The 57,671-nt window shown below is 60.7% G+C and carries 51 protein-coding genes, 1 tRNA gene and 1 riboswitch (2 of these 53 running past the window's edge); of the genes, 18 read left to right on the plus strand and 34 right to left on the minus strand.

Annotation, left to right across the window (positions count from 1 at the left end):
• Positions 1–321, minus strand: partial view of a beta-keto acid cleavage family enzyme gene (locus tag CWS72_RS02965; protein ID WP_101249070.1) — the 5' end (the start) only. The gene continues 525 nt to the left of window position 1, outside the view; 321 of the gene's 846 nt are visible here — the first part of the coding sequence; the start codon lies at positions 319–321; the stop codon falls past the left edge of the window.
• A gap of 161 nt (positions 322–482) precedes the next feature.
• A complete protein-coding gene (locus CWS72_RS02970; protein WP_199175520.1) occupies positions 483–1,397 on the minus strand; it encodes an enoyl-CoA hydratase/isomerase family protein in 915 nt (304 codons plus the stop codon).
• Positions 1,398–2,331: 934 nt separating this feature from the next.
• Between CWS72_RS02970 and CWS72_RS02975 the strand changes: the two genes are divergently transcribed.
• The 5 genes from CWS72_RS02975 to CWS72_RS02995 all read left to right on the plus strand — a co-directional run bounded on the left by CWS72_RS02975 (position 2,332) and on the right by CWS72_RS02995 (position 7,467).
• A complete protein-coding gene (locus CWS72_RS02975) occupies positions 2,332–3,723 on the plus strand; it encodes a carbohydrate porin (protein WP_158240484.1) in 1,392 nt (463 codons plus the stop codon).
• 140 nt (positions 3,724–3,863) lie between these two features.
• The gene (locus tag CWS72_RS02980; protein ID WP_101249073.1) at positions 3,864–5,525 is read left to right on the plus strand and encodes an FAD-dependent oxidoreductase; all 1,662 of its coding nucleotides are present in this window, start codon (positions 3,864–3,866) and stop codon (positions 5,523–5,525) included.
• Positions 5,526–5,632: 107 nt separating this feature from the next.
• Positions 5,633–6,010: a cytochrome c3 family protein gene (locus CWS72_RS02985; RefSeq protein ID WP_101249074.1), complete on the plus strand. Its 378-nt coding sequence runs from the start codon at positions 5,633–5,635 to the stop codon at positions 6,008–6,010.
• A 70-nt stretch (positions 6,011–6,080) separates the two neighbouring features.
• Positions 6,081–6,839 carry an SDR family NAD(P)-dependent oxidoreductase gene (locus CWS72_RS02990; protein WP_101249075.1) on the plus strand — a complete coding sequence of 253 codons (759 nt, stop codon included), beginning with the start codon at positions 6,081–6,083 and terminating at the stop codon, positions 6,837–6,839.
• A gap of 292 nt (positions 6,840–7,131) precedes the next feature.
• Complete coding sequence (locus tag CWS72_RS02995) at positions 7,132–7,467, plus strand: acyl-CoA thioesterase (protein WP_101249076.1); 336 nt, start codon at positions 7,132–7,134, stop codon at positions 7,465–7,467.
• Positions 7,468–7,494: 27 nt separating this feature from the next.
• On the opposite strand, the gene CWS72_RS03000 is transcribed toward CWS72_RS02995, so the two are convergent.
• A complete protein-coding gene (locus CWS72_RS03000; RefSeq protein WP_158240485.1) occupies positions 7,495–9,045 on the minus strand; it encodes an FAD-dependent oxidoreductase in 1,551 nt (516 codons plus the stop codon).
• Between the two features lie 491 nt (positions 9,046–9,536).
• Positions 9,537–10,544 carry a LysR family transcriptional regulator gene (locus CWS72_RS03005; protein ID WP_101249078.1) on the minus strand — a complete coding sequence of 336 codons (1,008 nt, stop codon included), beginning with the start codon at positions 10,542–10,544 and terminating at the stop codon, positions 9,537–9,539.
• 838 nt (positions 10,545–11,382) lie between these two features.
• Here CWS72_RS03005 and CWS72_RS03010 point away from each other — a divergent pair.
• From CWS72_RS03010 to CWS72_RS03030, 5 genes are all read left to right on the plus strand, one after another.
• Positions 11,383–12,621, plus strand: coding sequence for an MFS transporter (locus tag CWS72_RS03010; protein WP_199175521.1), 1,239 nt, complete (start codon positions 11,383–11,385; stop codon positions 12,619–12,621).
• A gap of 124 nt (positions 12,622–12,745) precedes the next feature.
• The gene (locus tag CWS72_RS03015) at positions 12,746–14,059 is read left to right on the plus strand and encodes an MFS transporter (RefSeq protein WP_101249080.1); all 1,314 of its coding nucleotides are present in this window, start codon (positions 12,746–12,748) and stop codon (positions 14,057–14,059) included.
• 35 nt (positions 14,060–14,094) lie between these two features.
• A complete protein-coding gene (locus CWS72_RS03020) occupies positions 14,095–16,140 on the plus strand; it encodes a methyl-accepting chemotaxis protein (RefSeq protein ID WP_101249081.1) in 2,046 nt (681 codons plus the stop codon).
• 391 nt (positions 16,141–16,531) lie between these two features.
• Complete coding sequence (locus CWS72_RS03025; RefSeq protein ID WP_101249082.1) at positions 16,532–17,509, plus strand: SphA family protein; 978 nt, start codon at positions 16,532–16,534, stop codon at positions 17,507–17,509.
• 99 nt (positions 17,510–17,608) lie between these two features.
• Entirely contained in the window at positions 17,609–18,631 is a 1,023-nt protein-coding gene (locus CWS72_RS03030) for an MBL fold metallo-hydrolase (RefSeq protein ID WP_199175522.1), read from the plus strand.
• Positions 18,632–18,775: 144 nt separating this feature from the next.
• Here the strand turns inward: CWS72_RS03030 and CWS72_RS03035 are convergent, their stop codons facing one another.
• The 6 genes from CWS72_RS03035 to metZ form a co-directional block, all read right to left on the minus strand.
• On the minus strand, positions 18,776–20,227 hold the full coding sequence (locus CWS72_RS03035) for a TrkH family potassium uptake protein (RefSeq protein WP_101249084.1): 1,452 nt from the start codon (positions 20,225–20,227) through the stop codon (positions 18,776–18,778).
• Positions 20,228–20,232: 5 nt separating this feature from the next.
• Positions 20,233–21,681 (minus strand): TrkH family potassium uptake protein, encoded by a 1,449-nt coding sequence (locus CWS72_RS03040; protein ID WP_101249085.1) that lies wholly within the window; start codon positions 21,679–21,681, stop codon positions 20,233–20,235.
• A 390-nt stretch (positions 21,682–22,071) separates the two neighbouring features.
• Positions 22,072–22,716, minus strand: a complete 645-nt coding sequence (folE, locus tag CWS72_RS03045; RefSeq protein WP_241911541.1) for a GTP cyclohydrolase I FolE — start codon at positions 22,714–22,716, stop codon at positions 22,072–22,074.
• A 95-nt stretch (positions 22,717–22,811) separates the two neighbouring features.
• The gene (gene apaG / locus CWS72_RS03050; RefSeq protein ID WP_101249225.1) at positions 22,812–23,204 is read right to left on the minus strand and encodes a Co2+/Mg2+ efflux protein ApaG; all 393 of its coding nucleotides are present in this window, start codon (positions 23,202–23,204) and stop codon (positions 22,812–22,814) included.
• Between the two features lie 183 nt (positions 23,205–23,387).
• Positions 23,388–24,293 (minus strand): OmpA family protein, encoded by a 906-nt coding sequence (locus CWS72_RS03055; protein WP_101249087.1) that lies wholly within the window; start codon positions 24,291–24,293, stop codon positions 23,388–23,390.
• A gap of 180 nt (positions 24,294–24,473) precedes the next feature.
• Positions 24,474–25,658 (minus strand): O-succinylhomoserine sulfhydrylase, encoded by a 1,185-nt coding sequence (metZ, locus tag CWS72_RS03060; RefSeq protein WP_101249088.1) that lies wholly within the window; start codon positions 25,656–25,658, stop codon positions 24,474–24,476.
• A gap of 56 nt (positions 25,659–25,714) precedes the next feature.
• A riboswitch (SAM riboswitch) is annotated at positions 25,715–25,793 on the minus strand.
• Between the two features lie 115 nt (positions 25,794–25,908).
• On the opposite strand from metZ, the gene fabI reads away from it, so the two are divergent.
• Positions 25,909–26,715 (plus strand): enoyl-ACP reductase FabI, encoded by an 807-nt coding sequence (gene fabI / locus CWS72_RS03065; RefSeq protein ID WP_101249089.1) that lies wholly within the window; start codon positions 25,909–25,911, stop codon positions 26,713–26,715.
• Positions 26,716–26,732: 17 nt separating this feature from the next.
• Here fabI and CWS72_RS03070 read toward each other — a convergent pair whose 3' ends face one another.
• Positions 26,733–27,416 (minus strand): GntR family transcriptional regulator, encoded by a 684-nt coding sequence (locus tag CWS72_RS03070; protein ID WP_158240486.1) that lies wholly within the window; start codon positions 27,414–27,416, stop codon positions 26,733–26,735.
• Positions 27,417–27,656: 240 nt separating this feature from the next.
• On the opposite strand from CWS72_RS03070, the gene hydA reads away from it, so the two are divergent.
• On the plus strand, positions 27,657–29,111 hold the full coding sequence (gene hydA / locus CWS72_RS03075; RefSeq protein WP_101249226.1) for a dihydropyrimidinase: 1,455 nt from the start codon (positions 27,657–27,659) through the stop codon (positions 29,109–29,111).
• Between the two features lie 239 nt (positions 29,112–29,350).
• Here hydA and CWS72_RS03080 read toward each other — a convergent pair whose 3' ends face one another.
• The 5 genes from CWS72_RS03080 to CWS72_RS03100 all read right to left on the minus strand — a co-directional run bounded on the left by CWS72_RS03080 (position 29,351) and on the right by CWS72_RS03100 (position 33,491).
• A complete protein-coding gene (locus CWS72_RS03080; RefSeq protein WP_101249091.1) occupies positions 29,351–30,079 on the minus strand; it encodes a maleate cis-trans isomerase family protein in 729 nt (242 codons plus the stop codon).
• Positions 30,080–30,136: 57 nt separating this feature from the next.
• Positions 30,137–30,919: an ABC transporter ATP-binding protein gene (locus CWS72_RS03085; protein WP_101249092.1), complete on the minus strand. Its 783-nt coding sequence runs from the start codon at positions 30,917–30,919 to the stop codon at positions 30,137–30,139.
• Positions 30,920–30,923: 4 nt separating this feature from the next.
• Positions 30,924–31,724, minus strand: a complete 801-nt coding sequence (locus CWS72_RS03090; RefSeq protein WP_101249093.1) for an ABC transporter permease — start codon at positions 31,722–31,724, stop codon at positions 30,924–30,926.
• A gap of 11 nt (positions 31,725–31,735) precedes the next feature.
• A complete protein-coding gene (locus CWS72_RS03095) occupies positions 31,736–32,737 on the minus strand; it encodes an ABC transporter substrate-binding protein (protein WP_241911543.1) in 1,002 nt (333 codons plus the stop codon).
• 235 nt (positions 32,738–32,972) lie between these two features.
• The gene (locus tag CWS72_RS03100; RefSeq protein ID WP_241911544.1) at positions 32,973–33,491 is read right to left on the minus strand and encodes a CHAP domain-containing protein; all 519 of its coding nucleotides are present in this window, start codon (positions 33,489–33,491) and stop codon (positions 32,973–32,975) included.
• A gap of 303 nt (positions 33,492–33,794) precedes the next feature.
• On the opposite strand from CWS72_RS03100, the gene CWS72_RS03105 reads away from it, so the two are divergent.
• From CWS72_RS03105 to CWS72_RS03120, 4 genes are all read left to right on the plus strand, one after another.
• Positions 33,795–33,868 (plus strand) — tRNA-Gly (locus CWS72_RS03105).
• 279 nt (positions 33,869–34,147) lie between these two features.
• On the plus strand, positions 34,148–34,660 hold the full coding sequence (locus CWS72_RS03110; protein ID WP_241911545.1) for a sigma-70 family RNA polymerase sigma factor: 513 nt from the start codon (positions 34,148–34,150) through the stop codon (positions 34,658–34,660).
• 113 nt (positions 34,661–34,773) lie between these two features.
• On the plus strand, positions 34,774–35,778 hold the full coding sequence (locus CWS72_RS03115; protein WP_158240487.1) for a FecR family protein: 1,005 nt from the start codon (positions 34,774–34,776) through the stop codon (positions 35,776–35,778).
• Positions 35,779–35,937: 159 nt separating this feature from the next.
• Entirely contained in the window at positions 35,938–38,361 is a 2,424-nt protein-coding gene (locus CWS72_RS03120) for a TonB-dependent siderophore receptor (protein ID WP_101249095.1), read from the plus strand.
• Between the two features lie 117 nt (positions 38,362–38,478).
• Here CWS72_RS03120 and CWS72_RS03125 read toward each other — a convergent pair whose 3' ends face one another.
• Entirely contained in the window at positions 38,479–40,011 is a 1,533-nt protein-coding gene (locus tag CWS72_RS03125; protein ID WP_101249096.1) for a diguanylate cyclase, read from the minus strand.
• A gap of 467 nt (positions 40,012–40,478) precedes the next feature.
• A complete protein-coding gene (locus CWS72_RS03130; RefSeq protein ID WP_101249097.1) occupies positions 40,479–40,970 on the minus strand; it encodes an Lrp/AsnC family transcriptional regulator in 492 nt (163 codons plus the stop codon).
• Positions 40,971–41,104: 134 nt separating this feature from the next.
• On the opposite strand from CWS72_RS03130, the gene CWS72_RS03135 reads away from it, so the two are divergent.
• Together CWS72_RS03135 and CWS72_RS03140 are read left to right on the plus strand one after the other, a co-directional pair.
• Positions 41,105–42,097, plus strand: coding sequence for a DMT family transporter (locus CWS72_RS03135; protein ID WP_101249098.1), 993 nt, complete (start codon positions 41,105–41,107; stop codon positions 42,095–42,097).
• 85 nt (positions 42,098–42,182) lie between these two features.
• Positions 42,183–43,064 carry a LysR substrate-binding domain-containing protein gene (locus CWS72_RS03140; RefSeq protein WP_101249099.1) on the plus strand — a complete coding sequence of 294 codons (882 nt, stop codon included), beginning with the start codon at positions 42,183–42,185 and terminating at the stop codon, positions 43,062–43,064.
• Between the two features lie 10 nt (positions 43,065–43,074).
• Here the strand turns inward: CWS72_RS03140 and CWS72_RS03145 are convergent, their stop codons facing one another.
• The 16 genes from CWS72_RS03145 to CWS72_RS03220 form a co-directional block, all read right to left on the minus strand.
• A complete protein-coding gene (locus tag CWS72_RS03145; RefSeq protein ID WP_101249229.1) occupies positions 43,075–44,097 on the minus strand; it encodes a zinc-binding alcohol dehydrogenase family protein in 1,023 nt (340 codons plus the stop codon).
• A gap of 14 nt (positions 44,098–44,111) precedes the next feature.
• Positions 44,112–45,104 carry a zinc-dependent alcohol dehydrogenase family protein gene (locus tag CWS72_RS03150; protein WP_101249100.1) on the minus strand — a complete coding sequence of 331 codons (993 nt, stop codon included), beginning with the start codon at positions 45,102–45,104 and terminating at the stop codon, positions 44,112–44,114.
• 481 nt (positions 45,105–45,585) lie between these two features.
• Positions 45,586–45,999, minus strand: a complete 414-nt coding sequence (locus tag CWS72_RS03155; protein ID WP_101249101.1) for a hypothetical protein — start codon at positions 45,997–45,999, stop codon at positions 45,586–45,588.
• 172 nt (positions 46,000–46,171) lie between these two features.
• On the minus strand, positions 46,172–46,486 hold the full coding sequence (gene hmuQ, locus CWS72_RS03160; RefSeq protein WP_101249102.1) for a heme-degrading protein HmuQ: 315 nt from the start codon (positions 46,484–46,486) through the stop codon (positions 46,172–46,174).
• Positions 46,487–46,755: 269 nt separating this feature from the next.
• Positions 46,756–48,183: an NADH-quinone oxidoreductase subunit N gene (locus CWS72_RS03165; protein WP_101249103.1), complete on the minus strand. Its 1,428-nt coding sequence runs from the start codon at positions 48,181–48,183 to the stop codon at positions 46,756–46,758.
• Positions 48,184–48,195: 12 nt separating this feature from the next.
• On the minus strand, positions 48,196–49,734 hold the full coding sequence (locus CWS72_RS03170; protein ID WP_101249104.1) for a complex I subunit 4 family protein: 1,539 nt from the start codon (positions 49,732–49,734) through the stop codon (positions 48,196–48,198).
• A gap of 6 nt (positions 49,735–49,740) precedes the next feature.
• A complete protein-coding gene (locus CWS72_RS03175) occupies positions 49,741–51,528 on the minus strand; it encodes a Na(+)/H(+) antiporter subunit D (RefSeq protein WP_101249105.1) in 1,788 nt (595 codons plus the stop codon).
• A complete protein-coding gene (locus CWS72_RS03180; RefSeq protein ID WP_199175524.1) occupies positions 51,515–51,772 on the minus strand; it encodes a hypothetical protein in 258 nt (85 codons plus the stop codon). Before CWS72_RS03180 ends, CWS72_RS03175 begins: the two co-directional genes overlap by 14 nt.
• A 9-nt stretch (positions 51,773–51,781) precedes the next feature.
• Positions 51,782–53,269 carry a monovalent cation/H+ antiporter subunit D family protein gene (locus tag CWS72_RS03185; RefSeq protein ID WP_101249107.1) on the minus strand — a complete coding sequence of 496 codons (1,488 nt, stop codon included), beginning with the start codon at positions 53,267–53,269 and terminating at the stop codon, positions 51,782–51,784.
• A 4-nt stretch (positions 53,270–53,273) separates the two neighbouring features.
• Complete coding sequence (gene nuoK / locus CWS72_RS03190; RefSeq protein WP_101249108.1) at positions 53,274–53,582, minus strand: NADH-quinone oxidoreductase subunit NuoK; 309 nt, start codon at positions 53,580–53,582, stop codon at positions 53,274–53,276.
• Positions 53,579–54,088 (minus strand): NADH-quinone oxidoreductase subunit J family protein, encoded by a 510-nt coding sequence (locus tag CWS72_RS03195; RefSeq protein WP_101249109.1) that lies wholly within the window; start codon positions 54,086–54,088, stop codon positions 53,579–53,581. The genes nuoK and CWS72_RS03195 overlap by 4 nt, the downstream gene beginning before the upstream one ends.
• Positions 54,089–54,090: 2 nt before the next feature.
• Positions 54,091–54,651, minus strand: a complete 561-nt coding sequence (locus tag CWS72_RS03200) for a 4Fe-4S binding protein (RefSeq protein WP_101249110.1) — start codon at positions 54,649–54,651, stop codon at positions 54,091–54,093.
• 20 nt (positions 54,652–54,671) lie between these two features.
• Positions 54,672–55,652 (minus strand): NADH-quinone oxidoreductase subunit NuoH, encoded by a 981-nt coding sequence (nuoH, locus tag CWS72_RS03205; protein WP_101249111.1) that lies wholly within the window; start codon positions 55,650–55,652, stop codon positions 54,672–54,674.
• A gap of 5 nt (positions 55,653–55,657) precedes the next feature.
• On the minus strand, positions 55,658–56,821 hold the full coding sequence (locus CWS72_RS03210) for an NADH-quinone oxidoreductase subunit D (protein ID WP_101249112.1): 1,164 nt from the start codon (positions 56,819–56,821) through the stop codon (positions 55,658–55,660).
• Between the two features lie 34 nt (positions 56,822–56,855).
• Positions 56,856–57,383 carry an NADH-quinone oxidoreductase subunit C gene (locus CWS72_RS03215; RefSeq protein ID WP_146002604.1) on the minus strand — a complete coding sequence of 176 codons (528 nt, stop codon included), beginning with the start codon at positions 57,381–57,383 and terminating at the stop codon, positions 56,856–56,858.
• Positions 57,380–57,671 carry the 3' portion of an NADH-quinone oxidoreductase subunit B gene (locus CWS72_RS03220; RefSeq protein WP_101249114.1) on the minus strand. It continues 266 nt past the right edge of the window, so 292 of the gene's 558 nt are visible here — the last part of the coding sequence; the start codon falls outside the window, past its right edge; it ends in the stop codon at positions 57,380–57,382. Before CWS72_RS03220 ends, CWS72_RS03215 begins: the two co-directional genes overlap by 4 nt.

Below are 57,671 nucleotides of genomic sequence, written 5' to 3' on the forward strand. Positions count from 1 at the left end.
GCCGCTCAGCGTGGAAACATGCTTCATACGCTCATCGTCACTGGCACGATTGTCGCCGGAGGTGGTGCAGTTGATGACGACGTCGCAATCCTCGTAGGCCCGGATCAGCCTGATGGTTTCCGCAAATTTGGCGGCATCCATGGTCCCCAGGCCATGGTCGTCGCGCATATGCAAATGCACCACCGCCGCCCCGCTTTTCCAGCAGGCATAGGCGTCTGCGGCGATCTCGGCCGGAGTGAGCGGGATATGCTCGTTGACGTCCTTGGGCGTAACGGCACCGGTGAGGGCCGCCGTGATGATGACTTTGTTTTCCGTACCCATTTTCTCTTCCTCTTCCGCGGAGGGGGAATTCCCCCTCCGCGGCACGGGTCTCATCCGTAACTGTCGTCCGGTTCCCGCCTTGTTCGGCACGCGGCACACAAGAGGCGCCTCGTGTCGGACCAGAAAAACCCGCAGAGGGGCAAGGCGAGGCCGAAAGGCTTTTACTTGATCTCGTCTTCCGCCTGGCCGCCGTTGAGCCTCGGACGAATGACCTTGCCCTTCTTCTCGGCGGCCTTGACGAGTTCGGCCTCTTCATGGGCCCAGTGCCAATAATTGACTTCATGAGGAGAGTGCTCGGTGGCGGTCACGAACATCTCGGTGGCGAAGGCATTGCGCAGTTCGTTCGCGATGTCTTCCTTCCAAGCCTTGCGGAGTTGCTGGGTGGTGATGCGGCGGGTGACGCGGGTGCCGGTCCGCATGATGAGCTCGGCGATTTCCCGGGCCCGCGTGTAGCAGGCTTCCGTATCCGGGCAAATCTCGTTGACCATCCCGAGGGCAAGAGCCTTGCGGGCGGTGATGATCTCGCCGGTCAGCTCCGCATAGGCGTAGCGCTTCCGGCCCATGAGCTCTCGCCAGGCGATCTGGATCCCGTCGCCGGGGACCATATTGACGCGGAAGTGCATCTCGGTCGTCCAGGCGTCCTCGGTACAAAGGGTGATGTCGCTGAAGAGAACGAGGTCGGTATGGAAGGCGGCGCCGTTCCAGACACCGATGGTCGGGACCTCGACATCGAAGACCTGGCCTTCGATGTCGTTCGTGCCGTCATAATACTGGTACTCGTACATCTTCCAGGCTTCCGCCGGAGCCGAATTGAACTCCGTGGCGGGGAGCCATTTTCCATCGGTGTCAACGCGGCCGATGCCCTTCATGAAGTCCTTGCCCGTGCCGCCGAGGATGATGACCTCGTTGTCCGGGTCACGTCCGGCCCAGTCGAAGAAGTAGTGAAGGGCCTGGTGAGCGGGGGCGCCCCACTGCAGGCTGTCGCCGTTGGTGTGAAGCCGTGCTTCGAGAATGCCGTTCTCCCGCTTCATGGTGAAGCAGTGTTTGAGCCTTTCCGAATATTCCGCGAAAGTCATGTGCGGAATTGTTCCCAATTCCTTATGGGACATTTCTTTCCGCTTTCCGGCGTCAGACTCGTAATTTCCTCTAATCATGTTTCTCTCCTTTATTAAAAAAACCAACCCAGTCTGATGGCACCTTTCATCTTCGAAAGCGCAGTCGTGTCGGTTCTCCCGCTCCATCCCTGCCGCTGAGTGGGATAAGCGTCTGGGGGGCGTTTCGCCGCCTGGGTGCAGCTCGAATATTCATGGGGCATGCGACTGTTTAACTCGAAGATACGGATCTCAGGATCTGAAGTAGAGAGCTCGTCGTCTTTGGCTTTGACATGAAAAATGTTGGTAACGATTTCTTTGTCTTTTTAAGGACAAGGAAAAACGTACCATCGGGCAAAAAATGGGAGAAATTCTTTTTATTTACTCAGTTATGTGCTTCCGACATAACCGTTCCGGCGGGAGCGCAGCCATAAGAAATCATCCTTAAGACCGGCATCCATGGGCCTGTGCCAACCGGATACGTGTCTCGATACGCCCTTTTCTCCTGATCACGCCGTCGCAAGGGATCGAGCTATTGTGTTTATGTCATCCCAGCATAAGCACGATGTATAAAAAGAATTAGTGTCAAGACAATAATTCTCATAGCTTTGTTATGTCATCGGCACCGGTACTTGTAAAATGATGACGTGTATATTTTTAATATAAAATGGACTCAAATCTTATTGAGCATGAAATATGTACAATAAGATGTCTGACAAATAGCACATATAACAAATAAAAATCGTCGCATGACAGGTCGGCGATGACGGGATCGTGTTCGATTTGAACCATCCCTGGGGCCGCTGATCAGTCCAAATGGCCGACGGGTGTCCTGTCCGACACAACGTCGGTTCGGTAATTGACAATCAGAAGTGGGGGGGTAATCACCATGAGGCAATCAAGAATAAAAGTATCGGAATTGGCAATCGTCTCCGCGATTGCTTTGTTGGCGTTCGCGCCCGCGTCCGTGGCGCAAGAAGCGCCTGCGACGGGGAGCGATGTGGGATCGGATGTCATGGACTTTCTCAATGGCCCCGGCGTGCCCGGGCCATTGGCCCCATTGGGGAAGAAACTCCATGCCGCCGGCTTCACGCCAAAATTAAATATGATCGCGGTGGACATCAACAATCTAAGCGAAGGCGAAAAAACCGGTAAACACGAATCGCTGATGATGTTCAATGTTGGTCTGGATACCGATTTGGAAAAACTGATCGGCTTGAATGGTTCGACCATCCATTTCAATTATCTTTACGTGCCTGGGCCGCACGACAACGGCAATTATTTCGGATCCTACGGGGCTGATTCGCTTGTCGGAAACTCCGGGCCGTTCATCCCTTATGTGTCGCATATGAATCAGTTCACCTGGGAGCAAAAGCTGTTCGGCGATCGGTTGGATTTGGAAGCCGGCAAAAGCAATCCGGGAAATTATTTTGCGAAGTCGCTCTGTAACCAGCCCTTTGTTTGCCAGGGGATCAGTTTGCAAGATGGCGCCGGATTCGCCCCGCCTCCCTATGCGAATCTTGGAGCGCGCGCCGCCTATAAGATAACCCCGGAGGTCACCGCGCAAGGCGGCTACTGGCGATATAATACGGCGTTTCCTTTCTCCAAGGGTTGGGAAGGGTGGACCGGTAGCGTCAGTACTCCCGCGGCCTTCGGCAGCCAATATATCGTCCATCCCAACGTCGGGATGTATTTTGGAAATGTGACCTACGAAACGACCTATAAGACCGATCGCTATCCAAAATATTACGAATTGATGTTCTATCATAACGACGGAAAGCAAATCGATATGCTGACGTCGAAGACCCACGATGGGGCGGATGGAATGTATATCGGCGGTCGCCAGACCGTCTGGCGTGAAGCGGGCGAGAGCCTGGCGCCGCGCCCGACCGCGGTCAGCGTCTATGGCAGCCTTTATGCCAGCTTCGATCCCAATGCCGGAGTGCCTGGCGCCTACAGCGTCCAGGACGAAGTGGATACCGGGATCACCCTGGAAGGGCCTTTCCACAGCCGGCCGTTTGACAGCTATTCGGTGAAGTTCATCTGGCAGCATGTCTCGTCCCACCAGCAGCAATTCATGAAAACCTTCAATACGAATTACACGGTGGGTCCCGACGAGAAGGCGTTCGGAGTGGATGCCAACTTCATGCTGGCCGGCAGCGTCATCCTCAGCCCGTGGGCGCTGTATGTCTTGGACCCCAACGCGCTGCAAGCCACGGAAAACGGCGTCTCCTACAACGGCAATCCGAAAAGCGGCTTCGCGGTCGGCGTCAATCTCGTCGTGCTCTTGGACAAGATGCTCGGCCTATAGGGCTCCCGGGGCCCCTTTGTCAAAAGGGGCCCCGATCCGTTGACGCGGCCTGGACAATCGCGCCGCCATTCGATCGCGGGGTTGCGGAAGGGCCAAAAACAAAGCGATTTGGACGACTTCCTTTTTGGAAAGGACACAGCATGTCACAGAAGAATGATGAAACGATCCAGGCCAACAGCCGTCGGGATTTCCTGAAGGGATCTCTGGTCGCGGGTGTGGCCGGTGTCGCCTCCGCTGCTGGCGTCGCCGGTGTCGCGGCCGCCGCGACGCCCGCCCCCGATGCCCAGAAGGCCGCGGCGGTCTCGGCCAAGCCAAGTTGGGAAAATCCGCCCGAACCTATTCCCGAGAGCCAGATCAAATCGACCGTGACCGCCGATATGGTGATCATTGGCGCGGGGATCGCCGGACTGGTCGCCGCGCATGCCGCCTCCGAGCAAGGCGCCAAGGTCGTGGTGTTGGAGAAATTCAGGACGTTCTCCGTTCGCGGCAAGGACAACGCGGCCGTCAACACCAAGGTGCAGAAGGCGGCAGGCTATACGATCGATCCCGAAATGCTGATCGCCGATTTGATCGCCTATTCGCAGAACCGTGTTCACCAGAGCCTTGTGCGGATGTGGGCCTATCGGAGCGGAGAGGTCTTCGATCATTACATCGATCTTTGCGAGGCCAACGGTCTTGGCGTGAAGGTTCTTCCTCCCTACAACGTTTCACGGACGTCGCCTGGCTATCCGACCGCCCATAACTGGGTCAAGAAGGGCGGGGCCGAGAGCATGGGCAGTGAGTATATTCTCACGGAAGTCTTCTTCATGGAGCTGCTCGAGCGCTGGGTCAAAGAGAAGGGGGCCGAGATCCACTACAGCGCGCCGGCCCAACAACTCATCAAAGACAAAAGCGGCCGCATCACTGGCGTTATCGCCAAGGTGAAGGGGGGCTATGTCAAATATCTTGCCACCAAGGCGGTGATCCTCGCCACGGGCGGTTATAGCGAAAACAAGGAAATGCTCCGCGCCTGGGCGCCATGGGGCGAATATGCCGAATCGCAGGTCTATACGCCGCCCGGCGGAAATATGGGGGATGGCATCAATATGGCCTGTTGGGCCGGTGCGGCACTGGCGAACGCGCCATTCGCCATCATGACCCACACCATTCCCGCTCCGCCCTTCGGCAATGATTTGATGGTGGCCAACCAGAACCTCCTGCATGTCAACCGGCTTGGCCTTCGTTATGAAAACGAGAACCAGCCCGATCCGACCCAATGCTGTTCGCGTTTCGCGCAGCCGGGACGGAAGGCATGGGCGATCGTCGATTCCAAGTATGAAAAAGACATGTCCTCCCTGCAAACCAGCATGGGCGGGCCGGTCGTCGAACCGATCGCGATGCTGGAAGAATCGGTGGAAAAGGGGCGGGCCTTCAAGGGCGATAGCATTGCAGCACTTGCCGCCAAGGTGGGCATACCCGCCAAGGCTCTGGAAGAAACCGTGGCGCGCTACAGCGAACTCGCCCGCAAGGGCAAGGACGAGGATTTCGGCAAAGAGCCCAATCTCATGTACACCATTGAACAGGGACCGTTCTACGCCATTCCGATCCATGCGCAGCTTCTGGTCAGCGTCGGCAGCATGAATGTGGATCCGAATATGCAGTGTCTCGATAAAGACGACAATCCGATCCCCGGTCTTTACGCCATCGGCAACATGATGGGCAATTTTTTCGGATCCGATTATCCGCTGATCGCGCCCGGATTAAGCCATGGGCGTGCCATCACGCTCAGTTACATTCTCGGCCAGCAACTCGCCAAGGCGTGATCGTCCGTCCGATCGCGAGTGCCTGAGAGAGGCCGAAAAGTAAGAAGGGGTTCGCCGCAGGGCGGACCCCTTTGGGGCGATATCGATTGAAGGAACAGGGGACCTTTATGTCTCTAAGAAGCTTTATTCTTTGTACGTTGTTGGGTTTGGTTTTGGCGGCATCCGCCGCTTTCGCCGGACAATCCAAATCCTTTACCTCCGACCAGCCGCCCTTCACCGCCGATCTGCACAAGAGCGCGGGGGTGAGTTGCGTCGATTGCCATGGTGAGGGAAAGAAACAATCCGTCGATACCGATCAGTGTCTCGAATGCCATAAGTCGTTCGAGAAGATCGCGAAGAAGACCGCGGATATGACCCCCAATCCTCATGACAACCATTTGACGAAGTCATCGGCGGAGTGCAACCAGTGCCACCAAGGGCATAAAGCCAATGAAAACATTTGCGTAAAGTGCCATTCGGAGATGGTTCTCAAAAGAAACAAGTAAATAACTGGTAATTAGCCGCCATCGCGTAAGCGAGAATGGTGAACGATCGGGAAAGAGGAAGGGGTGCATTATGGCGAGATTGGACGGCAAGATTGCGGTCGTTACCGGCTCCGGATCCGGTATCGGCGAAACGACAGCCAAGCTTTTCGCGAGGGAAGGCGCAACCGTTGTCCTGGTTGCCCGCCGAGAAGAGACTTTGAGGCGGGTGAAGTCGGAAATCGAAGCGGAAGGGGGTAATGCGGTCTATGTGTCGGCCGACCTTAGTACGTTGGATGGATGTGAAAAGGCCATTGGTTATACCGTCGATAAATTCGGTCGCATCGATATTCTGGTGAATAACGCGGGAATTGCCGATCTGCATAAGTCGACGGTGGGTACCGATGACGAATTATGGAATAAGGTTGTCGGAATTAATCTGAATGCCGTGTTTTATTTGTGTCGTTCGGCGCTCAAGCATATGGAGAAACAAGGCTCCGGAAATATTGTCAATGTTTCCTCCATCGGTGCGTTTGGTCTCGCCGGTGCGGCCTATTCGTCAACCAAGGCGGCGGTTATCGCGCTCACCAAGAATATCGCCATCCAATATGCCGGCAGAGGCATTCGCTGTAACAGCACTTTGCCGGGGCCGGTGCCAACAGCCCTGAACACGCCCGAAGCGATGCAGCATTTCGACCCGGAAATGCGGGAAATCACGGGACGCCATTTGGATACGAGCTTGCCGGAATCCGAGACCATCGACCAGGCCAACGCCATTCTGTTTTTTGCTTGCGACGAGTCGAAGGCAATTACCGGGCAATATCTGGCCATCGATAACGGATGGACCTTGTAGAGAACGCTTCGGCCCGCTCCGAGTTTCGATGAGCAGGTCTCGTCGAAACTCGGTCTTATATCAACTCTCGGTGATCGTAACCGATCACCGAGCCCTCAAGCGCCGGGCGGGATACATCCGTATCCCTGGGCTTCGCGCCAACGATGGCGCGGGCCCTCAACGGGCCAGACCAAGTCTCGATGAGTCATCCTCATCGAGACTTGGTATCAATTGGAGATGGCAAGTGAGTGACAGCACAACGGGGGAGCAGGGGCCCGCTTCCAGCGAAGCACCATCTTTGCGGACTGTGGCGATGCCCGCTGACACCAATCCCAGTGGCGACATTTTCGGCGGGTGGCTGCTTTCGCAAATGGATATCGCCGGCGGCAGCGCCGCCGGTCTCCGCGCCAAGGGACGGGTTACCGCCGTCGGTATTGAAGCGATGACCTTTCACAAGCCGGTTTTGGTCGGTGACGAGGTCAGTTGCTACACCGCGATACAGCATGTCGGGCGGACTTCGATCCGTATCAAGATCGATACCTGGGTGCGGCGCGGCTTCCGCTCGGATCTGATCAAAGTGACCGAGGGCGTCTTCACCTATGTTGCCATTGGCGACGACCTGAGGCCGAGGCCGGTGCCAAAGGAATGAGGCGGCTCGAAGTTCGAGCCTGCCCCCCTAAAGAAGATTGGCAACGATGTGTTTTGCCGCCTTGCGCCCGCCCCATAGGGCAACCGGTTGGCAGGTGCCCATCAGATATGTCTCGCCCTCCCACCCGCTGGTAAGGATCCCTGTGGCATAGAGGCCCGAGATAACCTTGTGGCGGGGATCGACCACCTGGGCGTTGGTGTTGATCCGGACGCCGCCATTGGTGTTGGGCATGCCCGATGAAAGCCTGAAACCATAGAAGGGGCCTTTTGCGATCGGCCAGATGTTCGAGGCATTTTTGCCCCACTCCGCATCCGTTCCCGATTGAGCAAAGCCGTTGTACCTTTCAACGGTCGCTTTGAAGGTTGCGGCATCCACGCCCATCTTTTCGGCAAGGTCCTGAAGGGTTTGGGCGAAAAAGACGTCGGGGAGATCCTTGTATTTCGCAAAATCGGCGGCCAGGTTGGGAATCGGTTGGCCGACAAGCTTATCGGCAAATCCTGTGTAATGTGTCTGGCAACCACCCGCGGCATATTTGTCGAAGCCGCTCTGGTCCATGATCGAGAAGACGCTGCCCTGGATTTCCACGGCCTTGTTGCAAGGTGTCGTCTGGCGGACGATGCTTTCATCCGTAAAGCGGATGCCATCCTGGTTCACCCACAAATTCGTGGGTTGCATTCCGGCGCAAGCGCCCAGCGGAGAACTGAAGGCAAAGCCCTTCACATTGAGGAACAGGGACGAGACGCAAAGATGTGTCGCCCTGCCATGGGCGGTCGATTCGGCCATCAAATGTCCGTCGCCGTCCTGACCCGCTTGCGCGCCGTCGATGATTACCTTTTCAAGGTCGATGCTCGTGTATTTTGCCAGCAGAGCCTTGTTCGTGCTCATGCCGCCGGTTGCAAGGACAACACCCTTCGTCCTGAAATCGATAATCTTTCCGGCCTTGGTCTTGGCGCGTAGCCCTATGCAGGTATAGGGATCTTTCATCAGGAGGGAAATCGCCTGCGTGTTCAGGCGCATATCAACGCCCAAGGCCTTTGCTTGCGGGACCAGGGTGTCGATACATGATTTGCCATGGCCACCCTCATAAAAGGTAAGCCCGCTGCCCTCTCCGACATAGGTTTTGACTTTGTGCTTGTCGAACAGCCAGCCCGAATTTTCCTGCTGATCAATGGCCATTGTGTAATGGAGCATCGGATCGGCAACATAGTTGGAGGCCTTCATGAACTCGGCGGCCTTCCGGCGGGCCTCGGCTTCCGTGGCCGGGGGGGCGATGAAGACCTCGGCAAAGTTTGTCCCACCGCCGTAGAAGCTCTCCTTTTCAAGAAGGACAACCTTTTTGGCCCCCTCTTCCACCGCGGTGATGGCCGTGGAGAGCCCTCCCAGACCCGAACCGACAACGACGACCTGGGTTTCAATGGTTTCATCAGCTTTGGCGTTTGCAGCCACTTCGGCCGCTTCGGCCGAGGTTGGCATCAATGCCTTGCCGGCCAGAGCGCCCCCGCCGGCAACTGCCACGGCGGTAACGGCCGCGCCACTCAAAAAATCTCTTCGAGATGGTTGAGTTTTTTTCGGGTCCAATGATCGACTCCTTTTTATGAGCATATCTTCGGAAGAAATCCGAAATGGGCGCCGTCAAATGAAAAGCGACACCACAAAATTTTCCACGAAAAACCGTGAAATACGGAGAGTTCCGAGGAGTATTAATTTTTGTTAATCGAATACATGTGAAATTCTGTAGCAGAATTAGACGATTTGCTAATTCTGTTCTGACATTTTGTTATGTGGGTTGGGCATAAGTCGGGGAGGTTTCGCCTCGCCCGCAAAATCAGGGCCGCGGCAGGCCTGCACCTTGGAGCCGATTGCTCCGATGTCCCACCCATGGGCCGTAAAGCTCTTCATTCCAGACCAAATGCCGCCGGTCGATGGTGCCGCGCGCCATTTACGGTGCACCATCGAGGCGGATCATCGAACTCTGGTTTCCGTGGCGAGCCTCTTGCGTCAGGCGTGAGGACACAAGCACTTAAACGCCATGCATGGCCGGACCGTCTCCAGCGAGACGTGGAGCCGGTTCATCTCACCATGACGGCGTCCCTCTGCTTGATGGCGTCCAGCACCGGCAGGACCATGCCGGACTCGTGATTGCTCTCCGCCAAAGGACGTTCCGATCTGGGCTGCCATTTCAGGCCGCCGGAAAATTCAGCGAATTCCTTCAGGAAGACTTCGCGGTTTGGATTCATGTTGTCGACGTGCCAGACGAGTTCGACGTTGAAGTAGCAATCCTCTTCCGCGACCTCGACCAACACGGAATTGTCGCCCAGCAGATTGCGCCGGTGCTTTGGCAGCAACACGATCGCCCGTTCATTGAACTCCACATTGAAGCAGTTCGTTTCCAGATTGGAGCCTTCCTTGGCCAGCGTGAAGGCTATGCCGTAATGTTCCAGGAAGCTTGAGCAACATTCCCAGGCCAGGGGGGAGGATTGACGGCTGGGTCCGAGGACCGGCCAATCACCGAGTTCCCGGATGGAGACGACGCTGCGCTGGGCCAGCGGATGCCTTTTGTTGACGGCGATGCACAAGGGATCCTTGAAAAGGTGGATATGACGCAATCCCTCATGGCGTCGTCCCTTGTGGGGGCGGATGAAAAAGGCCAGGTCGCAGGCCTGCCGGTCGAAGGCGTCGGGAACCGCGTCCAGCTCGATATCACAATATTCAATGGAAATTTCGGGATGACAGGCGCTGAACTCTCCGAGAAAAGACGCCAAAAAGCTGCGTGTGGCTTCCCCCAGAAAGACGATGGACAGGCTGCGCTGGCCCCTGCCGAGAGAATTTCGGATAACGGCGAGCGAGGTTTCATATTGCGAAAGGATTTTACGTGCTTCTTCCGCAAATAGTTGGCCGACGGCGGTCAGTTCGACTTTGTGCGTATTGCGTTTAAGAAACTGAGCGTCGAAGTAATCCTCTAAGTATTTTATGTGCCTGCTTAGCACAGGTTGGGTCATATTCAACTGTTCTGCGGCACGACTGAAATTAAGGTGCTTGGAGAGAACTAGGAACTCACGCAATAATGTCGTTTTCATGGGGCTCCTCCCGTTTTTTCGTATGATCCCTTTTGCTTTTGTTTTTAAGGGACCCGTCCCACTGCGCTATTACAAGCTTTCCGACATTCCGCGCCATTTCTGCGAATTCGTCAAGAATGACCTCCTATCGCCGTTTCCGGGCATGACTGCCGATGCCGGCCGGGCCTCGCTTGGTCGGTCATCTGCCTCGCGCTTTTGATGGGTGGTTTGGGCTCCGCGACGGAATCGTCGTCCGGATATTTCCGGCTATGCCGGGGAGAGGGGGCGCTCGCCTGCGCTTATACCCTTCCGCCATAACCGCGATGTTTAAAAAGAATTAGTTTAAAACTATTTATTTTTATAGATTCAGTATCTCGTCGGAGTTACGGCGAAAATATTGGAAACAAAATAGATTATATATATTTCAAAAAAATAAAACGAATACGATCAACAACACGCTGTTTGCAGCTATGGAGTGTGTGCAATGTGTCTTTCTTCTGAAAAACTCAAAGCAACCGAAGCTGGCAAATGGTGGATCTCCTCTGACGTGGTGATGGCGGACTCAACGCCAGCTCTCGCTGAGACATCCTTCCCGAGATGCGGTGTTAAGTCGCCCCTTGGGGCGCCGGCCTTAGGGCGTCCCGTCTTCAAAAACAAGCCGAGTTGGCTCCGATCCCGCGTCTGGACGCGGATTTATCGTGGGGTGACGGCGCTACGGCATGGGCGGGAGAGCCATGGACGGCGCTCGCGATAGTGAGTCCTCAAAATATTGGGCGGAAACAAAATTATGAGCAGGCAAGAAAGTGTCGCTACCGGAGAGTACGGAGAGTGTTCTGCCGGAAGATTGGAAGGTCATAATTTGAAGAGCAACTTCGGCGTGCGGGGTTGGTCGATCATTGTTATCGAAGGATTGTTGATCTGGATCGCGGCTGGTGTTCAGGTCCATGGCTTGAACATCATTGTTCCCACTCTGTCTTCCGCCTTCGGCATCGACAGCAAAACCCTTTTGTTCTGGGCGACTCCGGCGTCCTGGGGGGGCGTTGTCTCGGCTTTCGCGCTCGCCAAAGTTTGCGAATGGAAAGGCATCAAATTCACCATCCTGCTGTCCTTGATCATTTGCGCCCTGTGCTTTGGTCTGATGGGGACGTGGGCCACCGTCATCAGCTTTGTTCTGTTGTTTGCCGGAGTGAATTTCTTCGGCACCGGCTATGGCTATGTCGGTGGACTGATGATGATCGCCAACTGGTTCCCGCGAAAAAAGAATTTGGCTCTGGGATGGGTGACCATGGGACAAACCATGTCGACCGCGCTTTTCGTGCCCGCGTTGGCTTGGCTTTTTGAAAGTTTTGGCGTGCAGAACGGCTTTTGGGGCGTTTCGCTGGCCATGATCGTCCTGGCGGTGGTGGTTGCCTTTTTCGTCAGGAACACGCCCGAGGAGTTTGGCTGTTCTCCGGACAATGAGCCGATGTCGGCCGAGGAGATCGAAAGAAGCCGCCGCGAGCAGGAAGCTTATGTTTGCCCTCTGACCACGACGCAATTGCTGGGCATGAGGGACGTGTGGCTCATCGGCGTCGCCTCGGGCGGTGTCTATGTCGTCCTCGTCGGTGTGCTCAGCCAGCTTGTGCCGCGGCTCATGGCCATGGGATATGACCTGCACACCGCCATCATGTATCTGTCGATCGCCGCCTTCATCGGCGTCCCCGGTTCCTATTGCTGGGGCTGGATCGGTCAGAAGATGGGCAGCAAGGCGGGCATCATATTTTATAGCTTGTGGTGGTTGGGGGCCGTCGTGTTGAACATGTTCGAGTTCAATCCGGTTACCCTCTGGGCCTCTCTGATCATGATCGGGTTCAGCTTCGGTGGCGCCACCAATCTGACGACGTCCATCGTGGCCGAAAAGTTTCATCGCGGCGCTTTCGTCAAGGCCTTCGGCGTTATCGCGCCGATCCAGGGGATCGTGCGGTGCTGTTCCTTTGCCGTTCTGGCGTTCGGTCTTACCTATCTGGGTGGATATGCCGGAGCTTACGCGCTGCTGGCCGCCATTGCCGTAATCGATGTTTTGCTGTTCTGGATGACGGATCTCACCCCCGTTGATTGAACGGGCGCTTGGTTCCGCGAATGAGGTGACTGGCCGGGGTCGGAAAAGGGAGGCGGAGGAGGGTGGTGATGCCGCCCTCCTCCAGAAAAAATAAAGCAACTACCCCAATGAAGGGGAGATAAATATGGGTGAGGAAACTGCAAATTCCGTTTATTCAGGTGTCTCTGTGACATCCGTTCCTTATAAATCCTTCGAAAGGAAAAGCAATTTTGGGGGTAGGGGATGGGCAATAATTATTATTGAGGCGGCGCTTCTCTGGATTAGCAGTGGTTCCGTGGTTCATGGTCTTAATATTATTTTGCCCGTCGTTTCTTCGGCTTATGGCCTTGATTATACGGTGTTATTGGGGTGGGCCACGCCAGCTTCCTGGGCTTCCATCCTGGCCGGATTTCTCGGGGCGAAGGTGTGTGAAAGGAAGGGGCCAAAATTCCTTATTCTCATTAGCCTTTCTATTGGCGGCCTGTGCTTTGGCCTCCTGGGAACCTGGGGAACGACGACCGGGTTCGTCACGTTGTTTTCCATCGTCTGTTTCTTCGATTCGAGCTTCGCCTATGTTGGGGGGCCCTCCCTGATCGCCAACTGGTTTCCGCGCAAGAAGGGGTTGGCCCTTGGCTGGTGCACCATGGGGCAGACCTTCTCCACGGCGACTTACGTGCCCTTCCTGGCTTTCATGTTTGCGACATTCGGTGTGCAGAAGGGAATGTGGGGCATACCGGCGGTCATGCTGGTGATGTTCCTCGTGGTCGCTTTTGTCGCCACGAATACGCCCGAGCAATCCGGTTGCACGCCGGACAATGTACCGATGACGGCCTTGGAAATCGAGGAGGGGCGCCGCGAGCAGGAAGCCTATGTCTGTCCCTTCACCACCCGGCAATTGCTGGGCATGAAGGATGTCTGGTTCATGGGGCTGTCCTTTGGCGGGATATACATCGTCATCGTCGGTCTGCTGAGCCAATTGGTGCCGCGGCTAATGGCCATCGGCTATGATCAGGGCACCGCCATTCTCTATCTTTCCGTCGCCGCCATTGCCGGCGTGCCCGGCGCCTATCTCTGGGGCTGGTTGAGTCAAAAAATCGGCATCAAGAAGTGCGCCATCGCCTACGCGTTATGGTATACGGCCGCCCTTATATTGAACATTTTTGAGCTCAACACAGTCACGCTGTGGATTTCCCTGCTCATGATCGGTGAAGCCCTCGGGGGGGCCACCAATATGTCGATGTCGATTGTTGCGGAGAAATTTCCGCGCCGGGCCTTCGTCAAGGCATGGGGCATCGTCAATCCCATTCAATCCGTCGTGCGGTGCTGCGCTTTCGCCATCCTGGCGTTTGGGCTGGCCAATCTGGGGGGGTATTCCGGCGCCTACTGCCTGTTGGCCGTTGTCGCCATCATTTCCGTGGTCCTGATCTGGAAGACGGATACCACGCCCATTGCGCAGTAAGACCAAAAGCCGTTTTTCCGGCGGGGAACTCTAAGATGCGTCATTTGGACCTCAGAAAACTTCTATTGCTGTCGCTTGTCCCCTGTCTGGTCGGACTGATCGCAATCGGATTTATATTGTCGAAGCGGGCCTTCGATCACTATGAGACTTTGTCGCAAACGAAGAGCTTGGAAAACCTGCTTTTTTCAGCGGTCCAACTAACGGCGGAAACGTCGCCCGCGGAAGGAACGGCATCCATTCGCTTTTCAGTCAGTGGCGACGAAAAGAGCCGTCAGGCGATGTTGGCGGCGCGTCTTACCCAGGATCAGGCCCTGAGCGCTTTTCGCGCCGCCGCGGCGGTCGTGGCCCTCGACGATGATGTGGCGCGGGCCGATATCGACTTCATTATCAAGCGTTTCGGGGAGATCGGAGCGCTTCGCGCCACCGTCGACGCCCGCCGGGCCACGACGGGGGATGTCATCGGTTATCTGCAGCCGACCTCACCACGGGCGTTCGATTTGGTCAAGCGGGTCGGTCTCTATGCCAACGACAGCGACGTGGCCCGACTGACCGATGGTCTTTATGCGCTGCTGCAGTTCGTCGAAGGCGCCAAGATGGAGGATGGCGCCGCGACGCAGGCCCTCGTGTTCCGCAAATTTCCCCTTGCCGAAGCCGAGATCTTCTTCGTCGGCAAGCATCTTCAGGAGGTGTTCGCGCCAGCCATCCTGGCGACGGCTCCGCCCGTGATCGGCGCACGCTTTTCCGCATCGAACAGTGGCCAGGCCAACACCGTCCTGTCGGCGATTCGCCGCGGCATCAGCGCTTTCGCCGGAGGTGAGCCGCTTCCCGAAGCCTCGGAAACGCAAGTGTGGCTGACCACGCTGGCACAACGCGACGAGGTGTTTCTGGAACTGCTGCGGCAATATCAGAGCGAGATGTCGAAAGAGACCGAGGCCCTTATCGCTTCGGCCTATCTTTCGCTGCTTGCCTATTGCGGGGCCACTTTGGCGGTCCTCGTTGCCGCCGTGGGCTTGAGTCTCTATGTCGTGCGGATCGTTTCCGGACTCTTGAGCGAATTGTCGCAAACGATGATTTATTTGTCGGATGGCAATCTCGAGGTCACGGTGGCCGGGACCGAGCGCCGCGATGAGATTGGCGAGATGGCCCGCGCGCTCGGCATTTTCAAGGAGAATGCCGTTCAGGTCGAGCGCCTGGCCGTTGAACGGGAATCCGCCCGCGCGGCGCGTGAAAAACGGGGCGGCGCCATCGAAGCGTTGACCCAAGATTTCGACAAAAAGGTGTCGGAGGCCCTGGACATTGTCGCCGGAGCCTGTGCCGAGATGGACGTGGTCGCACAGGCCTTGTCGAGCAACGCCGAGACGACGGACCTGCAGGTTACAATCGTCTCGTCAGCCTCGGAACAGGCCTCGGAAAGCGTGCAGACCGTGGCCTCGGCGGCCGAGGAACTGGCGGTATCGATCGGTGAGATCGGGCGGCAGATCGCCCATGCCAACAACGCCAGCCGTGATGCTTCCGAGGAAGCCAATCGAACGGATGAGACGGTGAGGAGCCTCGCCGAAAGCTCAGTGAAAATCGGCAATGTCATCAATTTGATCAACGATATCGCCAGCCAGACCAATCTTCTGGCGCTGAACGCGACGATCGAGGCTGCCCGGGCGGGCGATGCGGGAAAGGGTTTTGCTGTCGTCGCCGGCGAAGTGAAAAATCTGGCCAATCAGACGGCGAAGGCCACCGAAGAGATCGGCGTGCAAATCGCCTCGGTGCAAGAGGCGACCGGGGATGTGGTGAGTGCGATCGGCGACATTGTGCAACGCATTGCCGATATCAGCGAAATCTCGGCGGCCATCGCCTCGGTGGTGGAGCAGCAGTCGGCGGCGGCACGGGAAATTGCCCGGAATGTGCAGCAGGCGGCTGTTGGAACCCAGCAGATTTCCTCGACCATCGGAGGCGTTCGCGACGCGGCGTCGGAAACCCGCGAGGCGTCGGGCCATGTGCTGAAATCCTCGCGTTCCTTATCCAGTCAGACGCAGGCGCTGAAGCAGGTTGTCGTCAGTTTCCTGGGCGGGGTTCGCCTCGCCTGATTTTACCAAGTTTCGATGAGTCCATCCTCATCGAAACTTGGCTGGCGTTTCTGCCCTCTGTTTACAACAACGTTATGCACTGAACAGTGATCGAGGCGTGCTGCGCGTCGTTTGCTGATGTTGCTTATGTTGTTCCGCCATAACCGCAATGTTCAAAAAGAATTAGTTGGCAACTACTTATTCTTATAGATTTAATATATGTCGCGACGTGGCGAAATAGATAATTCATCTATTGAGTATTTATTTCGGGAAAGAATCTGTGTTTCACGATGTCGTATTCGGTGCCTCACATTTCCATGAAGCATCCCAAAGGACAGAATCCGGTAAATGACAAATCATCGCGGTCAATATCCAAGAATTGGCCGCCTCATGACAATAAGGGGGGACAATCATGAACCAGTTGAAAACACTTGGGCCTTATGCCTGTTTGGTGGTGGCACTAGCCATGGCACCTCTTGGTGCCGCTTATGGGGAAGAAAAGAAGAGCCCAATGATGCCGGGCGGTTCGGCCGGTAATGCCGCTGGCGCATTGCCGCCGGAGGGGCTCTATTTCAACAATGAAGTGACCATTGAACAGGGCAAGCTCGTGGATGGCGAGGGACGCACGTCCAAAACGCCGGCCGGGACGAACGTCAAGGCGTTTCAGGTCGACGTCACCCCGTCGCTTCTGTGGGTGCCCGGGGTCAAGGTTCTGGGGGCCAGCTATGGCGTCGCCATCACCCAGCCTTACGCCTGGTTGAACACCGATTTCGGCGGTGCTTCGACCGGAGGGGATTCCACCTCCAACAAAGGCTTCTTCAACACCATTCTGACGCCGGCCATTTTATCCTGGGATGTCGGCAATGGGATTTTCATCGGTTCCGGCCTCTCCGTCTATGTGAAGGACGGACATTTTACGCATCACTATAGCGCCGCGCAGGGGCGTGAGACCCTGAGCAACGGCAGCTTCGCCAACAATTATTGGACTTTCCAGCCCAATTTCGCGGTCAGCTATCTCGCCAATGGCTGGAATTTGACGATGAATCATGTCGTCGATTTCAATACGAAGAACGACGTCACGAATTACCAGTCGGGAAATGCCTATTATCTCGACTTGACCGCGACCAAGAAATTCGGTCCCTGGGAGTTCGGGGCGATCGGCAACATCCTCGAACAGTGGCAACCCGATAAGGTCAGGGGCGTCAAAGTCGCCGCCGTGGACGGCCTTTCTTCGGCCGGAAATCAAAGCGAGGTCCTCGCGATGGGGCCGCTCGTCGCCTATAATTTTGGAAAAGCCTCGTTAAGACTTCGCTATCTGCAACCGATACGCTCTGAAAACCAAGGAGATATTTCCTTTATCCGCCTCGATTTGTCCGTGCCTCTATATTGATTGACCCTCTCTTTTCCGGTCAGTTTTATTGGTGAGTTTCTCTTTAGAATTGGCGATGGCGTAGATGCTGGCGCCATCGCCAATTCTTGTTTTGCTTAGATGCATGAGTGCTTTCATATGGAACAGATAGCTCGTTTTTCATTATCGCGGCGGCGGATGATGTTGGGGGGAGCCGCCGCGACGGCAGTCGGGCTTCTCGGCGGGGGGGCGGCGTTCGCCAAGGCCCCCTTCCTGAATACCCAGGTCGCTCCATTTTACCGATTCAAGGTCGGGGCATTCGAAGCCACGGTCGTTTCCGACGGCCCTCTGCCAATGGGCGATCCCGCGGCCAACTTTCTTGGCGCCAGCAAGGAAGAGCTTAATCAAATGCTGCGCGACGCCTATCTCGATCCCCGGACGGCACCGTTGCAGCAGAATAATTTGATCATCAACACCGGCCGTAAACTGGTGTTATTCGACAGCGGTATGGGAAGTTCCCGGCTATTCGGCTCGGCCACTGGGCATCTTTTGACGAATATGCGTCTGGCGGGCATCAATCCAAAAGATATCGATGCAATCTGCGCGACGCACGGTCATATCGACCATATCGGCGGTATCATGGCCGACAATGGCAAGAGCCATTTCCCCAATGCACAGATCTATATGCCGGAGGTCGAATTCAAGTTCTGGACCGATGAGTCGAAACTTGCCCTGGCCGATCCGGACTATATGAAGCCTTTCGTTGCGGCGGCGCGCAAAAATCTCCTGGGGCACGGAGAAAAGGTCGTCTTCATCAAGGACGGGCAGGAATTTCTACCAGGCATTCAAGCGATTTTTACGCCAGGTCATACCGTCGGTCATACCATCTATATGATTTCTTCAGAGGGAAAATCGCTCTGTAATATCGGAGACTTGACCCACCATCAGGTGCTGCTGATGGAAAAGCCGCTCATCGAATTCAGATTCGATACCGATCCCAAGCAGTCGGTACAATCTCGCGTACGGAACCTCGACATGCTGGCGACCACGCGGACGGCGTTGCTTGCCTATCACTTTCCCTGGCCGGGCTATGGGCATGTCGTCAAGTTCGGTGAGGGTTTTCATTACCTTCCCGCATCCATGGATGTCTCGGAGGTCGGGTAAGATGGTTTAGAGCATCGCGCGTCAAATCTGACGCACGACGCTCTAGAAGCGGCCATTGAGGCCGCGGCCAAGCACGCGGATGCGTGCGCTAAGGCCAAGGGCTTGAAAAACAAGCCTAGCGTGATGCAGATTTAAGGCATCACCCTAGGCCCGCCAAAAGCCTTTGGCAAACAGGGCCAGGAAGATGAACATTTCCAGCCGGCCGAACAGCATGGCGGCGGACAGGAGAAGTTTGGCTGCGTCGGGCAGGCCGGAAAAGCCGTTCATCGGACCGACCGCCGGGGTCAGGCCGGGGCCCAGGTTGGCCAGGGCGGAAGCGGATGCCGACATCGATGTCCAGAAATCCATGCCGACCATGCCGAGCCCCATGGCGACGACGACGAAGGACAGCGCATAGATGAACAGAAAGCCCAGCACCGATTCCGCCACAGCGTCGGGAATGGGCCTTTTATCGTATTGCGGCAGCGTCACCCCATGGGGATGCAGCAGGCGGCTCATCTGGATCCGGGCATTGGCGTAGAGAATCTGGAAACGGAAGATCTTGATGCCGCCCGAGGTCGAACCGGCGCAACCGCCGACGAACGTCAGGAAGAACAACACCGCCATCGGTACGCCCGACCATTGAGCCCAGTCCAGGGTGGCGAAGCCCGAACCGGTCATCACCGAGGCCGCGGTGAAGGCCGCATGGCGGATGGCGACCAGCGGCTTGGCGTTCTGTTCGATGATCAGCCACAGGGCGAGGATCAGACTAGCCGTCAGGAAGAGGCGCAGATAAAGGCGAAGCTGGCGGTTCTTGCGGGCGGTCTGCCAGCGCTGTTCGGCGATCTGCAGATAGACGATGAAGGGGGCGCCGCCCAGCAACATGCCGAACAGGATGACCCAATCGATCGCCGGGTTGCGCCAACTGCCGATCGATCCGTCGGAGGTCGAGAAGCCGCCCGAGGAAATGGTCGACATGGCGTGCAGCAGCGCCGGAAAGCGGCTCATGCCGGCGGTCCACAGCAAAAGCGTGAGAAGCCCGGTCAGCCCGGCATAAAGCCCCATGATGCTCATGCTGACCGTGGCCGCGCGCGGCACCGGACGATCGGCGGGGTCGCCGCTGTCCAGGCGGAAGATCTGCATGCCGCCGATGTTCAGCGTCGGCAGCACGGCCAGCGCGATCACCAGGAAGCCCATGCCGCCCAGCCATTGCAGCAGGCCGCGCCAAAGGAGAATGCCGGGAGGAGCCCGATCGATATTGCGCAATACCGTCGCGCCTGTCGTCGTTACGCCGCTGACCGCTTCGAACAGGGCGTCGACGGCCGAGAAATGCAGGCCGGAAAAGGCGAAGGGCAGGGCCGCCGCCACGCAGACAGCCATCCAACTCAGGGCGGTGAGCAGAAAGATCTGGCGGACGGAATAGCCCTGGCTGCGGGTGCCGTGATTGCTGGCCATGAGGGCGAGGCCGGTGAACAGCGTTACGCAGGCCGACGCGGCGAAAATCCGCCAGTCGGGATCGCCATGGGCGAAATCGACGACGGCCGGCAGACCCATGGCGAGAGCCAGCAGGGCGAGGACGGCTCCGGTACCGAAGAACGCGGGACGCAGGACGAACATCTTTCCTACTCCCGCCAGAAGGTCTTGGAAAACAGGATGAGCACGGTGGCCAGTTCAAGCCGTCCGACCAGCATTCCGAAGGCCAGCAAGAATTTCGCCTCGTCCGGCACATCGGCGTAGCTGGCGGCCGGGCCGATCACGCTGCCCAGTCCCGGTCCGATGTTGGCAAGGGCCGAAGCCGCCCCGGAAACGGCGCTGGTGACGTCGAGCCCCACGACGGCGAGGGCGAGGGCGAGCAGCATGAAGCAAAAGAAATAAAGCATCATGAAACCGAGGACCGAACGGACCACGGCGTCGGTCAGCCGCAGTCCGTTGAAGTCGATGACGAAGATGCCGCTGGGATGCAGCAGGCGCCGGATATGCACCCCGGCCACGGCGAACAGCACCTCATAGCGGAAGATCTTGATGCCGCCGGCCGTCGATCCCGTGCAGCCGCCCAGGAAGGCCATGGCGAAGAAGGCCACCTGGGCGAATCCGCCCCAGGCGTCGTAATTGCTGGTGTGATATCCCGTGGTGCTGATGATGGAGACGACGTTGAAGGCCGACTGGCGGAAGGCGTCATAGAAGGTGACGTCGCGCATCGTCCAGTTCCAGAGGGTCAGCAGCAGCGCGAAACCGCAGATGATCAGCAGATACCAGCGGATCTGGCTGTCATCGAGAATGTTCCAGCGGCGGCGTTTCCAGGGGCTAAGGAACTGGGTGAAGGTGGCCCCGCCCACCAGCATGCCGATAACGCAGATCCATTGCGCGGCGTCGCCGAAATGCCCCAGCGACTGGTCCGACGTCGAAAAGCCGCCGGTGGACAGCGAAGACATGGCGTGGCAGACGCTTTCCAGCGGCGACATGCCGGACAGGGCGAGGGCGACGGCAAGCACCAGGGTGAACAGCGCATAGACCGTCAGGATGCCGTACGTCACTTGCGATATCCTGGCCTTGACCTTGTCGGTCTTGTCCGAGCTTTCCATGCGGAACAGTTGCATCCCGCCGATTCTCAGCATGGGCAGCAGGGCGATCGATGCCACGATGATGCCGACGCCGCCCAGCCATTGCAGCAGCGCCCGCCACAGGAGGATCGCCCTGGGCGCCGTGTCGAGGCCGCTGATCACCGTGGCCCCGGTGGTGGTGATGCCCGACATGGCTTCGAAGAGCGAGTCCATCGGCGACAGATGCAGGCTGCCGAAATAGAAGGGCAGGGCTCCGAAGATGGCGGCCAGCAGCCAGCTGCCGGTCGTCACCATGAAAGCCTGGCGGGTCCGCAGTTCGGGATTGTCGACCGTGCGGTTGGCCGAGATCAGCACCAGTCCGAAGAAGCCGGACGCCATCGCGGCAAAGGCGAAGGCCTGCCATTCGCTGACGTCGGTCGCCAGATCCACCGCCAGCGGAACGCCCATGGCGGCAGCCAGGATCAGTAAAACGAACCCGCTGAGGTACAGGACCGGACGAATGTCGAGCAAAGAGCCATCCCCTGAAATTGCAGAGGACTATTGGCGCGAAGGCGGCAAGCTGTCCAGCATCTTCATGTTAAGGGGGCGCGCAGAAACAGGCGAACCACCCCGTCATCTTCGCGCAAGCGGGAATCCTGCCGACGATATGGATACCCGGTGAAGCGGGGATCATCAACGAATAGCGGCTGTTATTGCAAGTTCGGCACCCGCCGATCCTGGGCGAAATAAAGTGGTGCCGGTGTCCCTGTCCATGGGCGCGAGTATTAAGAAAAATATCCCCTCGCCCGCTCGCTTACGCTCGCCGCCCTCTCCCACAAGGGACGAGGGCTTATCCGAGCGCCCAGGGCCGCCGGTGCCATTAATAATTGATTTCTCATTAGCCCTTAGACGCAGCAACCCTCAGACGTTGGACAGTCCGCTTGCCGGACTGCTGATCAGCGCCATGAACTCGCGCCTCGTCGCCGGGTTGTCGCGGAACGCGCCCAGCATGCGGCTGGTCACCATGGTGACGCCGGGTTTGCGGACACCCCGCGTGGTCATGCATTGGTGGGCGGCCTCGATGACCACGGCGACGCCGCGCGGATGCAGAACCTCTTGAATCGCGTTGGCGATCTGGGCGGTCAGCTTTTCCTGAATTTGCAGGCGGCGGGAATAGATCTCGACGACGCGGGCCAATTTCGAGATGCCGACGACCCGGTTTCCCGGCAGATAGGCGACATGCGCCTTGCCGATGATCGGCACCATGTGATGTTCGCAGTGGCTTTCGAGCCGGATGTCGCGCAGCACCACCATTTCGTCGTAACCATCGGTTTCCTCGAAGGTGCGGCGCAGAACCTCCTCGGGGTCGATGTCGTATCCCTCGTAGAATTCCTCGTAGGAGCGCACGACGCGCGACGGCGTGTCGATCAGGCCCTCACGGGTGGGATCGTCGCCTGTCCAGCGAATCAGGGTGCGCACCGCCTCTTCGGCTTCGGCGCGCGAAGGTTTGCCCGGCTGGCGGCGGGAAGCGACTTCTTCGTAAGTGACAGGCTTTTGTTCGGTCACGACCGGATCCTTCATATTGCTCCACTCCGAAGCTCAGATGGCGATGGTCCGGTGCGGCTGCAAGGTCAAACCCGGCCTTGGCCGACGCCTGGCCTTCAGTTGAGGCGCATCTTCTGGTGCGGACTGTCCAGGGAGAAGGCTGGAACCACGATGTCGAAGCGCTCGCCTTCGAGGGTTTCCATCTGATAGGACCCCTCCATGATGCCTGACGGCGTCGAAAGCGGTGTGCCGCTGGTATATTCGTAGGAATCGCCGGGATGAAGCACCGGCTGCTCGCCGACCACGCCGGATCCCTTGACTTCCTGGATGCGGCCGATGGCGTCGGTGATCTTCCAATGCCGGCGCAGAAGCTGCACCGTTTCGTCGCCACCGTTCTCGATGCGCACGCGATAAGCCCAGACGAAATGATTGTCCGTCGGCGAAGACTGGTCTTCCAGATAGATCGGTTGAACCGTAACCGTCAGGGAACGGGTTGTTTCAGAATACATGGCCGTATCCTGCAATATCTGGGCGAAATCCGCCTCATTACCCTTCACGGTCATTCTAGCCTTGCGTGTCCATTTGTCCAGATTGCTCGTATGCGGACGGCGAACCCCTCCACATGCACCTGGGCAGATTAACATAGGCGGGGCGATGCCGGGATCAAGGCGTCCTTGATCCCGGGACCATCTTTAGTCGGCGAAGCGGACCAGGACGCGGCGGTTCTGCGGCTCCCGGGTTCCGTCGGCGGTGGTCACCAGCGGATCGGCCTTGCCCCGGCCTTCGGTGACCAGCTTCTGGGCCGGCACGCCCGCCGCCAGCAGCGCCTTGCGGACGGTTTCGGCCCGTTTCAGGGACAGGCGGATATTGTAATCGTCGCTTCCCGCCAGATCGGTATAGCCGGTGATGACCAGCTTCGGATAACCGGCCGCTTTCGCCGCGGCGACCAGATCGGTCACGATGTGGGCGGCTTCGGGGGTCAGGATTGTCTGGTTGAAATCGAAGAACAGTTGATAACGGCCGGCTTTGGCCGGCTTCGCTGCTGCGGTCGGCGCGGCGGTATGACCGGCATGGGCGGTCGGCTCCGCCGCGGGGGCGACTTTGGCCTGGACCTCGATGGCGTCCATGGCGGCCTGGAAATCCTTGCGGCAGGCGGCGATTTCGTCCGTCTTCCAGCCCTTGTCCTGCTGTTCGACCCAGCAGTCGAACTTCACTTGCGCGGTGGCGGTCAAGGCGGGGACGCGGGTGGGGGCGGCGCTTCCCAAAGCGCCGACCAGACGGGCGCGGCCGGCGTTCAGATCATGGATGGCCTGGCCGTCGGCGATGTGCCAGTCGGCCAGTTCCTCAGGAGGGACCGCCGAGCCATGCGCCGCGCTCAAGCCCTTCCGGGCGAAATACTGGGAATTGAACCAGCTGTACTGCGCCCGTTCGGACGCCGAGAAGGCCCGGTATTCCCGGGCCAGGGCCTGCGTGAAGGGCGAGCCCGTCGGCGTCGTCCTTTCCAGTTCCTCCAATTGGTAGGTGGTGCCGGGAAACGACGCGCACCCAACCATCACCATGGGCAAGGCCATGCTGGCGAGAAACCTGGAAAACTTCATGCTTTTCCTCCCCTGAACGTCGCGGACGAACGGCGACCCCTTGTCAGGTTCGTGTTCCGCCGATCCGAAATAGCCCCTTTGGCAACGGCAATCAAGCCGATAGAATCATTCCGCTATCGGCGGAATTACTCCTGGTTTTCCGAGTGCGCCCCAACTTCCGCAGGGCTTGTGGTTTCCGCCCTAGGACAGAGCCTGCCCGAGATCGGCGATCAGATCGCTGGCATCCTCCAGTCCAACCGACAGGCGAAGTGATCCTTCCGTGATCCCCATTCCGAGTTTTTCTTCCGCCGAGCGGCTTTGATGAGTGGTGGTCCAGGGGTGGGTGATCAGGCTTTTCGCATCGCCCAGATTGTTGGATATGTCGATCAGCGTCAGCGCGTTCAGCAGGCGGTAGGCCTCGGCTTTGCCGCCCTTCGGGGCGAAGGCGACGATGGAGCCGCCCCCCGCCATCTGGCGTTTGGCCAACTCATATTGCGGGTGGCTGGCGAGAGCCGGATAGAGCACCCGTTCGATATGCGGGTGTCCTTCGAGGAAGGTGGCGATCCGGGTGGCATTTTCGACATGCCGGGTGACGCGAAGCTCCAGCGTTTCCAGTCCCTTCAACAGAACCCAGGCGTTGAAGGGCGACAGGGTGGGGCCGGTGTGGCGCAGGTAGGGACCAAGCTCGTCGTCGATGAAACCCTGGCTGCCCAGCACGGCGCCGCCCAGACAGCGTCCCTGGCCGTCGATATGTTTGGTCGCGGAATAGACGACGATATCGGCCCCCAGTTGCAGCGGCTTCTGTAGCAGGGGGGTGGCGAAGACATTGTCGACGATCAACCGGCCGCCGGCGGCGTGGGTCAATGCGGCGACCTGGGTAATATCGATGATTTCCAGCGTCGGATTGGACGGCGTCTCGATGAAGACGCAGCGGGTCGGCCGGGACAGGGCCGCCTTCCACTGGTCGAGGTCGGTGCCGTCGACCTGGGTTACCGCGACGCCGTAGCGTTTCAGCAGGTCGCCGACGATCCACAGGCAGGATCCGAACAACGCGCGGGAAGCCACGACATGATCGCCGGCCCGCACCTGACTCAGGATGGCTGCATGCACGGCCGCCATACCGCTTGCCGTGGCGCGGCAGGCTTCGGCGCCTTCGATCTGGGCCAGCCGGTCTTCGAACACCGCCACGGTGGGGTTGCGGAAGCGGGAATAGACGTAGCGGCTCCGGGTGCCGTCGAAGCTTTCCTCAGCCTCCTCGGCGCTGCCGTAGACGTAGCCGGAATTGAGAAACAGCGCTTCGCTGGTTTCGCTGAATTCCGTCCGCGCCAGGCCGCCGCGGACCAGTTGGGTGGCCAGGCGCCAGGCGCTCTTGGGGGTATCGGTCATGATAAAATCCTCCGTACGCAACAAAAAACCCCGACCGGGGAAAAGGTCAGGGCTTGGTGAAGGCGCACTTGACCCTTTTAGCCGTTTTTTTTACGTGGCCGCAAGCCGGTCTGCCAAATCACCACGAAGAGGTGAAACTGATATCCCCCTTCCGCCGGCCCCGTCAATCCCCAACGGCGGATAAATTCTGGGCAATTATTTGTCATCTTCGGTTCGCTTGCCTCGGCTCTCCGGTTATGCATATGCTGCGATGCAGCATAACGGTGTGAAGGGAGAGACCGCCGTGAGCGACATCTATTCATTGAAAGGCAAGAAGGGGCTGGTGGTCGGCATCGCCAACGACCAGAGCATCGCCTATGGCTGTGCCCGGCAGTTCCGCGCGTTGGGGGCCGATCTGGCGCTGACCTATCTGAATGAAAAGGCGGTGAAACATGTCCGGCCGCTGGCCGAGGAACTGGCGGCCGAGATTTTCCTGCCCTGCGACGTCCGTGTCGATGGCGAGTTGGAGAGCGTCTTCGAGGTGATCGGAGAAAAGTGGGGCAAGCTCGACTTCCTGCTGCATTCCATCGCCTTCGCGCCGAAGGAGGACCTGCACGGCCGGGTGGTCGATTCCTCCTCGGCCGGTTTCGCCATGGCGATCGATGTCTCCTGTCATTCCTTCATCCGCATGGGCAAGCTGGCCGAGCCCCTGATGACCGATGGCGGGACCTTGCTGACCGTTTCCTTCTACGGCGGCCGCAAGGTGGTCGAGCATTACAATCTGATGGGGCCGGTGAAGGCCGCGCTGGAAATCAGCGTCAAATACATGGCCGCCGAACTGGGGGGCGAGGGTATCCGCGTGCATGCCCTTTCGCCGGGACCGTTGCGGACCCGCGCCGCCTCGGGCATCGATCGTTTCGACGAGATGCTGGAACAGGCCGCCCTGCGGGCTCCGCAGCATCAATTGGTCAGTATCGAGGATTGCGGCGCGGTGGCGGGCTTCCTGGTCAGCGACGCCGCGAAGGCGATGACCGGCAGCACTTTCTTCGTCGATGGCGGATATCACATCGTAGCGTGATGCCTGCGTCCTCGTCGTCAGTTCTCCGCCTCGCCGTTCGTCATCGCCGTCAAGGCTTCGATGACGGCGAGGCCGGTGGCGTGGGTATGGGCGCGCAGCAGTTGGGGAACCCGGTCGGCCGCCCGCTTTTGCAAGGCCTCGTTCAGGAGTTCGTGTTCGGCCAGGGACTCGGCCCAGCGCGCGAGGTCGGAATTGGCCATGTAGCGGGCACGCAGAATTTTGGTCTGCAAACCCTCGTAGAGCGATATCAGAACGGGGTTGCCGCAGGACTGCACCAGGGCCCGGTGAAGACGCTGGTTGCTTTCGAAATAACCGGCCCGGTCGTTGGCCGCGTGCTGCATCGCCAGCGCGCGGTGCAGGGCGTCGAGGGTTTTCAAATCCTTGTCGGTGGCGCGGGCGCAGACCAGGGCTCCCACCAGCGCATCCAGGGATTCGATCACCTCGAACATCGCCGCGACCATCTCGGGATCGATGGCGGCGACCACGGAACCCCGATTGGGCCGAAGTTCGATGAGCCCCTCCGAGGCCAGGACCTTCAGCGCCTCGCGCAGCGGAGTGCGGGAAATGCCCAGGGAATCGCAAAGCTGTCCTTCCGGGATCCGCATGCCGGGCGAAAGCTCGCCTTCGAGGATCATCGCGCGCAGACGGCTGACGGTTTCGTCGTGCAGCGTGGCGCGGCGAATCGGCTGCGGCCGCGTCATTCTCATTTCCTGTAGCGACTTCAACGCCACCATCGTCTCCCGGCTATTGGCTGTTTGGTGACTTCTGCCTAACCGTTGGTCAGATCCTGCCCGCCTTTTAAGCGGATTGGCATCTCCATCGCACGAGAAACCCACCGAATTCAAGGCTATCGCACAATTGAATTCATAATGCAAATGGGCACGGCCGTTGCAAGGCGTCCCGGGTCCGAACATCAGCGCAACCAAATGGAGAGTTCCGCCGTGACCGAATTCGATCTGACCATCCGGGGCGCCACCGTCGTCGCCGGTGGGGATGTGGTGGCTTGCGACATCGGAATTCATGATGGCCGCATCCAGGCCCTGGCCGAGCATCTGCCGGCGGGACGGCGCGACATCGATGGCCGGGGGCGTCTTGTCCTGCCCGGCGGTGTCGACGGCCATTGCCATTTCGACCAGCCGACCATGGACGGTTCGCGCATGGCCGACGATTTTCTCACCGGGACCAGATCCGCCGCCTTCGGCGGGACGACGACGGTGATTCCCTTCGCCTGCCAGATGAAGGGGCGGGGGCTGCGCGCGGCGGTCGATGACTACCATCTCCGGGCGGCGGGCAAGGCGGTGATCGATTACGCCTTCCACCTGATCGTCAGCGATCCCACGCCGGAGGTGCTGGCCAACGAGTTGCCGGCCCTGATCGACGAGGGCTACACCTCCTTCAAGATCTACACGACCTATGACGACCTGAAACTCGACGACCGCCAGATTCTCGATGTGCTGTCGGTGGCCCGCGACCATGGCGCCATGGTGATGGTGCATGCGGAGAACGCGGATTGCATCGCCTGGTTGACCGAGCGGCTGGAAGGGCAGGGCAAGACCGCGCCCGGCTATCACGCCGCCTCGCGTCCGGCCGTGGTCGAGCGCGAGGCTACGCACCGCGTCATCGCCTTTTCCGAGCTGGTCGACGTGCCCATTCTGATCGTCCATGTTTCCGGCGCCGACGCCATGCGGCAGATCCGCTGGGGCCAGGACCGGGGCTTGCGCATCTATGCCGAGACCTGCCCGCAATATTTATTCCTGACCGCCGACAACCTGGCAGCGCCGGGATTCGAAGGGGCCAAATGCATCTGCAGTCCGCCGCCGCGCGACGCCGGCAATCAGCAGGCCATCTGGGATGGCCTGGCCGGCGGGGTCTTCCAGATTTTCTCCTCCGATCACGCGCCATTCCGCTACGCGGATCCGCAAGGCAAGCAGGTACACGGCGAAAAGGCCGCCTTCCGCTATGTGCCGAACGGCATTCCGGGTGTCGAGACCCGGCTGCCGCTTCTGTTCTCCGGGGGTGTCCGCGAAGGCCGCATCTCCTTGCCGCAGTTTGTCGAATTGACCGCGACCAATCCGGCCAAGATGTACGGCCTCTATCCCCGCAAGGGAACCATCGCGGTGGGGGCCGACGCCGATCTGGCCTTGTGGGATCCACAGGTCGAGGTGGTGATTTCCAATGACAAGCTGCATCACGCCGTCGATTACACCCCTTACGAGGGGATTACCGTCCATGGCTGGCCGATGACGGTGATTTCGCGCGGCGAAGTGGTCTGCGACGGCGGCGAACTGCTGGCCCAGCCGGGGCAGGGGCGCTTCCTGCGATGCGGCCTGCCGCGCCCGGCCATGCCGAAATCCGCCCGTCCCTTGTTCGACGGCGACCTCGGCAGGTTGTTTTAAACGCCCGTTGATAAATTATCGCATCAACGGGCGCTTGAGCCCGCCGCAGGCATTCGGCCGACAGCCGATGACGGGACGGGAAAATGCCAGTGGCGCACTCCGCCACCTTGGTGTCTTGGTGTCTTGGTGCCTTGGTGGTTCATCAAAAGCCGGAGCGCACCGGAAAGATCAAGAGGACGAACTCCATCCGGCCAATCGCCAATTGTCCACAAGCCCCAAGGATCCGGGAGAAAGGGCAATCACCCCGGCAGGTCGAACAGCCGCCCCCAGCCTTTGACCTTGGCTGGGGCGACGCCGGTCATGGCCAGGGCCTTCCAGACGACGACCGAGATGGTGTCGTAGATCGGAATGCCGGTTTCCTCCTCCAGCTCGGCGACCAGGGGGGCCGCCCGCAAATTGGTGCAGAAGGTGGTGATGGCTTGCGGGCCCTCGGCCGCGACCTCGCGGACCATGCTTTTCAGCGTTTCGGCGGGGACCTCCGAGAAGGAGAAGTTCCCCGGGTCGTTCAGATGGCGTTCCGCCCGGCAGCGGACGCCCACGCCGGCGTAGTTGGCGACGATCCTTTCCTGCACGTCGTGCAGATAGGGGGTGACCAGCCCCAGGTCGGTCACCCCGGTGCGTTCCAGGATTTCGTTCAGCGCCAGGACCGAGGTGGTGGCCGGAATGCCGGTGGCGGCGGTGATGGTGCGGCAGAGCGCGCGGTCCGCTTCGAAACCCAGCCAGCCCGAGGAGGTGCCGTTCCAGGCGATGACCTGCACCTTGGCGTCGGCCAGCAGCTGGGCGGCCTCGACGATCGGCTTTTCATCGAACTGTCCCAGGGCCTGGTCGCGGAGCGAGATCTCGGTCACCCGGAACCGGCCGAAATGGGCGGAGACGTTCTCAAGCCCGGACAGTATGGCGCTGGTCACCGGTTCGAGAACGGTGTTGGAGGAGGGGGTCAGCATGCCGATCAATGTTCTTTGGCTCATGGTCTCGTCTCTTCTGGTCGAAAGTCTGCAAAGGGGTCCGCGAAACGGACCGGGGGGCTACGCCGCCGCGCTTTTTCTGGCCTTGTCCGCCTCGGCCTTGAAGCGCGCCAGGATATGCCGCTTGCGGTCGTTGAAGGCGGCCTCGGTGATATCGCGCGGATAGGGCAGGTCGAGCGGAATCAATTCGCCCAGCCGTCCCGGCCGGCAACTCATCACCGCGATTTTGGTGCCCAGCACCAGGGCCTCCTCCACGCTGTGGGTGACGAAGACGACGGTGCCCTGATGCTTCTGCCAGATGGCGACCAGTTCCTCCTGCATATCCATCCGGGTCTGGGCGTCGAGGGCGGCGAAGGGTTCGTCCATCAGGATGACCGCCGGGTTGAGCAGCAGGGCGCGGGCGATGCCGACGCGGGACGCCATGCCGCCGGACAGCTCGTTCGGGTAATGGTTCTCGAACCCCGTGAGGCCGACCATGTCGATATAGAGCTGCGCCTCTTCCCGCCGCGCCGCCTTGTGCACGCCCCGCAGCTTCAGATGGAAGGCGATGTTTTCCCAAACGGTCAACCAGGGCATCAGGGTGGGCTGCTGGAAGACCATGCCGCGATCGGCGCCCGGCCCGGTGACCGGCTTGCCGTCGACCAGAATTTCGCCGGAACTGACACTTTCGAAGCCGGCGATCATGTTGAGAAGGGTCGACTTGCCGCAGCCCGAAGGGCCTAGAAGACAAAGGAAATCGTTCTTCTCGACCGTCAGATTGACGGTATCGAGGGCCAGCAGGTCGCGCTTGCGTTGCTGGTCCTGGTAGATCTTGACGGCATTGCGGATTTCGATGGCGGCCATGGCGTTACCTCCCCTGGACCGTTTGGCCGCGTTGCCAGCGCAGCGTCGATTGCATCAGAAGCTTGAGCAGCAGATCGGTGCCGTAACCCAGGAGGCCGATACTGACCATCGCCGCCAAGACCAGGTCGTAGCGGAGGAAATAGTAGGAATCCCACAGCACATAGCCGATGCCGCTTTTCACCGCGACCATCTCGGCGGTGACGGTCAGCATCCAGGCCGAACCGATCCCGATGCGCAATCCGGCCATGATGCTGGGGAGCGCCGCCGGAAAGATCACCTGGCGCAGCATCTGCTGCTCGGTGGCCCCCATCATGGCGGCGGCGCGGATCAGGTTGCGGTCCGAGGTTTTGACGCCGTGGATGGTGTTCAGCAGGATGGGAAAGAAGGCGCCCAGGAAAACCAGGAAGATGGCGGGCTTGTCGGCGATGCCGAACCAGATGATGGCCAGCGGAATCCAGGATACCGGCGGAATCGGCCGGATCATCTGAACGGTCGGTTCGATGGTCCGTTCGACCCAGCGCCACCAGCCGATGGCGATGCCCAGCAACACGCCGCTGGCCGTGGCGATCGCATAGCCGGTGAGGACCCGCAGGCAACTGGCCAGGGCGTCGCTCAGCCAGTGGCCGCTGTAGGTTTGGGAACTGCCGTCGATGGCGAAGGCCCAGTCCGCCCAGGAATGCAGCACGATGGAGGGGGCCGGCAGCAAGGCTGCCGGCAGCAGGCCGCTCCGCGAGAAAATCTCCCAGCCGATGATCAGGAGAAAGGGAACGACGAGACGTTCGCCGCGTCGGATCAGATGCAACACGGCGATCGCCCTCAATAGCCCAACTCGCTCTTCGGCTTGCCGGTCGCCTGCGACAGGAAGTCGTAGTCCATGTTCTTGTCGATATCGGCCGACACGTCATGCGAGATGTAGTTCAGGTCCCGCATCATCTTGGCGATGGCCTGGGTGGAGCCCCGGTACATGGCGTAATCGGGATAGGCGTTTTTCAGGGCGGCGGCGGCGATCTTCTGGTCGAGGCCGGTATATTTGCCGATGGCCTGGATCCACACCTGCTGGTCGGCCTTCAGCATGTCGACCAGCTTGACCACCGCGGTCACGCTGGCCTGCACGGCCGCCGGCCGGCTCTTGATGACGTCGGAGCGGGTGACGATCAGATTGGTCAGCTTGCCGGCCGCCTGGTCATAGGGATAGTCGAAATGTTTCCCGGCTCCGGCCTGCAGGATCTGCGAGGCGAAGGGTTCGACCGTGGCGATCATGTCGATCTCGCCGCGTTGCAGCGCCGACAGGTGATCCGCCGGGTTGGGGATGTTGATGAACTGGATGTCCTTGTTGGGATCGATGCCGTTCTTCAGAAACATCCCGCGCATGTGAATGTCCTGGGCATTCCCGCGCGAGGCGCCGACGCGGAACGGCTTGCCGTCCGTCTTGGCCTTGAAGATGGCCGCCTTCAGTCCCGTCCAGTCGTCGGCCGCGATGGGGCTGGCATTGGGCAGCAGCAGTTCCGAGCCGCCGTTCACCTGGCCCGAGATGGCCACCACGTCGAACCCCTTGTCCAGTGCGGTGACGTAATGCAGGTAGGTGACCTGGGCGACGTCGATGCTTTTCGAGACCAGGGCGGTCAGCACGTCATTGCCGGAATTGAAGTTGATGGCCTCGATCTTCACGCCGGTGGCGAGATCGGGCACCAGCCCCATGGAGACGCAGTGGGCGCATTTGGCGAATCCCAGTTTTACGGGCGCGTCGGTTTCGGCATGCGCGGAAAAGGTGGCGACCATGGTCGCTCCGGCGAGAAACAAGGCATGGAACAGCTTCACATTTGCCTCCGGGTCTGGTGAATGACGGTTTGTCGCCCAAGGGGGCGTCATTTGTCTCTTGGCATCGCAACGGCCATGCCAAATTGAATTTTGAATTAAAAATCACAAATATACGAATTATTCCATATACTTAATGGCATAAGAGGGGTAGCGGTCCTTTGACCGAGAGGGGGAGGGGGATGAAGAAATGGGCAGTTCGCCCATTATCTGACCCAAAGCGTCCGGATCAGGACGGTCAGTAGGAGCCGAGGACGGAGCGGATGGTTTCCTGCATGGCGACGATCAACCGCTCGCGGGTGCTGGGATGTTCCGGCGTGATGAAGCCCCAGGTGGGGAAATGGCCGGAGCCCAGTTGCCCGATGGGCGGCCACCAGACCCGGACCATCGTCCAGTCGTTGTCCGGCGAGATATCGATCACCGGCATGTCCTCGGTCACCCGGTGCGGGACCCAGTTCGCCTGGGTCACCCGGATCTCGCGGTCGGAGACTAGGCGGGAAACCACGGCGGCATGGCCGCTGGGCAGGCGGGAGGTCCGCCGGAAGGCCAGCACGGCCCCCACCACCGGGGTCGAGGTGCGGACATAGCGGCCAGCGGCGGCTTGCCACCAGTCGGCCGCGTCGCCCCTCAGATTGACGCCGGAGACGGACCGCGCGAAGGGTGCGCATTCGATAGGCACCATGCCGCCCACATATCCGCCGATGGACGGGGCTTCCGCGGCCGGTGGGGCGGTGGTGGCCACGGGTGGCGCGACCACCGGCCGTTCCGACGCGCAGCCGGCGAGACCTAAAAACAAAACTGTAATCAATAGCCGTGGCGAAATATTGAAAAAGGACATCTCACCCGAGTTTTGTCGCCGATCCCTATCGGGCCGACATTATGCTTGCCACCCCGCCCAGGGCAAGCGTTGTCATCGGATTTCGTCTGACGAATACCGAAAAAACCCGTTTTTTCGCCTGACTCAGGGTTCCCAGCTGGCCAATTTCGTCAATTTCGGCGGGGTGGCCCGCAAGGGACTTGCGTCCCGCCCCATCAAATCTTATAAACTCTTCGCTCCGGTGCGGGTGTAGCTCAATGGTAGAGCAGAAGCTTCCCAAGCTTACGACGAGAGTTCGATTCTCTTCACCCGCTCCATTCAATTCCGGATCTACCCCAAAATTCCTCTAATCGAGTGCCTTCGGCCTCCACCGGGTGCCGTCTACGGCTGAACGGGATTCGGTCTGCCAGCGCAGTCCGGGCCATCACCACGTGCGAATTGAGCGATCGTGCCTGCCCTCACCGGCCGGAACGGCCTGCCCTGGCCACCTTGCACGATAATGGTCAGGAAAGAGTTGCGAATAAGTCGCAATTGCTGAATTCTGATCTTCCCGGGGAGGACGGGGCCTTCGTCGGAAAGAGGAGCGGGAACGAACGGTGGGGGGCGATACCAAAATCCTGGGTCTGTTCATGGCCCATCGGCGCAAGCTGCTGAATTACGCAAATGGCATCATGGGCGATCGTGCCCGGGCCGAGGATGTGGTGCAGGAAGCCTGGCTGCGCTTCGATGCCGCGGTGGTCGCCCAATCTCCTGACGAACCGGTCGGCTATCTCTATCGCATCGTGCGCAATCTGGCGCTCGACGGCTGCCGCAGGCAGGCGCGGGAAGAGCGTCATCTCGTTTCGGGGACCGAGGCCGGGATCGAAGACATGGCCGAAGACCGGCCGTCCCCCGAGGCGGAAACGCTGGCCAGGGATGATATGCGCGTCATGCTGGCGGCGATGGCCGAATTGCCGGAGCGCACACGCCGCGCCCTGGAAATGCATCGCTTTACCGGCTGCAAGCTGAAGGACATCGCGGACAATCTTGGCATTTCGGTGGGAGCCGCCCATGCGCTGGTGATCGACGGATTGGAACATTGCCGGGCCCGGTTGCACCGCCCATCATGAGTTTTTTTGAAAATCACCGTCGCCGATTCGTCTGTGGAATGGGGAGTCCGCCTTTGGTCGCGCTGGAGGCGGCGGCGCGACCGCAACGCGATCGGCGCGAATCAGGGAAAAACATGGAACGGACCGCGAATCCGGTGGAGTCACCGAAGAAAGCCAGCGAATGGATGGTCGCCTTGGCCGAAGAGCCGGACAATTCCGATCTGCGGGCGGCCTTTGCCGTCTGGCTGGCGGCGGATCCGGCGCATGCCGTCGACTGGGCGGAGATGCGCAGGACGGTTGCCGCGATCGGACAGCTTCGCGCCATGGACGTCGTTCCGTTCCGCGATGGTTTGGCGCCCCCCGGACGTCCTCCGCTTTTTTGGTCTCCGTTTCCTGCTCGGCAAAGGTCCGTTTCCAGCCGCCGTCTGGGTTGGGGGGGGGCGATGACGGCCGCCGCCGCCTGTCTGGTTTTTCTTTTCGGTTCCGATCTCGCCTTGCGTCTGGAGGCCGACCATCTGACCGGTGTGGCGGAATCGCGAACCGTGCGACTGGCCGACGGCAGTTCGATCCTGCTTGGCCCGCAAAGCGCTGTCGATGTTGTCTTTGGCGAACGGGAACGCCGGGTCCGCCTGCTGAAAGGCGAGGCATTTTTCGACGTGGCGCATGAGGCGCGCCGTCCCTTCACGGTCCTGGCGCGCGATGTGGCGGCAACGGACCTGGGGACCGCTTTCGATGTTCGGATAACTCCCGATGGAACCGACATCGCCGTCCGGCAGGGGCTGGTTCAGGTTGATGCCGTCGCGGTCCGGCCGATGGTGTCCGAGCAACTGGCTGCCGGCGATCGGATCCGGATCTCCGCGGCCAGGCCGCCGGCACGCGACCGCATCCCGCCCGACGAGGTGGCCTCTTGGACCCAGGGCCAACTCATTGCCAAGAATCGGCCGGTGGCCGAGGTCGTCGATGAATTGCGGCCTTATTTCAAAGGCATAATCCTTCTGCGGGGCGAGTCGCTGGCGCGCCAGCCTTTGACCGGCGTCTACAATCTTGCCGACCCGGTGGGCGCGTTGCGTGCCGTTGCGCGGGCGCAAGGGGCTAGTCTGCACCGCATCTCACCCTGGCTGCTGGTCATCTCCGGCTGATGATTTCCGGATGTGGAAAAATTTATCGCGTGCGCCGGTTTTTTTTGAAAATGCCCGATCGCTCCGTCGTCACGTCAATGGGGAGTGATTATGCGTCTTAATCGCATCTGATCAGCGATCAGCCCCACGCATTAACAAGGGGTCTGGAGAGGATTGGATATGACGATGCTATTTGAGACGGCCTCCGGTGATCGGCGGCGGACCTTTTCGCGGCTTGCCGCCTTGATGATATCCACCGCGCTGGCGGCCGGCGCGTTCGGAGTCTCTGCCCTGGCGCAGCAGTCCGAGTCGCCGCAAGCCGGGCAGGGCCGGCCGTCTCGCGGCTTCGATATTCCTCCGCAGTCGTTGACCGAAGGCCTGACTGCGTTTGGCCGGCAAAGCGGTTGGCAGGTCTCCGTGCATGGGGACCTGATTCAGGGGGTTTCCACGCCGGGCGTCAGCGGCACCATGTCCCCCGAACAGGCTCTCGGCCGCCTCCTTGCCGGCACCGGTTTTTCCTACAGCTTGTCGGATGGCAATACCGTGACCTTACAGAAGCTGCCGTCGACCAGCGGCGCCATACCGCTCGATCCGGTGTCGGTGGAAGGTAGGGACGGGGCTGGGGAAACTGCATGGGGGCCGGTACCGGGCTATGTGGCCAAGCGTAGCGCAGGCGCCACCAAAACCGATACGCCGATCATCGAGACACCGCAAAGCATCAGCGTGATCACCGCCGAGCAGATTGCCGACCGCAAGGCCGAAACCGTCGAGGATGCCGTGGCCTATACCGCCGGCGTCCGCGTCGGCAGTTCCGGTTTCGACCCCCGCTTCGATCAGATCTCCATCCGCGGTTTCGAAGTGACGTCGACGGCCGATTACCTGGACGGCCTGCGCCAGCCCAACACCACCTGGCTGTCCTACTACGGGACCGAACCCTATGATCTTGAGCGCGTCGAGGTGGTCAAGGGGCCGGCCTCGGTCCTCTACGGACAGATCAGTCCCGGCGGCTTGGTCAACCGCGTGAGCAAGCGTCCCGGCGAGGAGGCGCTGCGCGAAGTGGAATTGCAGGCCGGCAACAACGACCGCTATCAGGGGCAATTCGATCTCGGTGGCAAGGCGAGCCAGGATGGAGAGATTCTTTACCGTCTGGTCGGCGTGGCCCGTGATGCCGGCACGGATATCGAATGGATCGACGACGATACCCGCTTCCTGGCGCCATCGGTGACCTGGCGGCCAAGCGCGGAGACGCATCTCACGGTTCTGACTCAATATCAATACAAGCGGACTGCCGGTTCGCCGCGCCCCTACCAGAGCGGTTCGCAACTGACCAAATTCTGGTCGGGGGACGAGCATTTTGACAAACTGGAGCAGACCCAATACACCGCCGGCTACGAATTCGAGCATGCGTTCGATGATCGGCTGACGTTTCGCCAGAACGCGCGTTACGGCAATGTCGATACGGTCAATCAGTATACCGCCAGCAGCGACAGCGGCGACGGCCACACGCTCAATCGTACCGCCTATGGCGTGTATGAGGCCATGCAATCGGTCGCATTGGACAATCAGCTTCAGATGCGGTTCGCCACCGGTCCCGTCCGCCATACCCTGCTCGCCGGGCAGGACTATATGTGGCAGGATTCCCATGTCCTCTATGCGTGGGGTGCCGCGCCCTCGATCGACATTCTGGCGCCCGACCACGACCAGTTCATCGCACGGCCGGCCAATGTGGCGGCAAATCAGAATATCGGCGCCAATCTCGTCGGCCTTTATGCCCAGGATCAATTGGAGGTCGGCCATTGGCGGCTGACCGGCGGGGTCAGACACGACTGGGCGGATGCCACGACCAGGGACAACCTGGAGCATCTGGAGGTCAGCCAGAACGACGGTGCGACGACCGGCCGCGCCGGTTTGCTCTATTTGACCGATTCGGGGTTTGCCCCCTTTGCCAGCTACGCCACCTCTTTCATGCCGGAATTCGGCCTTGACGCCAATGGGCGGGCCTTTAAGCCGACCGAGGGAAAGCAGTATGAGGCCGGCGTCAAATACCAGCCGCCCGGCAGCAACAGTCTGGTGACGGCAGCCCTCTACCACCTGACCAAAAGCAATGTGAAGACCACCGATCCCGTTGATCCCCTGAATAGCGTTCAAACCGGCGAGCAGCGTTCGCGGGGATTGGAACTGGAAGGGGTGGCGGATCTGCGGACGGGGCTGAAACTACTGGGCAGCTATACTTTTACCGATGCCAAGGTGACCAAGAGCAATGATGTCGATCTCGGCAAGCGTCCGGTGACCGTGCCCCGGCACATGGCGTCCCTGTGGGCGGACTATACCCCGTCATCTGGGACGCTGGCCGGCCTGGGCGGCGGCGCCGGTGTGCGCTGGGTGGGATCTTCCTACGATGACTTGGCCAATACCCGGAAAAACGATCCCTACACGCAACTGGACGCGGTCATCCACTACGATCTGGCGGGCACCGCCACTGGCACCCGACTGGCGCTCAACGTCGGCAACCTGACCGATGAGCGTTATGTGACCTGCGAAAGCGGCTATTGCTATCGAGGTCAGGGCCGCACGGTGATCGGCAGCATCCGGTACCGCTGGTAGGAGTTTCTCCTTGGCTTGCTTCGTTGATGTCAATTCGCATTGATGCCTCTTCACGGGGCCGGGGATACTGAAATCGTCGAATCCCACCGGGGCCGGGGTGACCGGTCCCGCCGCCGGTCATCTGCCGAACGCTTCCTTGTCATGCAATGCAATATGCTGGGCGCACATCTCGAAAACGACGAACTGAACAACCGCATGGAGGGGGATGTCATCACGCCGGAATTTTTCCATGAGGAACCTCATGCGATTTTCGAGAAGGCGGTGCTTTTCGCGATGGGAGGCGACGCCGTCTGGAACGAGTTCTTCCAGCAGCATTTCCTCTCTTCTGAAGTGCCGCAGAATTTTTCGTTCGATTTGTTGCAGCCGCGCATATGCCTGGCGCTTGTCATAGTCCGTGGCTGAAAATGTCAGAAAATCATTGGCCGTCGCTATCAGGTTGCGGTGGTCTTCATCGACGGCGGGAATTCCCAGAATATCCGACGGATTCCAAGATATTTGAGAAATCCCGTTCTCCTGTTGCAGTGAAATATCGAAAAACGAGCAGTTCTTCCCGGACGACTTGGCTCGATAGAGCGCGGCGTCCGCGCGTTCGAACCACTGATGCCAATCATCCGAACTCAGGCCCAGGGAAAGACCGATACTGACGCTCAATGTGCGGTCGAGACCGGTTTCGATAGTGTTGATGGCCATCCTGAGCCGCTCGGCAACCTGTAGCGACTCGTCGACGCCGGCGCCGGGAAGAATGACGATAAACTCTTCTCCGCCCCATCGGCCGAGGATGTCGGTCTCTCGGATCGACTGCCCGCAAACGGTTGCCACCAGGCATAAAATGGAATCTCCCGTCGCGTGACCGAATGTGTCGTTGATAACTTTGAAATTGTCGATGTCGATGATCATCAGTGAGGACGGCGTTCCATAGCGGACAAGGCGCAGCAGTTCGGCATGTCCGACCTCGTCCAGTTTTCGGCGGTTCCATACCCCCGTCAGCTTGTCCGTCAGAATCATTTCCCGGTTCAGATGGTCGGTTCGCTCTTTGGTCATCAGCACGAAGCCAATGGCCAGGAAAATGAGTCCTGTCAGGGCGGACAGATAGAGCAGCGATTGCGACAGCGTCGAATCCGAGATGTTTTGAATATGGCTTTTTCCGGTGAGCGAAAAATATTCGCGGCAAAACATCACCGCCAGATTGAGGAGCACCGCAAAATCGACCATATATTGGCCCTTGCCAGGCGTGTTTTTCCGCTCCGCCGCCATCATCCGCAGGACATACAAGTCGACGCCGATCAGGACCATGCTGTTGCAGACAATCCGGCCTTCCGCATTGTCGATGAAAATGGCGGTGAAGAGGGCGGTCAATACAGCTGGAAGAAAATGGAGTATTTTTGGCATGTTTCGTCTATGAAACAAGGAAATGGCGTGCATGCTGAATGAAAAAAATAAAGAAATCATGATCTGGGCTGGCAGCAGGGAGGTTTTTCCCAGCCACGGTGATAATAAAATTATTAAATAGGCGGAGCCGTGCAGGATCATGGCATGTGAAAGTTGTTTCAGGCCACTATTGGGCTCCGTGGGTGAGGCCAGGCGTATTGATCCTCCCAAAGAAAAACTGATGATAAGAATGATAATAAAAACTGTCTGAATGTGTATCATTGCCGCGTCCGTTGAAATATTTTTACGGTTAAATTTTAAATTTGTAATTTTATGTGTTGGTTACGCAAGGTAAGCGAGCCTTGCACCGCTTATCATCTATTTTTTATTATTGTTCAAGATATTGCATTTGTAATAATTTTGCGACATTCAGTATAATTGCAGAGTATTTTTGTTTATTTCTTCCTGAGTTGCGTGACGCCCATTTCATGGCGCGAAACGGTTTTCCTTCATGAAAATGGCGCCAAGTAATACCAACTCTCGGTGATCGGAACCGATCACCGAGCCCTCAATCGCCGGGCGGGATACATCCGTATCCCTTGGCTTCGCGCCAACGATGGCGCGGGCCCTCAATGGGCCAAACCAAGTCTCGATGAGTCGTCCTCATCGAGACTTGGTATAATTCGATTTATCTTTTGGGATATGCTCGTGCCTGTGGCCGCCCAATCAACGGGGCTGTGGGGTGGGTTTCAGGTCCCCTTCAAATGCCCGGTGGGCAGGGCCGTCGTGTATTTGACCTGGGCCAGGGCGAAGCTGGTTCGGATGTTGGCCACCCCGGGGATGCGGGTCAGCACCTCGACCATCAGTTCCTGATATTTGATCAGGTCTTCCACCACCACCCGCAGCATATAGTCGGATTCGCCGCTCATCAGATAGCACTCCATCACCTCGGGACGTTCCCGGATGGCGGCGTCGAAGATCTCCAGGGATTGCTTGTCCTGCTGCTTCAAGGACACATGAACGAACACGTTGACCGCCAACCCCAAGGCCAGCGGATCGACCAGGGACACCGATCCCCGGATCACCCCTTGCGATTTCATCTCGGCCACCCGCCGCCAGCAGGGCGAGGGCGAGAGGCCGACCTTCTCGGCCAGGTCGGCGTTGCTGATCTCGCTGTCGGCCTGCAGGGCGTCCAGGATGCGGATGCTGGCCGGATCGAAACGGTCATGTGGGGCCGGCATGAAATTCCCTAATTTCTTAAGATATAGGTGAAATATACCTATTTTCGTTCTGTAATGACAGAGATAGACCGAAATTTCCGTCATTGTCCGGATACGATCACCGGCCATTAACCATTTTCGCCGGAGTCCTGGCCATGTCCGTCACCACCCCGACCGGGGCTTATGCCGCCGTTCCCAGGGTCACCATCACGCAATCGGCCCCCTGGCTGACGGTCATGGTGCTGTTCTGGGGCCTGAGCTGGCCGGCGATGAAACTGGCCGTCGGCGTGGTCCCGCCGCTGTGGCTGTCGGCCATCCGTTTCGGCAGCGCCTCGGCCTGCCTGTTCGCCCTGCTGGCCTTGCGCGGCGGCATCCGGCTGCCGCCGCGGGCGGACTGGCCCATTCTGGCCAGTATCGGCGGGTTGCAGATGATGGCCTTCACCGCCCTGGGCCTGACCGCCATGCAATATACCGATGCCGGGCGGGCCGCCGTGCTGGGCTACACCACGCCGCTCTGGGGCGTGCTGGCCGCCTGGGCCTTCGCCGGGCAGCGCCCCACCGCCTGGCAAGGCTCGGCGCTGGCGGTCGGCATGTCGGGGGTGGCGCTGATCTGTTCGCCGCTGGAAATGGACTGGGGCAACCCCAATGTGGTCAAGGGCAACCTGTTCCTGTTGCTGGCGGCCATCTGCTGGTCGCTGGTGATCCTGCATGTCCGCCGCCACCGTTTCATGTCGCGGCCCATCGACCTGGCGCCGTGGCAGATGCTGTTCGCCGCCATTCCGCTGGCGGCGGCGGCCCTGGTCTGGGAGGGCGTGCCCAGCCGGGTGGAATGGACGCCCGACCTGCTGGCGCTGCTGGCCTATATCGGTCCGGTGGCCACCTCGGCCTGTTTCGTCATTTCCACCGACCATGGCCGGCGCATCAGCACCTTCGCCATGTCCAACGTCACCATGGGCGTTCCCATCGTCGGGGTGTTGTCGTCTTCCGCCCTGCTGGGCGAGCACATCACCCGCCCGCTGGGATGCGGCATGGTCCTGATCGTCGCCGGGACCGTTCTGGCCGCCCTGGCCGTGCGACGCAAGGCCGTCAGCGATTCGATGGCGGCCGAGCGCAACGGCCGGCAAAGACGGGCCTGCGCCATGGGATGACGAAATCGCGGGCTGGCATTCTAAAATAAAAACGAATAAATATTGTCTTATCAATTCGTTTTTTAGCTATGTGCGCGAGGATCCCATGCGCTACCCCGATCTGGAGATCGATCTGCTTCGCGCCTTTGTCGCGGTGGTGGAAACCGGCAGCTTCACGGGCGCGGCCGAGGCGGTGGGGCGGTCGCAATCGGCGATCAGCCAGAAGGTGCTGCGGCTGGAGGAAATCCTCGACCGGCGGGTATTCAATCGGACCAGCCGGTCGATGAGCCTGACCCGCGAAGGCGAGCGCCTGCTGGCCGCCGCCCGGCAGCTTCTGGAATTCAACGATTCGCTGCTGCGCGACTTGCGTGAACCGGATACGGCGGGCACGCTGCGCCTCGGCATTTCCGAGGATTTCATTCCGGCCCAACTTCCCGCCCTGCTCGCCCGGTTCGGCCGCATCTATCCCGGCGTCCACCTTGAATTGATGACCGGCCTGAGCTGCCGGTTGCTGGAAGCTTATGACGGCGGGCTGCTGGACGCGGTCATCGCCAAAAAGGATGGGGCGGCGCAACGCGGCCGGGTGATCTGGCGCGAACCCCTGGTGTGGATGGCGGCGGCGGATTACCAGTCCGATCCCGCCCGGCCGGTGCGGCTGGTGATGCTGCCCCCGCCCTGTACCTACCGCGAGCTGATGATCTCCTCGCTGGACGGCCTCCGCCGCGACTGGGTGGCGGCCTGCACGGCGAGCAGCCTGATGGGCATTCAGGCGGCGGTGGCAGGCGGGCTGGGCGTCACCGTCCTCGGCCGTTCCTTCGTTCAGCCCCACATGCAGATCCTGCGCAGTCCCGAGCTTTGGCCGGTGCTGCCGATGACCGAGATCGTCGTCGTCGGCGAGGAGGGCCAGGGCGCCGCCCTGGTGCGGTCCCTGGTCGATTTCCTGACCGAGAGCCTGTCGGGGAACGAGGCCCTGCTGCGGGTCTCGTGAGGGCAGCCGATCAGCGGTCCCAGGCGCCGGTCAGGACTGTCTTTCCCCTGGCGCGGCCGCTTTCCACCAGGGCGTGGACCCGGCGCAGATTGGCGGCGGTGAGGGGGCCGGCCTCGTCGGTCAGGGTGGTGCGCAAGGTGCCGGCGTCCACCAGTTCGGCGACCTGGCCCAGCAGCTGATGCTGGGCGATCATGTCCGGCGTCTCGTAAAGTGAACGGGTGAACATCAGTTCCCAATGCACCGAGACGCTTTTGCGCTTCAGCGGGGCGATGTCCAGAACCTCCGGATCGTCGATCAGGGCGAGCCGCCCCTGGGGGGCGATGATCTCGCCGATGACCGGCAGGTTCCTGTCGCTGGCGGTCAGGCTGGCCACATAGTCCACCTGGGCGATGTCCAGGGCCTTCAACTGGCCGGGCAGGGAGGCATGGTGATCGATGACATGGTGCGCCCCCATCTCCCGGCACCAGGCGATGGTCTCGGAGCGCGAGGCGGTGGCGATGACGGTCAGGCCGGTCAGCCGGCGGGCCAGTTGGATCAGGATCGAGCCGACGCCTCCGGCGCCGTTGATGATCAGCAGCGATTTGCCCGGGCCGGACTCCGTCCGGGTGACGGCCAGCCGTTCGAACAGCAGTTCCCAGGCGGTGATGGAGGTCAGGGGCAGCGCCGCCGCCTCGGTAAAGGACAGCGAACGGGGCTTCCCGCCCACCAGACGCTCATCGACCAGTTGGAATTCCGCGTTGCTGCCCGGACGGGTGATGGCGCCGGCGTAATAGACCTCGTCGCCGGGGCGGAACAGGGTGACCCGGGCGCCCACCGCCTCGACCACGCCGGCGGCGTCGAAGCCGAGCACGCGGGCCTCCCCCGCCGGCGGCAGGGCGCCGGCCCGCAGCTTCACATCCACGGGATTGACCGAAACGGCCCGCACCGAGACCAGCAGGTCGCGGGGGCCCGGCTGGGGCTTGGGCAGGTCGAGGTCCACCAATGCGTCATCGTCGGTGATGGGCAGGCAGGCGCGATATCCAATGGCCTTCATGATCGCGGTGTCCTTCAAGTCTCGGGTTGAATGTCGATGACCACCTTGCCCCGGGCCTTGCCCGAGCCGAGATGGCGATGGGCGTCGGCGGCGGTTTCCAGCGTGAAGCGGGCGGGATCGATCAGCGGGCGCAGCCGGCCTTCGTCGGCAAGGGCGGCCACCCGGCGCAGGATGTCGCCATGGGCTTCGCGGCCCGTTCCCTCCAGCATGGGCAGCAGCATGAACACCACATGCAGCGACAGGGCCTTGGCATGCAGCGGCGCCAGATCGGCGGTGGTGCGGGCGTTGGTGGTGGCGATCCGGCCATGGCTGGCCGCCGCCGCGAAGGAATTGGCCAGGTTGGCGCCACCGACCGTGTCGAATACCAGGTCGAATCCCCGCCCGCCGGTCAGGCGCCGAACATAGGACGCCACCTCCTCCTCGCGGAAATTGATGGTGTCGTCCGCGCCCAGATCCCGGGCGATGGCGGCCGCCTCGGCCGAGGACACGCTGGCCGCCACCCGGGCTCCCCTGGCTTTGGCCAATTGGACGGCCACATGGCCGACGCCGCCGGTGCCGCCGTGGATCAGCACATGGTCCGCCGCCGCGAGCGCCGTCCGTTCCAACCCTTCCCAGGCGGTGATGGACACCAGGGGCAGGGCGGCGGCTTCACGCATGGACAAGGTCCGGGGTTTATGGGCGACCAATCTGGCGTCGGCCACGATATAGTCCGCCAGGGTTCCGCCATGGCCGCGCACGCCGCCAGCGCAGCCGAACACCTGGTCGCCGGGGCGGAAGCCCTGGACATCGGGCGCCACCGCCTCCACGGTCCCGGCGAGATCGGCGCCCAGGATGGCCGGCAGATCCGGTCCGATGGGCAGCCCCTCGCGGATCTTGATGTCGATGGGATTGACCGACGCGGCATGGATGCGAAGCAGGACGGTTCCCGGTTTCAATGCGGGTTTCGCCACGTCCGTCAGCTTGAAATTCTCCGGGCCGCCGTGCCCGGTCAGGATTTGTGCGCGCATGGAAGCCCTCCGCTGATTTCACGGCAAGCCTCTCTCAGCGGGATTAAAAAACAAAACGAATAAATATTATTTTTGTTATCAGGAAAGCGAATTGATCGGGGCGTAGGCGTCACATGGAATCTTAGGGTTTGGAGCGATAACTTCGCGACACGCCCTCGGGCGGGTGGACATTTGGCAATCGGCCAGATTCTCTTCGTCCTCTTGATCGTTCCGGTGCGCTCCAGCTTTTGATGAACCACCAAGGCACCAAGACACCAAGGCGTCTTTCGGATCATCCGGCTGCGGTCAATCTGCGCCGCAGGCATTCGGTCGACAGTCGATGACGGGACGGGAAAATGCCGGTGCTATACCGCCACCTTGGTGCCTTGGTGGTTCAAAATATTCGGGGTTTCCTTTCATGCCATTGGGGAGCCAGAGGCAACGGGAGAAGTCTTAAGGTGCCCCATCAAGAGGGCATGGCCGTCATGAATGTCCACGCGCCCTAAGACAGCCCCGCCCCGTCGGCGTGGCCCGCCTTCCTTCGCCGCCGGCCGTCCGGCGATCGGCTGTGATAGACATAAAGAAAGATCAGGCCCGCCGGCGCGATGAAAACGGCCACGAACCAGCACATCCACATGGTGAGGAATTTGAAGAGCAGGAGAACGAGGGCGTTCATATAGAACTTGTTCCTGCCCAGGATGAAACTCACCAGGCCTTCATAGGCGAAGCGGGAATAGGGATAGAGCAGGGTATTGGCGACGACGACCAGCCAGGCGTGAGGCGTCACGGTGGGCGGATGCGGACAGTTCACCAGGATCAGGATGAAGATCCCCGGAAAGATCAGGGCGAAGACGAACTGCCGGAAATAATAATAGGCCGACAGTCCCCCGAAGGTCTTGGCGATCACCGAACGCATCTCGGCCCCCCTTATGGCCCCTAATACCAACTCCCGGTGATCGGAACCGATCACCTCTGCCCTCAATCGCCGGGCGGGTTTCTCCGAAACCCTGGGCTTCGCGCCAATGATGGCGCGGGCCCTCAATGGGCCAGACCAAGTTTCGATGAGTTATCCTCATCGAAACTTGGTATTACGACGTGATTTCCTGCACCACGTCGAATCCTTCGAACTGCGGCGGCCCCAGATACAGGCCGGAGGAGCGGCTGGTGCCGCCATGGGCGCGGCGGAAGGCTTCCGAGCGGGTCCAGTCCTCGAAATGTTGGCGCGACTCCCAGACGGTGTGGGAGGCGAACAGGACGTAATCGTCGGCGGCCGGTCCGCGCAGCAGGTGAAAGGCGATGAAGCCGGGAAGGCCGGGCAGATGGCTGTCCCGCTCCTTCCAGATCCGCTCGAATTCGTCTTCCTTGCCGATGGTGATGCGGAAGCGGTTCATCGCGATAAACATGCCGGGCGCTCCTTAACCTGAAAGGGAGGAACGGCCACTGTAGCCGAGCGGACCGGCGGAGGGGAGGGGGGATCGCCCCTCCCCCAACAGGCCCTTAAGCCCGAGCGGCGCTTGAGCCCGCTGGAGCGGAGCGGCAGCGTCATATGAAACTAAGGGATTGGAGCGATTATTTCGCGACAAGCCCTTAAGCCCGAGCGGCGCTTGAGCCCGCCGGAGCGGAAGCGTCATATGAAACTAAGGGATTGGAGCGATTATTTCGCGACAAGCCCTTAGCGGATCACCCCTTGGCCGGCGGCGATGGCCAGGTCGAAGACCGGGCTGGGCAGCAGGCCGAGGATCAGCACGACGGCGCTCAAAATTCCGGCGCCGACAAGGCTGAAGGCGCTGGTGTCGGGTTCGGCCGAGCCGGCGGCCACGGTTTCCTCGGTATAGGCGTGGCGGACCAGCGACAGATAGTAGTAGATGGCGAAGGCGCTGTTCACCGCCAGCGTGATCACCAGCCAGTTGTAGCCGTGGTTCCAGGCCGAGGTGATGAGGAACAGCTTGCCGATGAAGCCGACCGACGGCGGCAGACCGACCAGGGCGAAGGCGCCGACGGCCAGCGCGAAGGCTAGCACCGGGGCCCGCTTGTAAAGCCCGTTCAGATCGTCGAGCTTGAGATTGCGTCCGTCGGACGCGACGCGGCTGACCACCCAGAAGGCCAGCAGATTCATCGCCACATAGGCCAGCGCGTAGAAGGCCGCCGCCGCCATCCCCTCGGCGGTGCCGGACACCAGGCCGACCATCACATAGCCAGCATGGGCCACCGAGGAAAAGCCCAGGATCCGCTTCACATCCTTCTGGGCCAGCGCGCTCAGATTGCCCAGCGTCATCGAGATGGCGCCCAGCCAGGCCAGCAGGGTGGTGATCTCCAGGCCCGGCGTCAGGAAGGCCGACAGCCGCACCAGCACCACCACGGCGCCCAGTTTGGGCAGGGTGGCGGCGAAGGTCGCCGTCTCGTTGCTGGTGCCCTGATAGACGTCCGGGCACCAGAAATGGAAGGGAAACAGCGCCAGTTTGTAGAACATCCCGCCCAGGAACAGCGCCAGGCCGATGACCGCCTGCGGCGAGTTGGCCCAGGTCCAGGATTTGCCCGTCAGTTCGGCGATGTAGGTGGTGTGCTGGCCGGCCAGCACGTAGGACAGGCCGTAAAGGGCCAGCGCCGTGGCCACCGCGCCGAACAGGATGTATTTGATGCCCGCTTCCGCCGCGCCCTTGTCGCGGGCGCGCAGCGAAATCACCGTATAGAGGCTGTAGGACGACAGTTCCAGGGCCAGATAGAGGGTGAACAGCTCGGTGGAGGAGGAAAGCAGCATCAAGCCTTCCGCCGACAGGGCCAGGAACAGGAAATAATCGCTGCGCTTGTTCTCGGGCAGGGTCGGCTGGCGCGAGGCGTTGGAGACGGTGACGAAAAAGCCGATGGCGATGGCCAGTTTGAAGAACTGCGACAGCGCGTCGACCTGGTAGACGTCATGGAACAGCAGTCCGCGCGCCGGGAAGCCGGCGACGGCGGCGACGATGCCCAGGGCGGCGAACAGCGGAACCCAGCGGCCGGGGCGGGGTCCCTTGGCGCCGTCGCCCATGCTTTGCAGGAACAGCGCCAGAATCAGCAGAAACTGGAAGAGTTCCGGAATGATCAAGGCCGGATGCAAATTCACGACGCTCTCTCCCTAGTTTTTCGTGGCCGGCGCAACGGCGCCGGCAAGGCCGGCGAGGGCGTTCGCCGGAACATGGTCCAGCACCGCCACCCGGCGCTGGTCGTAATCGGCCAACAGCTTGTCGACCGAGGGGGTGATCATCTGGAAGAACAGGCTGGGCGCCAGGCCGATGTAGAAGACCATCACCGCCGGCACCACCAGGAACAGCCATTCGCGGGGGCTGAGATCGCTCCACTCCTTGGCCGCCGACGGCTGGCCCCAGGCCAGCTTGAGGCCGACGCGGAACATGTAGGCGGTGGACAGCAGGGCGCCGGGCACCAGCAGCAGGCCGACCAGCAGGCTATGCTGGAAGGCGCCGACGAAGACCAGGATCTCGCCGACGAAGCCGTTGGTCGCCGGGAAACCGAAGGAGGCCAGCGAGAACAGGCCCCAGAAGAACATGAAGGCCGGCATATATTTGCCCAAGCCCAGGATCTTCTTGATCTCGCGGCTGTGGCTGCGCTCGTAGACGGCGCCGATCATCATGAACAGGCCGCCGGTCACCACGCCGTGGTTCAGCATCTGGAACAGCGCGCCTTCGACGCCCCGCTGGTTGAACAGGAAGATGCCCAGCGTGACGAAGCCCATATGGCCGACCGAGGAATAGGCGACCAGCTTCTTGATGTCGCTCTGGCCCAGGGCCACCGCGCCGCCGTAGAGGATCGAGGCCACCGAAACGACGATCATCATCGGCGCGAAATATTCACTGGCCGCCGGTGTCAGCGGCAGGCAGAAGCGCAGGAAGCCGTAGGTTCCCATCTTCAGCAGGATGGCCGCGAGGATGACCGATCCGGCAGCCGGGGCCTGCACATGGGCGGCCGGCAGCCAGGTGTGGAAGGGGAACATCGGCACCTTGATGGCGAAGGCCAGGGCCATAGCCAGGAAGCACAGGATCTGGAAGCGGAAGCCGAAGGTCCGTTGCATCAGTTCGGGGATCGAGAAGGTGCCGCCCTCGATGCGGAAGGCGACGATGGCGACCAGAAGCAGGGTCGAGCCGGCCAGCGTGTAGAGGAAGAACTTGATCGAGGCGTACCGGCGCTGATCGCCGCCCCAGACGGCGATCAACAGATACATCGGGATCAGCATGGCTTCCCAGAAGACGTAGAACAGCACCAGATCCATGGCGGTGAAGACGCCGATACAGGCCGAGGTCATCACCAGCAGGCAGAAATGGAACTCCTTCGTCCGCTTGGCGATGCCGGTCCAGGAACACAGCACGCAGAGCGGCAGGGTGGCCAGGGTCAGCCAGACCATCAGGATGCTGATGCCGTCGACCGCCAAGTAATATTGCAGACCCCACTGCGGCACCCAGGACAGGCGCTCGACGAACTGGAAGTCGGCGCCCATGCGGAAAGCCGTCAGCGGCAACGCCAGGACGATTTCGAGAAGGGAGGCGGCCAGGGTGAATTTGCGCACCAGCCCGTCGCCCTTGATGAAGAACAGAGCCGCCGCCGCCAGAAGCGGCAGGACGATCAGGCTGCTGAGAACCGGAAAGGGGAAAACCAACGCCATCACTCCTTAACCCAGGTACCAGACCAAGCCGAAAATCAGAAGGAAGAGCACGCCGGTCATGGCGAGATAGTTCTGCAGATTGCCGCTTTGCAGCTTCGCGCCCAGCCGTCCGACGTCCGACACCGTGATGGCGGACCCGTCGACCATGCAATCGATCACCGAGCGGTCGAACCAGGCGCTGACCCACCCCAGGACTTTCAGGGCGTTCAGGCCGATCACGCGGTAGACCTCGCTCCACAGGCCGTCGATCCAGGCGATCGGCCGGCAGATGACGAACAGCAGGGCCTTGCCGATCAGACGATAGAAATAATCGAAGTCGAGATTGACGCCCGGATGGGTGACGAGGAGGCCGCGCAGCAGATAGGTGGCCAGACCGGCGAAGCCCAGCAGGAGCAGCGCCTGCAAGACGTTCCACGCCGCCCAGGGCTCGTAGGGCACGTCCACCGCATAGGGCAGGAAGTGGTAGAGCATGTCGGGATGGACGCCTTGGGCGATGCACAGGACGGCGGCCAGGGCCATGCCGGCATACATGTTCCAGGGCAGGGGCTTCCAGACCGGTTCCGGCCCGGCGTCGGCCGGACGGCGGCGCCAGAAGACGAAATAGGGAAGCCGGATGCCCACGGCGATGAAGGTGCCGACCGTCGCCACTTCGAGGGCCAGGGCGATCGCCGTATGGTGCGCGGCGGCGGTGCCGGCGATGGTCATCGTCTTGGTGACGAAGCCGTTGAACAGCGGCATGCCGGAAATCGACAGCGAGCCCACGGTGAAGAAGAGGGTGATCCACGGCAGGCGGGAGGCCAGGCCGCCCAGCTTTTCCAGCCGGTCGGTGCCCAAACCCTGGATCAGGCAGCCGATGCTCATGAACAACAGGCTTTTGTAAAGGATGTGGGCGTAGGCGTGGGCGGCGGCGCCGTCCAGGGTCATCGCCGTGCCGACGCCGATGCCGACCGCCATGTAGCCGACCTGCGAGATGATGTCATAGGCCAGGATCCGCCGGGCGCTGTTGGCGATGATGGCATGACCGACACCATAAACCGCCATCACCGCGCCGGCCACGGCCAGGATCTCCCAGCCGGCGAAGCCGCGGGCCAGCACATAGACCGCCGTCTTGGTGGTGAAGGCGCACATGAAGACCGCGCCGGCCACGGTGGCGCGCGGATAGGCGTCCGGTAGCCAAGCATGCAGCGGCACCACGGCGGCGTTCACGCAGAAGCCGATGAGGATCAGCCAGTCGTAGAGGGCGGCGCCGTCGGCCGGGATATGGTCGAAGGCGAAACTGCCGGTGGCCTGGTGGCGCAGCAGCAGTCCACCCAGCAGGAACAGTCCGCCGACGGTATGGAAAAGGAAATAACGGAAGCCGGCCAGCGTCGATTCCCGCGACCGGTTCAGGAAAATCAGGAAGGTCGAGCCGATGCTCATCAGCTCCCAGAAGACGAACAGGCTTAGGTAGTCGCCGGCGAAGACCGAGCCGAAGCTGCCCGCCACATAGAGCGAGGCGGCGATGTGGCTGCCCTTGTCGGGGACGTTCAGCGCATAGGTCATGCCGATCAGCGACATCACGGCGAAGACCTGGGCGAAGATCAGCGACAGCCGGTCGACGCGGCCCAGGATCACTTGCTCGCCCAGATAGGGCAGCACCGCGTGAACCCCGGGCGTCATGGTGAAGACGCTCCAGAGGGCGATCACCGGCGGGATCAGCAGCAGCCATTTCCATTGCCGTCCGGGCAGGAACGGCAGGATCACGGCGAGGACCAGAAAGCCCAGGCTGGGATGGAGGAAGCTAGATGTCGCCATAGAAGTCTTCTTTGCGGGCGATGAGAGGACGGACGATCTTTTCGAGGATCAGCAGCAGGACGAAGCCCACGACCAATCCGAAGGCGGCGAAGGCGCCGGGATAGGCATCCCAGCCGAAATGCGCCTCTTCCGGGCGGATCATCAGGTTGAGGCCGAGAAGCAGGACGAGGGCGGCGAAAAACAGGTTCCGCCACAGCCTGTGCTGTTTTCCCAGCCGATCGAACAAGGCGCCGAGACTGCTCATGGCCATTTCCTAATAGTTCCCGAAGACGCGGATGAAGTCCTGAAACATCTGCGGATAGAAGCCGAGGATCAGGGAGACCAGGGCCGTGAAGCAAAGCGGCACGACCATGGTGAGCGGCGCTTCCCGGACATGGTCGATGTCGCTCACCGGCGCCTTGAAGAAGGCGCGGTAGAAGATCGGCACGAAATAGCCGGCGTTGAGTGCCGTCGAGGCGAGAAGGGCGATCATCAGGGCGACCTGGCCGGCCTGCAGGGCGCCGTTGACCAGATACCATTTGGAGACGAAGCCGGCGACCGGGGGCATGCCGATCATCGACAGCGAGGCCAGGCCGAAGGCGCCGAAGGTCCAGGGCATCTTGCGCCCCATGCCGTTCATCTGGCTGATCTTCTTCTGGTGCGTCACCACATAGATGGCGCCGGCGGCGAAGAACAGGGTGATCTTCGAAAAGGCGTGGTTGGCGATATGCAGCAGCCCGCCCTGCACGGCCATCGGGGTCAGGAGCGAGACGCCGATGATGACGTAGGAGAGCTGGCTGACCGTCGAATAGGCGAGCCTGGCCTTGATGTCGTCCTTGGTCAGAGCGATCAGCGAGGCGACGACGATAGTGAAGGCGGCCAGATAGGCGGTGGGCAGGTCGAGCCCCAGACTGTGCATCGTCTCGACGCCGAATCCCGACAGGATGACCCGGCTCAGCGAGAAGACGCCGGCCTTGACCACGGCCACGGCATGCAGAAGGGCGGAGACCGGAGTCGGCGCCACCATGGCCGAGGGCAGCCAGTTGTGGAAGGGCATCAGGGCGGCCTTGGCCAAGCCGCAGAGGAACAGCACGTAGGTCAGCCGCACCAGATTGGGATGATCCGCCACCACCTGGGCCGGGAACATGCCGTCGGTCACCGAGACGAGATTCATCTCCAGCGTGCCGCACAGCACATAGGTCAGCACCATGGCCGGCAGCAGGAACAGCTTCGAGGTGCCCATCAGATAGACCAGATATTTCCGCGCGCCGGCAAAGCCTTCCGCGTCCTGGTGATGGGCGACCAGGGGATAGGTGAAGACGGTGATCACCTCGTAGAAGAGGTAGAGCGTGAAGATGTTGGCGGCGAAGGCGACGCCGAGGGCGCCGAAGATGGCGATGGCGAAGCAGAAATAGTAGCGCGTCTGGGCGTGTTCCTTGAGGCCGCGCATGTAGCCGATGTTGTAGCTGGTGGCCAGGCCCCACAGGAAGGGGGCGATCAGGGCGAAGACCATGCCCAGTCCGTCCAGCGCGAAGGTCACCGTAATCCCCGGAAGGATGGTGAACATCTGGTAGGAATAGACGTGGCCGGCGAGGATGCCCGGCACGAAGGACAGCACCGAAAGGAAGGTCAGCGCGGCGGCGACGAAGGAGACGGCCTCGCGCCGGTTCTCGTTGCCCCGGTTGAACCAGATGGCGAAGGGCGCCAGCGCGGTGAGGCCAAGCGGCAGGAGCAGGCGGGCGCTTTCGATGGAAGCGGGCATGGAGCTATTCTTTCAACGTCGAGATGGCGTCGGTTTCGACGGTGCCGAAACGGCGCGAGACCACGATGATGATGGCGAGAACCAGGGTGGCCTCGGCGGCGGCCAGGCCCATCACCAGAAGCGTTCCCAACTGGCCGAGGACGGCATTGGCCTCGGTGAGCTGGGCGGCGGCGACGATGGACAGTCCGGCGCCGTTCAGCATCAGCTCGACACTGATCAGCATGCCGACCAGGGTGCGGCGCACCACGATGCCGTAAAGGCCGATCACCAGCAGCAGAAGGGCGACCAACTGATAGAGGGTGAGGGCGCTCATTGCTTTTCCTTCCGTTCCCAGGTCAGGACGACGGCGCCTGACATGGCGACCAGGAGAATCAGGGAAATAAGCTCGAAGCTTAATGAGTACTGTTCGAGAAGGCCGGTTCCCAGGGCCGGCAATCCGACTTCCACCGGCAGATCCCTGGCGGCGCCGGGATGGCGGATCAGCACCAGGGCGAGGCCGACGGCCGGTACCAATCCGGCGAGCAGGGCATTGAAGCGGTGCCTGATGGTGACGGGCCGGGCCTCCTCGCCCTCGCCATCGGCGCGGGTCAGCATGACCGAGAAGAAGACCAGCACGCAGACGGCGCCGACATAGATCAGGATCTGCATGAAGGCCAGGAACGGCGTGGCCAGCAGCAGATACATCCCGGCGACGCCGAAGAAGGTGACGACCAGCCCGACCAGGGCGCGGACCAGACTCTTGCTGCTCACCGCGACCAGGGCGCCGCCCAGGATGATCAGGGCGTGAAGGGCGAAAGCGATTTTTGCCAGAATTTCCATGATCAGCGCTCTTGGAGCTTTTGAACCTGTTCCGGCGTCGGCTTCAGCGACCCCGGATAGGGAATGAGCAGGTTGTGCAGGAAGGCATCACGGCTGGTGCCAACGGCATTGAGTTCGTGCGAGAAGGTGAGGCAGCGCGGCGGACAGGCTTCGACGCACATGCCGCACAGGCTGCACAGCGAGAAATCGTTGATCCAGATCACCGGCTCGCGCGGGGCCACCGGGCGCTCGACTTCCTCGCCGCGCGCTTCGGCCTCCTGGAAGGTCTTTTCCTGCTCGGGCGTGATGACCGGCGCCGGGGCCTTGACCACGGTGATGCATTGGGACGGACAGGCGCCGACGCAGATCATGCAGGCCGTGCACTTGGATTTGGTCGCATCCCGGGGATGGGGCACCAGGGCGATGGGGCCGCGATAGCTGTCGGTGAGATCGGTGGGGACCTGCTCGCGCGGGTAATGCACCGTCACCTGGGGCCGGGTGAAGTTGCGGCCGGTGATGCGCAGCCCGACCACCAGGCTCCACAGATCGCCGATCGGCTCGAGGACTTTTCTGATCATGCTCATGATGTTCCGCGAAGCCTTTCCTAGAAGACCTTCATGAGGAAGACCGTCCCCAGAAGATTGAGGGTCGCCAGGGGGATGAGCCATTTCCAATTGATGTTGAGCAACTGGTCGAAGCGTACGCGGGGATAGGTCCAGCGAACCCAGATGAACAAGGCGAGCAAGGCATAGACCTTGATCATGAACCACCACACCCCGTCGATCCCCGGACCTTTCCAGCCGCCGAGGAACAACGCCGTGCAGACGCCGGAAACGACGACCATGTTGGCGTATTCGGCCATGAAGAACATGCCGAAACCCATGCCCGAATATTCGGTGTGGAAGCCGGCGGTCAGTTCGGACTCGGCTTCCGGCAGATCGAAGGGCGCGCGGTTGGTCTCGGCGAAGGCGCAGACCAGGAAGATCAGGAAGGCCAGCGGCTGGGTGACGATGTTCCACTGCCAGGGCCAGGAGCCCTGTCCCTCGACGATGGTCGAGAGATTGAGGCTGCCCTTCTGGAAGGCGATGCAGAGCACGGCCAGCAACAGCGGGATCTCGTAGGCGACCGATTGCGAGACGGTGCGCGCCGCGCCCAGCAAGCCGAACTTGTTGTTCGACGCCCAGCCGGCCAACATGGTCGACAGCACGCCGATGCCGGCGAAGGCCAGGATCAGTAGCAGGCCGAGATTGACCTCCTGGACCGTCACCACCGGCCCGAAGGGCATCGGCACGAACAGCAGCAGGACCGGAAACACGGCGAGCACCGGGGCCATCCAGAACAGGATGGGATCGGCGTTGGTCGGCGTGAAGAGCTGCTTGCCGATCAGTTTTCCGGCGTCGGCCAGAGGTTGGAGAATTCCATGCGGACCGACCTCGAAGGGGCCGGGACGGCGCTGGATATGCCCGGCGCCCTTGCGCTCGGCATAGACCAGGACCAGCACATGGATGCCGACGAAGGCCATGATCGCCACCATGCCGATGACGATATGGATGAGTTCGGAGGGAATTGCCGCGAGGAAAGTCATGGGATTCACCTGTCGATCTCGGGAATGACCAGATCCAGGCTTCCCAGGATGGCCACGGCGTCTGCCAGGATGGTGCCCCGCGCGGCTTCGGCGTAGGCGCTTAGGTTGGAGAAGCAGGGCGAGCGCAGCTTGACCTTGTAGGCGAACTCCCCGCCATTGCTGACCAGATGGACGCCGATCTTGCCGCGCGCCCCTTCAACGGCGAAATAGGATTCGCCCTTGGGCGCCTTCCACAGGACCTTCGGCGCGTTTTTCATCAGCACCGGTCCGGCGGGAAGGGCGGCCAGGGCCTGCTCGATGATGTTCAGGCTCTGCTCCATCTCGTCCATGCGCACCAGGTAGCGGGCCATGGAATCTCCCTCGGTGCGGACGGCGACCTGCCAGTCCAGACCCTCGTAGATGGGGAAATGCTCCGCCTGGCGAACGTCGTAGGCCAGCCCCGAACCGCGCGCCACGGGACCGGTGACGCCATAGCGCCGGCACATGTCGGCGTCCATGACGCCGACGCCTTCCAGGCGCTTCCTCAGGATGACGTTATCGGTAACCAGATCCCGGTACATCGGCAGACGCTCGCGCATCTTCGGGATGAAGTCGCGGACGGTCTCGATGAACTTCTCGCTCAGGTCCGTGCAGACACCGCCGATGCGGAAGGAGGAATGGGTCAGCCGCGATCCCGTGGGCATCTGGAGGATGTCCAGCAGATGTTCGCGATCGTCGAAGGCGTACATGATGGGGGTGATCGCCCCCAGATCCAGCGTGAAGGCGCCCCACCACAGCAGATGCGAGGTGATCCGGTTGATCTCGGTGGTGATGACGCGAATATATTGCGCGCGCTCGGGCACCTCGAAGCCGGCCAGCCGTTCGACGGCGCCGACGAAAGCCCAGTTCCAGCCCAGCGCGTGGCCATAGTCGATGCGCCCGGTGTTGGGGATGAACTGGGAGAGGGTTTTCACCTCGCCCATCTTCTCGTGCATGCGATGCAGGTAGCCCAGCACCGGTTCGGCGCGGATCACATATTCGCCGTCCAGCTCGACGATGACCCGCAAGACGCCGTGGGTCGCCGGATGTTGCGGGCCGAGGTTGAGGATCATCGTGTCCTCGCGGGCGCCCTTCTCGAAGTTCCGATTGTAGAAGTCACCCTCGGTCACGCCCAATTGTTCGTAATGCATGGTCGTTCCTGTCGATCCTTGAGGCCAGTGCCCGTCAAGCCTCGCCCGTCTCGGCCAATTTGGCCGCCGGGGTGAGCAGGGTGAAATCCGCCGCCGCCCGCAGGGGCTCGGCCGGCGGGAACAGATCCCACAGGAAGGCGCGTTGCGCCTCGGTCTTCTGCAGGGGATGCTCGGTCATGTCGGGCGCCAGCAGCAGCGGCACCGGGTTGGGATTGCCGGTGAAGGTGATGCCGTAGAAGTCGGTGGTTTCGCGTTCATGCCATTCGGCGCCCTGGTAGACCGAGGCGATGGATGGCAGTTCCGGCGCCTCGTGCGAGGTGAGCACGCGCAAGGCGACGCGGCCGGGACTGTCTATATGATCGAAGTGATAGACCGCCAGATAGCCTTCCTTGGCGTCGATGGCGGTGAGATCCTCTAGGAAGTAGTTGGCGCGATAGAGCAGTTTGACGGCGGGCAGCAGATCGGATTGCGCCAGGAAAACCGACCAGGCGAGCCCGGTCTTGGCCGGATCGCATTTGACGAGGTACTGAACCTTGATGGTGCCGAACAGGGAGTCGATCATTTCGTCTCTCCCGACGCTTCCGACGCTTCCGGCCACCAGCGGCGCCCCGTGAGCTTCTTCTGGATTTCGAAAAGTCCTTCCAGCAGCGCCTCGGGCCGGGGAGGGCAGCCGGGAACGTAGACGTCGACGGGGATCAGCTTATCGACGCCCTCGACGATGCCGTACTGGTTCTCGAACTTGAAGGGTCCGCCCGAAATGGCGCAGTTGCCGAGCGCCAGGACGAAGCGCGGCGCCGGCATCTGCTCGTAAAGGCGAACCACCGAAGGGGCCATCTTCTTGTTGACCGTG

The organism is Telmatospirillum siberiense (assembly GCF_002845745.1).
GTDB classification, from domain to species: domain Bacteria; phylum Pseudomonadota; class Alphaproteobacteria; order Rhodospirillales; family Magnetospirillaceae; genus Telmatospirillum; species Telmatospirillum siberiense.

What these genes read in the sequence shown, in the direction of transcription:
- CWS72_RS02970 (WP_199175520.1), bottom strand. Translation starts at nt 1,397, where the DNA reads ATGACTTTCGCGGAATATTCGGAAAGGCTCAAACACTGCTTCACCATG.
- CWS72_RS02980 (WP_101249073.1), top strand. Translation starts at nt 3,864, where the DNA reads ATGTCACAGAAGAATGATGAAACGATCCAGGCCAACAGCCGTCGGGAT.
- CWS72_RS02985 (WP_101249074.1), top strand. Translation starts at nt 5,633, where the DNA reads ATGTCTCTAAGAAGCTTTATTCTTTGTACGTTGTTGGGTTTGGTTTTG.
- CWS72_RS02990 (WP_101249075.1), top strand. Translation starts at nt 6,081, where the DNA reads ATGGCGAGATTGGACGGCAAGATTGCGGTCGTTACCGGCTCCGGATCC.
- CWS72_RS02995 (WP_101249076.1), top strand. Translation starts at nt 7,132, where the DNA reads ATGCCCGCTGACACCAATCCCAGTGGCGACATTTTCGGCGGGTGGCTG.
- CWS72_RS03005 (WP_101249078.1), bottom strand. Translation starts at nt 10,544, where the DNA reads ATGAAAACGACATTATTGCGTGAGTTCCTAGTTCTCTCCAAGCACCTT.
- CWS72_RS03015 (WP_101249080.1), top strand. Translation starts at nt 12,746, where the DNA reads ATGGGTGAGGAAACTGCAAATTCCGTTTATTCAGGTGTCTCTGTGACA.
- CWS72_RS03020 (WP_101249081.1), top strand. Translation starts at nt 14,095, where the DNA reads ATGCGTCATTTGGACCTCAGAAAACTTCTATTGCTGTCGCTTGTCCCC.
- CWS72_RS03025 (WP_101249082.1), top strand. Translation starts at nt 16,532, where the DNA reads ATGAACCAGTTGAAAACACTTGGGCCTTATGCCTGTTTGGTGGTGGCA.
- CWS72_RS03030 (WP_199175522.1), top strand. Translation starts at nt 17,609, where the DNA reads ATGCATGAGTGCTTTCATATGGAACAGATAGCTCGTTTTTCATTATCG.
- CWS72_RS03035 (WP_101249084.1), bottom strand. Translation starts at nt 20,227, where the DNA reads ATGTTCGTCCTGCGTCCCGCGTTCTTCGGTACCGGAGCCGTCCTCGCC.
- apaG (WP_101249225.1), bottom strand. Translation starts at nt 23,204, where the DNA reads ATGTATTCTGAAACAACCCGTTCCCTGACGGTTACGGTTCAACCGATC.
- CWS72_RS03055 (WP_101249087.1), bottom strand. Translation starts at nt 24,293, where the DNA reads ATGAAGTTTTCCAGGTTTCTCGCCAGCATGGCCTTGCCCATGGTGATG.
- metZ (WP_101249088.1), bottom strand. Translation starts at nt 25,658, where the DNA reads ATGACCGATACCCCCAAGAGCGCCTGGCGCCTGGCCACCCAACTGGTC.
- fabI (WP_101249089.1), top strand. Translation starts at nt 25,909, where the DNA reads ATGCAGCATAACGGTGTGAAGGGAGAGACCGCCGTGAGCGACATCTAT.
- CWS72_RS03070 (WP_158240486.1), bottom strand. Translation starts at nt 27,416, where the DNA reads ATGACGCGGCCGCAGCCGATTCGCCGCGCCACGCTGCACGACGAAACC.
- CWS72_RS03080 (WP_101249091.1), bottom strand. Translation starts at nt 30,079, where the DNA reads ATGAGCCAAAGAACATTGATCGGCATGCTGACCCCCTCCTCCAACACC.
- CWS72_RS03085 (WP_101249092.1), bottom strand. Translation starts at nt 30,919, where the DNA reads ATGGCCGCCATCGAAATCCGCAATGCCGTCAAGATCTACCAGGACCAG.
- CWS72_RS03115 (WP_158240487.1), top strand. Translation starts at nt 34,774, where the DNA reads ATGGAACGGACCGCGAATCCGGTGGAGTCACCGAAGAAAGCCAGCGAA.
- CWS72_RS03120 (WP_101249095.1), top strand. Translation starts at nt 35,938, where the DNA reads ATGACGATGCTATTTGAGACGGCCTCCGGTGATCGGCGGCGGACCTTT.
- CWS72_RS03125 (WP_101249096.1), bottom strand. Translation starts at nt 40,011, where the DNA reads ATGATACACATTCAGACAGTTTTTATTATCATTCTTATCATCAGTTTT.
- CWS72_RS03130 (WP_101249097.1), bottom strand. Translation starts at nt 40,970, where the DNA reads ATGCCGGCCCCACATGACCGTTTCGATCCGGCCAGCATCCGCATCCTG.
- CWS72_RS03135 (WP_101249098.1), top strand. Translation starts at nt 41,105, where the DNA reads ATGTCCGTCACCACCCCGACCGGGGCTTATGCCGCCGTTCCCAGGGTC.
- CWS72_RS03140 (WP_101249099.1), top strand. Translation starts at nt 42,183, where the DNA reads ATGCGCTACCCCGATCTGGAGATCGATCTGCTTCGCGCCTTTGTCGCG.
- CWS72_RS03145 (WP_101249229.1), bottom strand. Translation starts at nt 44,097, where the DNA reads ATGAAGGCCATTGGATATCGCGCCTGCCTGCCCATCACCGACGATGAC.
- CWS72_RS03150 (WP_101249100.1), bottom strand. Translation starts at nt 45,104, where the DNA reads ATGCGCGCACAAATCCTGACCGGGCACGGCGGCCCGGAGAATTTCAAG.
- CWS72_RS03155 (WP_101249101.1), bottom strand. Translation starts at nt 45,999, where the DNA reads ATGCGTTCGGTGATCGCCAAGACCTTCGGGGGACTGTCGGCCTATTAT.
- hmuQ (WP_101249102.1), bottom strand. Translation starts at nt 46,486, where the DNA reads ATGTTTATCGCGATGAACCGCTTCCGCATCACCATCGGCAAGGAAGAC.
- CWS72_RS03170 (WP_101249104.1), bottom strand. Translation starts at nt 49,734, where the DNA reads ATGGCGTTGGTTTTCCCCTTTCCGGTTCTCAGCAGCCTGATCGTCCTG.
- CWS72_RS03175 (WP_101249105.1), bottom strand. Translation starts at nt 51,528, where the DNA reads ATGGCGACATCTAGCTTCCTCCATCCCAGCCTGGGCTTTCTGGTCCTC.
- CWS72_RS03180 (WP_199175524.1), bottom strand. Translation starts at nt 51,772, where the DNA reads ATGAGCAGTCTCGGCGCCTTGTTCGATCGGCTGGGAAAACAGCACAGG.
- CWS72_RS03185 (WP_101249107.1), bottom strand. Translation starts at nt 53,269, where the DNA reads ATGCCCGCTTCCATCGAAAGCGCCCGCCTGCTCCTGCCGCTTGGCCTC.
- nuoK (WP_101249108.1), bottom strand. Translation starts at nt 53,582, where the DNA reads ATGAGCGCCCTCACCCTCTATCAGTTGGTCGCCCTTCTGCTGCTGGTG.
- CWS72_RS03195 (WP_101249109.1), bottom strand. Translation starts at nt 54,088, where the DNA reads ATGGAAATTCTGGCAAAAATCGCTTTCGCCCTTCACGCCCTGATCATC.
- CWS72_RS03200 (WP_101249110.1), bottom strand. Translation starts at nt 54,651, where the DNA reads ATGAGCATGATCAGAAAAGTCCTCGAGCCGATCGGCGATCTGTGGAGC.
- nuoH (WP_101249111.1), bottom strand. Translation starts at nt 55,652, where the DNA reads ATGACTTTCCTCGCGGCAATTCCCTCCGAACTCATCCATATCGTCATC.
- CWS72_RS03210 (WP_101249112.1), bottom strand. Translation starts at nt 56,821, where the DNA reads ATGCATTACGAACAATTGGGCGTGACCGAGGGTGACTTCTACAATCGG.
- CWS72_RS03215 (WP_146002604.1), bottom strand. Translation starts at nt 57,383, where the DNA reads ATGATCGACTCCCTGTTCGGCACCATCAAGGTTCAGTACCTCGTCAAA.